The 57,671-nt window shown below is 37.7% G+C and carries 57 protein-coding genes and 1 riboswitch (2 of these 58 cut by a window edge); of the genes, 11 read left to right on the plus strand and 46 right to left on the minus strand.

Going from position 1 to position 57,671, the window contains the following annotated elements:
• The 8 genes from galU to AC0KUU_RS12810 form a co-directional block, all read right to left on the minus strand.
• A protein-coding gene (gene galU, locus AC0KUU_RS12775; RefSeq protein WP_322551898.1) for a UTP--glucose-1-phosphate uridylyltransferase GalU crosses the window boundary here: on the minus strand, positions 1-277 show its start. It extends 632 nt beyond the left edge of the window; only the first 277 of its 909 coding nucleotides appear in the window; the start codon lies at positions 275-277; the stop codon falls past the left edge of the window.
• A gap of 46 nt (positions 278-323) precedes the next feature.
• Complete coding sequence (locus tag AC0KUU_RS12780; protein ID WP_162213899.1) at positions 324-1,526, minus strand: macrolide family glycosyltransferase; 1,203 nt, start codon at positions 1,524-1,526, stop codon at positions 324-326.
• A 287-nt stretch (positions 1,527-1,813) separates the two neighbouring features.
• Positions 1,814-3,259, minus strand: coding sequence for a glycosyl hydrolase family 18 protein (locus tag AC0KUU_RS12785; protein ID WP_340597677.1), 1,446 nt, complete (start codon positions 3,257-3,259; stop codon positions 1,814-1,816).
• A 217-nt stretch (positions 3,260-3,476) separates the two neighbouring features.
• A complete protein-coding gene (locus tag AC0KUU_RS12790; RefSeq protein WP_013056204.1) occupies positions 3,477-3,698 on the minus strand; it encodes a spore germination protein in 222 nt (73 codons plus the stop codon).
• A gap of 84 nt (positions 3,699-3,782) precedes the next feature.
• Positions 3,783-4,637 carry a DUF1206 domain-containing protein gene (locus tag AC0KUU_RS12795; RefSeq protein WP_014460878.1) on the minus strand — a complete coding sequence of 285 codons (855 nt, stop codon included), beginning with the start codon at positions 4,635-4,637 and terminating at the stop codon, positions 3,783-3,785.
• Positions 4,638-4,672: 35 nt separating this feature from the next.
• Positions 4,673-6,175, minus strand: coding sequence for a cardiolipin synthase (cls, locus tag AC0KUU_RS12800; protein ID WP_043979361.1), 1,503 nt, complete (start codon positions 6,173-6,175; stop codon positions 4,673-4,675).
• A 257-nt stretch (positions 6,176-6,432) separates the two neighbouring features.
• Positions 6,433-6,987 carry a hypothetical protein gene (locus tag AC0KUU_RS12805; RefSeq protein WP_043979363.1) on the minus strand — a complete coding sequence of 185 codons (555 nt, stop codon included), beginning with the start codon at positions 6,985-6,987 and terminating at the stop codon, positions 6,433-6,435.
• 158 nt (positions 6,988-7,145) lie between these two features.
• A complete protein-coding gene (locus tag AC0KUU_RS12810; protein ID WP_043979365.1) occupies positions 7,146-7,541 on the minus strand; it encodes a ribosomal maturation YjgA family protein in 396 nt (131 codons plus the stop codon).
• A 223-nt stretch (positions 7,542-7,764) separates the two neighbouring features.
• Between AC0KUU_RS12810 and desA the strand changes: the two genes are divergently transcribed.
• The 3 genes from desA (at position 7,765) to AC0KUU_RS12825 (ending at position 10,667) form a co-directional block, all read left to right on the plus strand.
• Positions 7,765-8,808, plus strand: coding sequence for a Delta(5) desaturase DesA (gene desA, locus AC0KUU_RS12815; protein WP_043979367.1), 1,044 nt, complete (start codon positions 7,765-7,767; stop codon positions 8,806-8,808).
• Positions 8,809-8,925: 117 nt separating this feature from the next.
• Positions 8,926-10,068, plus strand: a complete 1,143-nt coding sequence (locus tag AC0KUU_RS12820; protein WP_043979369.1) for a sensor histidine kinase — start codon at positions 8,926-8,928, stop codon at positions 10,066-10,068.
• On the plus strand, positions 10,065-10,667 hold the full coding sequence (locus AC0KUU_RS12825) for a response regulator transcription factor (protein WP_013056197.1): 603 nt from the start codon (positions 10,065-10,067) through the stop codon (positions 10,665-10,667). The genes AC0KUU_RS12820 and AC0KUU_RS12825 overlap by 4 nt, the downstream gene beginning before the upstream one ends.
• A 33-nt stretch (positions 10,668-10,700) precedes the next feature.
• On the opposite strand, the gene AC0KUU_RS12830 is transcribed toward AC0KUU_RS12825, so the two are convergent.
• The 3 genes from AC0KUU_RS12830 to AC0KUU_RS12840 form a co-directional block, all read right to left on the minus strand.
• Positions 10,701-11,225: a cupin domain-containing protein gene (locus tag AC0KUU_RS12830; protein ID WP_013056196.1), complete on the minus strand. Its 525-nt coding sequence runs from the start codon at positions 11,223-11,225 to the stop codon at positions 10,701-10,703.
• Between the two features lie 126 nt (positions 11,226-11,351).
• On the minus strand, positions 11,352-11,534 hold the full coding sequence (locus tag AC0KUU_RS12835; RefSeq protein ID WP_029324165.1) for a hypothetical protein: 183 nt from the start codon (positions 11,532-11,534) through the stop codon (positions 11,352-11,354).
• 29 nt (positions 11,535-11,563) lie between these two features.
• Positions 11,564-11,881 (minus strand): hypothetical protein, encoded by a 318-nt coding sequence (locus AC0KUU_RS12840; protein WP_013056195.1) that lies wholly within the window; start codon positions 11,879-11,881, stop codon positions 11,564-11,566.
• Between the two features lie 494 nt (positions 11,882-12,375).
• Between AC0KUU_RS12840 and AC0KUU_RS12845 the strand changes: the two genes are divergently transcribed.
• Positions 12,376-12,927: a TVP38/TMEM64 family protein gene (locus AC0KUU_RS12845; RefSeq protein WP_043979372.1), complete on the plus strand. Its 552-nt coding sequence runs from the start codon at positions 12,376-12,378 to the stop codon at positions 12,925-12,927.
• An 88-nt stretch (positions 12,928-13,015) separates the two neighbouring features.
• Positions 13,016-13,321 carry a hypothetical protein gene (locus tag AC0KUU_RS12850; protein WP_043979375.1) on the plus strand — a complete coding sequence of 102 codons (306 nt, stop codon included), beginning with the start codon at positions 13,016-13,018 and terminating at the stop codon, positions 13,319-13,321.
• A gap of 21 nt (positions 13,322-13,342) precedes the next feature.
• Here the strand turns inward: AC0KUU_RS12850 and AC0KUU_RS12855 are convergent, their stop codons facing one another.
• The 4 genes from AC0KUU_RS12855 to AC0KUU_RS12870 all read right to left on the minus strand — a co-directional run bounded on the left by AC0KUU_RS12855 (position 13,343) and on the right by AC0KUU_RS12870 (position 17,172).
• Positions 13,343-14,128 carry an ABC transporter ATP-binding protein gene (locus AC0KUU_RS12855; protein ID WP_043979376.1) on the minus strand — a complete coding sequence of 262 codons (786 nt, stop codon included), beginning with the start codon at positions 14,126-14,128 and terminating at the stop codon, positions 13,343-13,345.
• 18 nt (positions 14,129-14,146) lie between these two features.
• On the minus strand, positions 14,147-15,127 hold the full coding sequence (locus AC0KUU_RS12860; protein ID WP_097823942.1) for a FecCD family ABC transporter permease: 981 nt from the start codon (positions 15,125-15,127) through the stop codon (positions 14,147-14,149).
• Positions 15,124-16,131 carry a FecCD family ABC transporter permease gene (locus tag AC0KUU_RS12865; protein WP_043979380.1) on the minus strand — a complete coding sequence of 336 codons (1,008 nt, stop codon included), beginning with the start codon at positions 16,129-16,131 and terminating at the stop codon, positions 15,124-15,126. The genes AC0KUU_RS12860 and AC0KUU_RS12865 overlap by 4 nt, the downstream gene beginning before the upstream one ends.
• Positions 16,132-16,221: 90 nt before the next feature.
• Complete coding sequence (locus AC0KUU_RS12870; RefSeq protein ID WP_043979383.1) at positions 16,222-17,172, minus strand: ABC transporter substrate-binding protein; 951 nt, start codon at positions 17,170-17,172, stop codon at positions 16,222-16,224.
• A gap of 262 nt (positions 17,173-17,434) precedes the next feature.
• Here AC0KUU_RS12870 and AC0KUU_RS12875 point away from each other — a divergent pair, with 262 nt between their 5' ends.
• Together AC0KUU_RS12875 and AC0KUU_RS12880 are read left to right on the plus strand one after the other, a co-directional pair.
• Positions 17,435-18,304, plus strand: a complete 870-nt coding sequence (locus tag AC0KUU_RS12875; RefSeq protein ID WP_043979385.1) for a permease — start codon at positions 17,435-17,437, stop codon at positions 18,302-18,304.
• Between the two features lie 16 nt (positions 18,305-18,320).
• Entirely contained in the window at positions 18,321-19,157 is an 837-nt protein-coding gene (locus tag AC0KUU_RS12880; protein WP_028408025.1) for a TIGR03943 family putative permease subunit, read from the plus strand.
• A gap of 38 nt (positions 19,158-19,195) precedes the next feature.
• Here AC0KUU_RS12880 and AC0KUU_RS12885 read toward each other — a convergent pair whose 3' ends face one another.
• From AC0KUU_RS12885 to AC0KUU_RS12940, 12 genes are all read right to left on the minus strand, one after another.
• Positions 19,196-21,964: a bifunctional diguanylate cyclase/phosphodiesterase gene (locus AC0KUU_RS12885; protein WP_322551896.1), complete on the minus strand. Its 2,769-nt coding sequence runs from the start codon at positions 21,962-21,964 to the stop codon at positions 19,196-19,198.
• Positions 21,965-22,050: 86 nt separating this feature from the next.
• A complete protein-coding gene (locus tag AC0KUU_RS12890; protein WP_043979389.1) occupies positions 22,051-22,578 on the minus strand; it encodes a GNAT family N-acetyltransferase in 528 nt (175 codons plus the stop codon).
• 109 nt (positions 22,579-22,687) lie between these two features.
• Positions 22,688-23,239: a hypothetical protein gene (locus AC0KUU_RS12895; protein ID WP_013056190.1), complete on the minus strand. Its 552-nt coding sequence runs from the start codon at positions 23,237-23,239 to the stop codon at positions 22,688-22,690.
• A 341-nt stretch (positions 23,240-23,580) separates the two neighbouring features.
• A complete protein-coding gene (locus AC0KUU_RS12900; RefSeq protein WP_322551895.1) occupies positions 23,581-24,342 on the minus strand; it encodes a serine hydrolase in 762 nt (253 codons plus the stop codon).
• A gap of 14 nt (positions 24,343-24,356) precedes the next feature.
• The gene (locus tag AC0KUU_RS12905) at positions 24,357-25,364 is read right to left on the minus strand and encodes an ABC transporter ATP-binding protein (RefSeq protein ID WP_043979393.1); all 1,008 of its coding nucleotides are present in this window, start codon (positions 25,362-25,364) and stop codon (positions 24,357-24,359) included.
• Between the two features lie 12 nt (positions 25,365-25,376).
• Positions 25,377-26,282 (minus strand): C40 family peptidase, encoded by a 906-nt coding sequence (locus AC0KUU_RS12910; protein WP_043980573.1) that lies wholly within the window; start codon positions 26,280-26,282, stop codon positions 25,377-25,379.
• Between the two features lie 31 nt (positions 26,283-26,313).
• On the minus strand, positions 26,314-27,258 hold the full coding sequence (locus tag AC0KUU_RS12915; RefSeq protein WP_043979397.1) for a S66 peptidase family protein: 945 nt from the start codon (positions 27,256-27,258) through the stop codon (positions 26,314-26,316).
• Between the two features lie 88 nt (positions 27,259-27,346).
• Positions 27,347-28,990, minus strand: coding sequence for a peptide ABC transporter substrate-binding protein (locus AC0KUU_RS12920; RefSeq protein WP_322552492.1), 1,644 nt, complete (start codon positions 28,988-28,990; stop codon positions 27,347-27,349).
• A 23-nt stretch (positions 28,991-29,013) separates the two neighbouring features.
• Positions 29,014-30,012: an ABC transporter ATP-binding protein gene (locus AC0KUU_RS12925; RefSeq protein ID WP_043979402.1), complete on the minus strand. Its 999-nt coding sequence runs from the start codon at positions 30,010-30,012 to the stop codon at positions 29,014-29,016.
• A gap of 4 nt (positions 30,013-30,016) precedes the next feature.
• Positions 30,017-30,955, minus strand: coding sequence for an ABC transporter permease (locus AC0KUU_RS12930; protein WP_025749326.1), 939 nt, complete (start codon positions 30,953-30,955; stop codon positions 30,017-30,019).
• 1 nt (position 30,956) lies between these two features.
• Positions 30,957-31,886 (minus strand): ABC transporter permease, encoded by a 930-nt coding sequence (locus tag AC0KUU_RS12935; RefSeq protein ID WP_013056182.1) that lies wholly within the window; start codon positions 31,884-31,886, stop codon positions 30,957-30,959.
• A 14-nt stretch (positions 31,887-31,900) separates the two neighbouring features.
• Complete coding sequence (locus tag AC0KUU_RS12940) at positions 31,901-32,725, minus strand: M55 family metallopeptidase (RefSeq protein WP_116371870.1); 825 nt, start codon at positions 32,723-32,725, stop codon at positions 31,901-31,903.
• A gap of 252 nt (positions 32,726-32,977) precedes the next feature.
• Here AC0KUU_RS12940 and AC0KUU_RS12945 point away from each other — a divergent pair, with 252 nt between their 5' ends.
• Entirely contained in the window at positions 32,978-34,273 is a 1,296-nt protein-coding gene (locus tag AC0KUU_RS12945; protein ID WP_043979411.1) for a purine/pyrimidine permease, read from the plus strand.
• Positions 34,274-34,304: 31 nt separating this feature from the next.
• Here AC0KUU_RS12945 and AC0KUU_RS12950 read toward each other — a convergent pair whose 3' ends face one another.
• The 3 genes from AC0KUU_RS12950 to AC0KUU_RS12960 all read right to left on the minus strand — a co-directional run bounded on the left by AC0KUU_RS12950 (position 34,305) and on the right by AC0KUU_RS12960 (position 40,509).
• Entirely contained in the window at positions 34,305-38,510 is a 4,206-nt protein-coding gene (locus AC0KUU_RS12950) for a tetratricopeptide repeat protein (protein WP_322551894.1), read from the minus strand.
• Between the two features lie 167 nt (positions 38,511-38,677).
• Positions 38,678-39,919, minus strand: a complete 1,242-nt coding sequence (locus AC0KUU_RS12955) for an MFS transporter (protein ID WP_013082387.1) — start codon at positions 39,917-39,919, stop codon at positions 38,678-38,680.
• Between the two features lie 302 nt (positions 39,920-40,221).
• Positions 40,222-40,509, minus strand: a complete 288-nt coding sequence (locus AC0KUU_RS12960; protein ID WP_013082386.1) for a hypothetical protein — start codon at positions 40,507-40,509, stop codon at positions 40,222-40,224.
• A gap of 277 nt (positions 40,510-40,786) precedes the next feature.
• Between AC0KUU_RS12960 and cspD the strand changes: the two genes are divergently transcribed.
• Entirely contained in the window at positions 40,787-40,990 is a 204-nt protein-coding gene (cspD, locus tag AC0KUU_RS12965) for a cold-shock protein CspD (protein WP_013056175.1), read from the plus strand.
• A gap of 59 nt (positions 40,991-41,049) precedes the next feature.
• Here cspD and AC0KUU_RS12970 read toward each other — a convergent pair whose 3' ends face one another.
• Genes AC0KUU_RS12970 through AC0KUU_RS12980 form a run of 3 tightly spaced genes read right to left on the minus strand, consistent with a single transcriptional unit; the run spans position 41,050 to position 42,244 of the window.
• Entirely contained in the window at positions 41,050-41,322 is a 273-nt protein-coding gene (locus AC0KUU_RS12970; RefSeq protein WP_013056174.1) for a DUF2564 family protein, read from the minus strand.
• A 56-nt stretch (positions 41,323-41,378) separates the two neighbouring features.
• Positions 41,379-41,561, minus strand: a complete 183-nt coding sequence (locus AC0KUU_RS12975) for a zinc-finger domain-containing protein (protein WP_013056173.1) — start codon at positions 41,559-41,561, stop codon at positions 41,379-41,381.
• A gap of 29 nt (positions 41,562-41,590) precedes the next feature.
• Positions 41,591-42,244: a ribonuclease H family protein gene (locus AC0KUU_RS12980; RefSeq protein WP_016763503.1), complete on the minus strand. Its 654-nt coding sequence runs from the start codon at positions 42,242-42,244 to the stop codon at positions 41,591-41,593.
• Positions 42,245-42,463: 219 nt separating this feature from the next.
• Here AC0KUU_RS12980 and AC0KUU_RS12985 point away from each other — a divergent pair, with 219 nt between their 5' ends.
• Positions 42,464-42,862 (plus strand): reverse transcriptase-like protein, encoded by a 399-nt coding sequence (locus tag AC0KUU_RS12985; RefSeq protein ID WP_016763502.1) that lies wholly within the window; start codon positions 42,464-42,466, stop codon positions 42,860-42,862.
• A 6-nt stretch (positions 42,863-42,868) separates the two neighbouring features.
• On the opposite strand, the gene AC0KUU_RS12990 is transcribed toward AC0KUU_RS12985, so the two are convergent.
• The 10 genes from AC0KUU_RS12990 to AC0KUU_RS13035 form a co-directional block, all read right to left on the minus strand.
• The gene (locus AC0KUU_RS12990; protein WP_013082383.1) at positions 42,869-43,144 is read right to left on the minus strand and encodes a DUF6123 family protein; all 276 of its coding nucleotides are present in this window, start codon (positions 43,142-43,144) and stop codon (positions 42,869-42,871) included.
• A 61-nt stretch (positions 43,145-43,205) separates the two neighbouring features.
• The gene (locus AC0KUU_RS12995) at positions 43,206-43,667 is read right to left on the minus strand and encodes a divergent PAP2 family protein (RefSeq protein ID WP_013056169.1); all 462 of its coding nucleotides are present in this window, start codon (positions 43,665-43,667) and stop codon (positions 43,206-43,208) included.
• Between the two features lie 130 nt (positions 43,668-43,797).
• Complete coding sequence (locus AC0KUU_RS13000) at positions 43,798-44,112, minus strand: hypothetical protein (protein WP_013056168.1); 315 nt, start codon at positions 44,110-44,112, stop codon at positions 43,798-43,800.
• Between the two features lie 105 nt (positions 44,113-44,217).
• A complete protein-coding gene (locus tag AC0KUU_RS13005; RefSeq protein ID WP_013082381.1) occupies positions 44,218-44,475 on the minus strand; it encodes a DUF2533 family protein in 258 nt (85 codons plus the stop codon).
• Complete coding sequence (locus AC0KUU_RS13010) at positions 44,472-45,245, minus strand: nucleotidyltransferase domain-containing protein (protein WP_322551893.1); 774 nt, start codon at positions 45,243-45,245, stop codon at positions 44,472-44,474. Before AC0KUU_RS13010 ends, AC0KUU_RS13005 begins: the two co-directional genes overlap by 4 nt.
• Before the next feature lie 5 nt (positions 45,246-45,250).
• Complete coding sequence (locus AC0KUU_RS13015; protein ID WP_322551892.1) at positions 45,251-48,868, minus strand: dynamin family protein; 3,618 nt, start codon at positions 48,866-48,868, stop codon at positions 45,251-45,253.
• A gap of 374 nt (positions 48,869-49,242) precedes the next feature.
• A complete protein-coding gene (locus AC0KUU_RS13020) occupies positions 49,243-49,800 on the minus strand; it encodes an isoprenylcysteine carboxyl methyltransferase family protein (RefSeq protein ID WP_322551891.1) in 558 nt (185 codons plus the stop codon).
• A 5-nt stretch (positions 49,801-49,805) separates the two neighbouring features.
• Entirely contained in the window at positions 49,806-50,891 is a 1,086-nt protein-coding gene (locus tag AC0KUU_RS13025; protein ID WP_043979421.1) for a type III polyketide synthase, read from the minus strand.
• A 225-nt stretch (positions 50,892-51,116) separates the two neighbouring features.
• The gene (locus AC0KUU_RS13030) at positions 51,117-51,659 is read right to left on the minus strand and encodes a GNAT family N-acetyltransferase (RefSeq protein ID WP_162213885.1); all 543 of its coding nucleotides are present in this window, start codon (positions 51,657-51,659) and stop codon (positions 51,117-51,119) included.
• 395 nt (positions 51,660-52,054) lie between these two features.
• On the minus strand, positions 52,055-53,482 hold the full coding sequence (locus tag AC0KUU_RS13035) for an NAD-dependent succinate-semialdehyde dehydrogenase (protein ID WP_473452352.1): 1,428 nt from the start codon (positions 53,480-53,482) through the stop codon (positions 52,055-52,057).
• Between the two features lie 130 nt (positions 53,483-53,612).
• Between AC0KUU_RS13035 and AC0KUU_RS13040 the strand changes: the two genes are divergently transcribed.
• On the plus strand, positions 53,613-54,473 hold the full coding sequence (locus AC0KUU_RS13040; protein ID WP_043979426.1) for a LysR family transcriptional regulator: 861 nt from the start codon (positions 53,613-53,615) through the stop codon (positions 54,471-54,473).
• Positions 54,474-54,600: 127 nt separating this feature from the next.
• Here AC0KUU_RS13040 and AC0KUU_RS13045 read toward each other — a convergent pair whose 3' ends face one another.
• The 3 genes from AC0KUU_RS13045 to AC0KUU_RS13055 form a co-directional block, all read right to left on the minus strand.
• Positions 54,601-55,911, minus strand: a complete 1,311-nt coding sequence (locus tag AC0KUU_RS13045) for a nucleobase:cation symporter-2 family protein (RefSeq protein WP_013082372.1) — start codon at positions 55,909-55,911, stop codon at positions 54,601-54,603.
• A gap of 1 nt (position 55,912) precedes the next feature.
• Positions 55,913-56,506: a xanthine phosphoribosyltransferase gene (locus tag AC0KUU_RS13050; protein WP_028414042.1), complete on the minus strand. Its 594-nt coding sequence runs from the start codon at positions 56,504-56,506 to the stop codon at positions 55,913-55,915.
• Positions 56,507-56,609: 103 nt separating this feature from the next.
• Positions 56,610-56,711: riboswitch (purine riboswitch) on the minus strand.
• 97 nt (positions 56,712-56,808) lie between these two features.
• On the minus strand, positions 56,809-57,671 hold the 3' portion of the coding sequence (locus AC0KUU_RS13055; protein WP_097823960.1) for a carboxypeptidase M32. 655 nt of this gene lie beyond the right edge of the window; only the last 863 of its 1,518 coding nucleotides appear in the window; its start codon lies off the right edge, out of view; its stop codon occupies positions 56,809-56,811.

Genomic DNA, 57,671 nt, shown 5'->3' on the forward strand with positions numbered 1-57,671 from the left:
TATGCTCCATTTCTTCTAATAGTTCAGTTTTTCCCTTTTGATGAAGCAAGTGCTCCAGTTGAATATTGTGATCAAAATGATTTTCAATTGCTTGTTTCCCGTTTCCTGTAACAATTAAAATATCTTCGATTCCTGATTTTAAGGCTTCTTCTACAATAAATTGAATTACGGGCTTATTTACAATTGGAAGCATTTCTTTTGGGATAGATTTTGTAACGGGTAAAAAACGAGTACCTAACCCTGCTGCTGGTATAACTGCTTTTTTTATAGTCTGCATATTATATTTACTCCTCTCTGTTAGTTATCTAGCTGCCTTACATCTATTACGCTTTGACAGGCACCACATTGAAAATTTCTTTCACTCCTTGCTTGTATCCTCCCGCTGAGCGAAGTGATTCTCCAATTTGTTGTGCATGCTGTTTATATGTGTGAGTAGTTAAAACGTCGTTAACTGTCTTTTTGATTAGCTCAGCAGATACATTATTTTTATCTAATTTTACACCTGCTCCTAACTCCTGCACGCGATCGCCAACCATAAATTGATCCACTGCCATTGGAATAACGACAAGGGGCGTATCGTAGTATAAACCTTCACTGCTGCTGTTCATTCCGCCGTGAGTAATGAATAAATCCGCACGTTTTAAAATTTCTAGCTGCGGTACGTATTGTTTCACAACGAAGTTTTCTGGAATGTGTGCTAATTCTTCAGGTTTGGTATTTTTACCAATAGATAAAATAACTTTACCCTCAAAATCTTTTAATGCTTCTACACATAAGTTATAGATTTCTAGCTGCTGATTAAAAATAGTTCCCATAGAAACAAAAATAATTTTTTCATTTTCATTTTGTAAGTAAGAAGGATCTTCAATGTCTAATCGTTTAACAATTGAAGGACCAATAAACTTGTACTCACTCGTAAATTCAGATACGTTTGGCTGAAAGAATTCTGACGTAAATACTAGCGTAATATCCCCTGGATTCGACATAATGTCAATGGAATCTTTTAACTGAGTATTATATTGGTTGTTGAACTTATTTAATGATTTTTCGAATTGAGGATAAAAGGTAGATTGGTCAGGTTCTGTTTGACCACTTGGCATCATACAAGTTGCTAACTCCTTATTTAACGCAAATGTTGTACAAAGAGAAACCTTCGGAAGCTGAAGAAGGTCGGCCACAGCGGAACCTGCTAAAAGGTGATAATCATAAAGTACATAATCATATGTTTCATGTTTCGTTTCACTCATAATTTTAGTAATAATATTTTCAGATTCATTTAAAAACAAATTCATTATTTCATAGCGGTCATAAGACTCTTCGTTTGTCATCCGGTTGCTCATATCAAGACTTGGACGAAAATCTTCGTATTCACGAAATTCCGCGCCTGATTTCCGAATTTTTTCAGCATAGTCTTCAATGCCGTAATAGACGACCTTTTCCCCTTGAGCCATCAACTCTTTTACAATTCCTAAAGAAGGATTCACATGTCCTTCACCTGGAAAGCCTATTACTAATACTTTTCCCATAACATTCATTCCTTTCACGTAGTTAATAATTAAATTACTTAATTGTTCATTTGGTAAATTTATTGTATAGAAACTGAATTTACTATAAATTATCTTTATCGTAAAGTCATTAAGCGTTTTCAACTAAAAAAAGGTTAAATAGGCTCATTTTGGAATATAGTTATAAATTAACTCAAGAAAAACAAATATTGTAAAATTTATCTCGTTTGTAAATAGATGTATACGCTTCATTATGATGCAAATAAAAAACACACCTCACTAAATCAAGCAAGAGGTGTGTTTTTTATTTAAAAGTTGTATAACTCCCATATATCTGAGGTTTCTGAACCAATATACCAAGCTGCCGCCCCACCTAAATGATAGTCATTAATTAATTTAACCCGGCGCTGCATAGATGCTTTGTCTTCGAGCCATATTTGATGCTTCGTACCATCTTCCGTGTATTCTACATAGTACTGTGAGGCTTGGCTATCCCATTTTTTAGCTAACTTTTTAGAAGAGATAACAGCTTCGGCTTCTTTCATCGTTAAGTCTTTTGTGACAACTTTTTTGGTCGATAGGTCCGTTTTCCATTCTCGCGTATAAAAAGGAACTCCCAGAAGGATTTTGTGTGCAGGTACATCTTTCATAAGAAGTTGTGCGCCTTCTTTCACCCAAGGCAGTGAAGCAACAGATCCTGGAACCTGACTTCCTCCCCAGTGTTCTTCATATCCCATCATAATGACATAGTCTGCCACTTGACCAATCTGTTTCCTATCAAAGCTTCCCGACCAAAAAGGATCATTATTTTCTCTTGTTATGTCTACTGAAATAGTCATACCATGAGGTTTTAACGCTGCTTTTAATTCTTTAATAAATAAAACAAAATCTCGTTTGTTTTTGATATTAATGTTTTCAAAGTCAACATTGATCCCATCGCTGTTTGTTTTTACTAGCGAACTTTCTATTGATGATACAAGCTTTTTCCGCTTTGCTTTATTGCTTAGCACATCACTTGTAAGTACATCATCAAAATTGTTGCCAATAAGCGGCCAGACTTTTTTGCCGTTTTTATGAGCCGTTTGAACATATGATTCATTTATAGAAGATGAAACAACTTTGTCATTCGACGTTAGCGTAAACCAACGAGGTGAAACAACGTCTAAATTCTTTTGCTTCATCGATTCTGTATAGCCTGCTGTTTTTTCATTAAAGCTCCAACCCATAACTACAGGCTGATGCTTCTTTTGCACTAAATCAGATTTTTTGATCCAGCCCTTTTTCCCTTCCAAAAGCTGTACTTGTATATAGTAATCAGGAATAATAAGCGTTTGTCCGGGCTTAATATTTGTTGAGGATAGCTGATTTAACTTTGTTAATTCATTTGCTTTTACACCGTACTTTACGGAGACTTTCCAAAGCGTATCTCCTGATACTACTTTATGTAACAAGCCTTTTGGTGGTATTTTCAGCGTTTGCCCTGGAATCAGCTCCGTCTTTTTTAGCTGATTTTGTTTTATTAGATCACTGACTGTTACACCGTATTGCTTAGCTAGTAACCATAGTGTATTTCCCGGCACTACCGTATGAGTAGTAACCTGAGCTGCATCTCCAGCTTCAGATGAAATGACAGGAAATTCTTCTCCTTTTTTCACTGTCTGCATAACAGAAGAATGTAAGGAAGGAGAACGATATACGTTTACGTTGTCACCTTTGACAGTGCCCACTGAAGAAACAGCGGCTCCTTTACTCATCGGGGCCAATCCTCCACTGAAAAGACAGAGAACGATCAGGCTCATACATATTTTCTTCATTTTATAATTTCGCCTCCCCACTTTTTGACATCACCTGTCTAGTTTACTACTCCTATAAGATAGAATCCTAGAGGTACATTGTGGTAAAGAAACGTCTGGGTATACGTGAAATACAAATAAAAAAGCTTACCGTCCGATGACGATAAGCTTTCGTTTCTTATGCATTTCCCACTACATTTTGATCCTTAATATCCATATCAATTGTATTAGCGGTACTGGAACTGCTTGTAATATTCATAAAATTCCCTGTGTTCCCGCTGCCAGAACCGACTGTTGTAAAAGCTGTACTTTTTGGCTTAATAGCCAGACAATCACCAAACTCCACTGAAGATGAAACCAATACATTCGAGATATTTACGGCTCCTACTACCGATGGCATCTGCCTCTCCTCCTGTTCATTATCTATCTGCTATATGATATGAGCAGAAGGTCAAAAAGTAGCTTTTTCATCTTTTTAATTTTATTAAGGATCAATTCGTTTATACCTTGATTCTGCAAACATATATACTCCGTATGCCATAAGGCCGATTGATACGATAGCCAGCAGTACAGACCCAAAAGGACGCTGTGCTACTTCAGCAAGGGCTCCATCTAACCCTTTCGTTTCGTCTGGATCCGCTTGAAGAGCCGTGCGAATAAGAAAGAAACCAATAATGCCAAAGACGATACTTCGAGCAATAATACCTGCTTTTCCAATATGCCCGCTCCATCGCCACTCTTCTTTTGACATTTCGTTTTTCTTTAGTTTTTTTAAGAAGCGTCCTGAAAGAGCCCAATATACTTGTCCAATCCCAAAGATAATAACGCCGATACCTGTAAGCGCAATGATGGTTTGCCCAAAGGGATAAGATAACAGCTTGGCTGATACCGTTTGATAATGCTTACCTGAGGTATGAACGTGAGCATGAAGCAAAATTTTCACCGAACTCACACAAAGACTAATATAAAACGTCGCTACAACTAAATAGCCCAAACGAGTGAAAACGCCTTTTACCCCATGCCCAACGTGGTGAGGATCAAAAATAGCAGAAATGATTTGCCAAAACGCATATCCACTTAAACCTACTGCCAAGACAATTAAAATCAAAAATCCAAACGGCTGCTTTGCAATTGTGTGCAGGGCTCCTTGAGAAGTAACTAAATCGCCTTTTAATCCGAAAGCTGTCTGAATCGCTAATATACCGATGATAAAATAGACCACACCTTGAGCCACATGACCAAACCGTGAAAAACGTACGACAAATGGCTTAGTACGTTCTTTTAAGCGATGTAACTTTCGACCAAACGTATCTTTTTTAACAAATGGAGATTCACCCATACGTTTCCTCCTGCTTTTTGAAAACAAACTTTATTTTATAAAACACCTGAAAATAAGCGTGCAAATGACTCTTTCGAACGTTCTACTAAGCTTCGCTTGTAAAATGCTACTGGTTTGATCAAATGACTGTCTTCAATATCTTCTTCGTAATTTTTGATGAGCGTTTGAATCGTCTCTCCTTCAATTAAAAATGCATTAACTTCAAAGTTCAGATGAAAACTTCTCATATCCATATTTGCAGTACCGACCGAAGCCATATCTCCGTCTATAATCACAATTTTTTGATGCAAAAACCCTTTTCTATACGAATATACTTCAATTCCACATCGAAGAAGTTCAGCAAAATATGACCTAGTTCCATATTGAGTCAGAAAGCCATCATTAATTTCGGGTACCATAATCCGTACCTCTACACCTTTTCTAGCCGCAATACGAAGGGCGGTTCTTATGGCTTCATTTGGAACAAAATAAGGAGTTGAAATCCAGATTGATTTCGTCGCGCTTGTAATCATAGTATAGTAATAATCACTCATATTTTCCTGCGTATCGGGCCCTGTCGCCACCACTTGCACAAAGCCTTCTCCTTCGACAGGATGAGGCTTTGTATACGCTTCATCGTTAATTAAGCATTCTCCAGAAACGTATTCCCAATCGAACATAAAGATCGAATGCAAGGTTTGAACAGATTCTCCTTTTAGCATCAGATGAGTATCTCTCCAAAAACCAATTTTTTTGTTTTTTCCTAAATACTCATCCCCAACATTCAATCCCCCTACAAAACCTACTTCCCCGTCAATTACGACTATTTTACGGTGGTTTCGAAAGTTGAATTTTTGATTGAAAAATCCATACTTAATAGGTAAGAAAGGATGCACTTTAATATTCGCTTTTTTCATTCGTTTAATATCTGAACCCGATAGTGTAAAACTTCCCATTGTATCGAATGTAAAGCGCACTTCTATACCTTCGCTTGCTTTTTTTATTAAAATATCAATGATTTCTTTTCCTAGAGAATCTGAGTGAAACATATAGTATTCCATATGAATAAACTGTTTTGCTGATTGCAAATGCTTTTTGATTTCATTAAACGTTTCTTGCCCGTTCTTAAGGACGTAGGTTTTTGTATGAACATTCATCTTTGTCAAAGATACACATTGAAGATACTGAGCAAAGTAACGCTGATGCGACTGAAGCGGCGATAGATCAGGCGTCGTTTCTTTGTCTGCCATCTTTCTAAGCATTTCTCGGTTATGCATACGCTTTTTTTTAAACATATGCCCCTTTAAATAGAGCTGTCCTGAATACAAATAAAAGAAAAAACCTGCAACAGGGAAGAAAAAGAGGACATACATCCAAACCAACGTACTTTCAGGCGTTCGATTTTCAAGCATAAGTGAATACATACAAATGAAAATGATGACACCATATAATCCAACTAAGGCATACTTCCAATGAACATCAATAGAGGTAAAAAAGAAAGCATAAATGGAAAGTAAAATAATAAATAAAAAAATAAAGTCCAACCGGCGTTTTTTCATAAAAGCTCTCCTAAAAACAAACTGTATTGTATCACTTGTCTATCTTTCATATGAGGTAGTATATGGAATACACAGAATTCTTATCATGCATGCTACATAAATTGTACATATATTTGCACAAAAAGCAGTTTAGCCGCTTAAGCAACTAAACTGAACTACCTTAGACAAGCATCATTCATATACCTATACCCTGGATGGTAAAACAAAAAACCTCCTTACGGGGAGGTTTTTTGCTTCACACGCATGACGATGTCTTTTTATAAGTTGGTATAACCGGACTCTTTTTCTTTTTTAGGCCAAACGAAATTAGAAAGAGATAATAAGAAATCAATTCCTACAATAACTGTCCAAAATTCCACTACATTTTGCAGCACGTTGGTTTTTCCATTTGGTACTATATACATCATCGCCGCTAAAAGAGCTGCTCCAATAGCGTAAGCAACAAGATGCTGTAGCCATGACTTAAAATAATGCTTTGCATATTCTTTTCCATAGCGCCTACGGGGTTTTTCTCCGCTTTTCATCACATAATATTGAAAGCGTTCGTCTGCCCATTGAATCATACTTTTTCCAAAAGCGATCGAAATTCCAATATACACGGCTGCAATAGCGTGAGCATAGGTCGCTGTAGCACCTCCGTAAAGGTCTACGCTCGTCACAATCAGAAGAAAAAAATCAACAACAGGTGTTAGAGCTAAAATAAAAAAACTGAGCTTTTGTTTTTTAAACATATACCTTGCTGCTAATCCTAAAATGATGACTATCCAAAAAGCGATTTCACATGCAATAATCATCCAGGCTATTAAGTTCAAATAATCCCCTCTCTTCCTCTCGTTCAACGAATAGACAATTGGTTTTAAGTGAAAAATTTTTATGCATAAGTTTATTTTTATGTATATACATCCTGCTTCATAACCTTACGGCTTATTCCATCCTCAGCTGAGTTCTAAAATTCGTTGAATCGTATTTGCTAGGCGGATCTTTTAAATCGATATCTATAATATTCCCAGCTCATTCCTACCCCGACTCCAATCGAATAAGCCAGTATATCGCTCCATAAGAAGCCATACCCCAGAATGAGCCCTCCTAGCGCAGTCTTTCTTATGTCATCAATCCACCGAGCGTGATACAACTGTGTAAATTCAATGAAGTAACAAAACACTATAGCAAACATACCAGTCATTTTTATCCTCCATGCAGGAAACAAAAAACCCGCGCTGACAAAAATCATTAAGGCCCATAACGAATCTCCCGCATATATATTTACGATGTGAGGAAGATACGCGGTAAGTTTTCTTGATAAAAGGCCTGCTCCCATGATCACAAAAGCTAGAAGAAGATATACCCATCTATTTCTTTTATTCATTTCAAACTCCTTTTTTCTTCTTAAATACTCCGTAGCAATAAGCCTTCACTGTATAATTTTATCAGAACCGCAGACTGTTAAATACCGCTTTTTTTCATTTTTTACAGCTTCCCCCTACATATATATGACAACTGTCATGGTTTCTATATGACACGTATGTCTTAAATAGTCAGAAAAATCTCTTTATACTGAGGGTAATATACGGTGATGAAAGGAATTTCATATGACTATACAAAAACAAAAGAATTTACGAAAACAAGTTGCACCTTTTGAAAAAGCAGTAATGAAAGACAGCATAAGACAATTGATTAATACTTTTTTACCTTTTTTCACACTGTGGTTTCTCGCTTATGAGAGCCTTTCAATTTCTTATTTTTTAGCATTTCCGCTAACTGTTATCGCAGCAGGATTTTTAGTAAGAATATTCATTATTTTTCATGACTGTTGTCACTACTCTTTCTTTAAAAGTAGACAACACAATAAAATTCTCGGAACCATTACCGGTGTCTTAACGATGTTCCCTTACAGTCAATGGGGACATAGCCATGCAATTCACCATGCAACAAGCAGCAACTTAGATAAAAGAGGTACGGGTGACATTTGGGTGTTAACCGTAACAGAATATAAAGAAGCTTCTATTTGGAAAAAAATCGCTTACCGTATCTATCGCAATCCGTTCATTATGTTCGGCGTGGGACCTATATATGTATTTTTGATTACAAACCGATTCAATCAAAAAAATGCGAAGAAACAAGAAAGAATGAATACGTATCTTACAAATGTATTGATCGTTGCATTAGCAGCAGCGACCTGCTGGTTGGTAGGGTGGCAGGCGTTCCTATTAATTCAAGGACCGATTTTCTTCATTTCAGGTTCAATTGGAATTTGGCTGTTTTATGTACAGCATCAGTTTGAAGATTCTTATTTTGAAGAAGATGAGCACTGGGATTATGTAAAAGCTGCCGTTGAAGGAAGTTCATTTTACAAGCTTCCAAAACTATTGCAATGGCTAACAGGCAATATTGGGTTTCACCATGTACATCATTTAAGCCCAAGAGTGCCAAACTATAAGCTTGAAGCTGTTCATCAACACACGCAGCCTCTTCAAAATGTACCAACCATTACACTCGCAACAAGTCTTCGCTCTCTTCGATTCCGTCTATGGGATGAAGAAAACAAAATGTTTGTGAGCTTTAAAGAAATAAAAACACGCTCAGCTGCACCAAAAGCAAGCAGAATGTCATCTCAAACAAAAGCAGAACTTTAATAAAACAAAACAGTCAAGCTTTCAAAAGCTTGACTGTTTTATCTATCTCTCTAAACTTATTTCGTTCTACTTTGTGGTAAACTAATAGTGTATTTTAACAAGTAAACGAGGTTCTTTATGAAAAAATATACGTTTTTCCAAAAAATCACTGGGCTATCTCCCTACATATGGACGGTATTTGTCATTCTACCATTTTATTTTATTTTACAGTCTTCATCCATGAATCACATTATTGTTGGTTCGTTACTCACCATCTTATTTTTTATTTTCTATCGTTTTGCGTTTGTTTCAACAGGCAAGTCCGTTTACGTATGGACGGCTTTGTTAATCGTTATTTCCTTAGCCCTGACAACTATTTTCAATTATATTTACTTTGCCTTTTACTTTGCTTTTTTTATCGCTTATTTTATTGGAAATATCCAAAAACGACTCGCTTTCTTCACTTTGTATGCTGTTCATTTAATTAGCACCGTTATTTCGGTAAACTTTAACGTTGTTATGCAAGAAGAGATCTTTTTAAAACAGCTGCCTTTCATTTTTGTAATTTCCATCAGTGTGATTGTACTGCCATTTAGCATTTATAATCGGAAGAAGCGAGACCGGCTGGAAGAACAGCTTGAAGATGCAAATAAACGTATTTCTGAGCTTGTAAAACAGGAAGAACGCCAGCGGATAGCTCGCGATCTGCACGATACGTTAGGACAAAAGCTGTCTCTTATCGGTCTAAAAAGTGATTTAGCAAGAAAACTTATTACAAAAGATCCTGAAAAAGCAAAATCAGAATTAAAAGATGTCCAGCAAACAGCGCGCACGGCTCTTAATGAAGTGAGAAACATGGTTTCTCAAATGCGTGGAATCCGCCTTAGTGAAGAACTAAAACGCGTTCAAGAGCTTTTAGAAGCTGCCGAAATTAAGTTTGTAGGAGAAGAGGGCATTTCATTAGAGAATGTGTCGTTGCTAATTGAAAATATTCTTAGCATGTGCTTAAAAGAAGCAGTAACCAATGTGGTCAAACATAGTCAAGCCACCGTTTGCACGATTACTTTACATCAGTCTGCAAAAGAAGTAGGCATAACGGTAGAAGACAATGGAGTTGGTATTAATACGAAGAAAACCTGCTGGAAAGGAAACGGTCTTTTAGGAATGAAAGAACGGCTGGAGTTTGTAAACGGCCATCTTGATATCTCCAGTCAAGGGGGGACGATTATTCATATTACAGTTCCAAACATCGTTAAACATATTAAGGAGGAACAATTATGATTCGAATTGTTATTGCCGAAGATCAGCAAATGATGTTAGGGGCTTTAGGCTCTTTGTTAAATTTAGAAGATGACATGGAAGTTGTCGGAAAAGCTTCAAATGGGGAACAAGCGGTATCACTTGCTAAGCAGCACCAGCCAGATATATGCGTAATGGATATCGAGATGCCTCTTAAAACTGGGCTTGAAGCTGCAGAGGAACTGAAAGATTTAAACTGCAAAGTCATCATTTTGACAACGTTCGCTCGCTCCGGCTATTTTCAAAGAGCTTTGAAAGCAGGCGTAAGCGGATACTTGCTAAAAGATAGTCCGAGTGAAGAACTCGCAAATTCCATTCGAAGCGTGATGGCAGGCAGACGCCTCTATGCTCCAGAATTAGTGGATGACTTATATAGTGAATCTACCAGTCCTCTTACAGCTAGAGAGAAAGAAGTATTAGCTCTAGTAGCTGATGGAAAAAACACAAAAGAAATTGCTGACGAACTATCTATTAAGACTGGAACGGTGCGCAATTATATTTCTACCATTCTGGACAAACTCGAAGTAAAGAACCGCATTGAAGCCATTACTCGCTTTAAGGAAAAAGGCTGGTTCAAATGAAAAAAGCATGCATCAAACCGAGATGCATGCTTTTTAATCATTTGGCAATTTATCGTACCCTAATTTGTCGATGATCACAACATGCTCGGGGAATTCATCAAGCAGCTGCTGTTTTGTGAATAATTCAAAGTCACGGAAATCAAAACCTGGTGCGACCATGCATCCAACGAGAGAAAACGTATTCTCATTTGCCACAGAGGAACCAAAAATCGTATCTCTTGGAACTAAAAATTGAGGAACTTCTCCATTTTCTAAGTTTGTACCTAGTTTTACTTCTTGATAGGTTCCGTCGCGGTAAATAATATGAATGGTTAAAGGACTTCCCCCATGATAGTACCATAGTTCATCTGATTGCAGCCGGTGGAAATGCGATACATCTTGAGACCTTAATAAAAAGTAAATACTCGTGTATAGAAATCGTTTATCATCAAACTGCGATGACACTTCTTTATCAGAAATTTCATCATTGGAGCGATAGGTTTGTTTATAAAACCCTCCTTCTGGATGAGGCTGAAGCTCGAGCTTTGAAATCCAATATTCCCACTTATGTAAATCCATTACGTTCCTTCCCTTCCTTTTTCTTTTATCATTAACTACATCATAGTAAATCATTCTTTCTAACACAACAAACGGCTTCATTATTCCATCAGGAAAAATGAAGCCGCTACCACTGGTATTTTATCATTACATCCTACCCTTTCTGTTAGCACGGTTATATCTATACCTGCTAGAATGGCAGCGATGAAATAAATATGTCATATACAAATCTAACTGAAATCGATCTCCCTCAATGAAACATTGAAACGGCTGTTCTCTGCCTTGATCATTTTTTGCAGATGAACGCTGCTTAAACGGGACAATATTCATCTCTTTTCCCCCTCAGACAAATGTACTTTCTAGTGTAAATGCTGATGACAAACGTAATATTTTTTGATAAAAGTGAGGGCTGCCTGTGCATCTTGAATGCCAAGCTTTTTACAAACGCCAGCTAACATGAGCAGTTTGTACATAACCAGCTTTTGATTATTTGTTGCCAGTACGTAATAAACAATCGTATTAGCAACTGCCCGCGGTAATCTTATTTTTTTCAACTCATATAGCGCAGCAGACGAAGACATGCCTGCTTCAGTTAAAATCTGCTCAGTTGTGTACGTCTCCAAATAGCGAGCAAGCTTTCTTTCTTTATCGTTAAATATACCTTTAGAATCGTTCATTTTCTCTCCCTCTGTTATTTTAATAATCCATTAAATGCTGCATTAATTAGCCATAATGCAATAGCTCCCCCTGATAAATAAGTGCTGAGATAGAATAATAATTCCATATACCTCCCTCCCATTTCTATCTTACCCCTTCATTTCCCTAGCTGCAGTGATATTCATCACAGGTAAAAAGTGTATTGTTGAGCTACTGAATAGCTCCGCAAAAGAGCTCGTGAGAAAGATCCCACGAGCTGCTTAGTTAGCATTTTCATTTTCGGATAAAGCGTTTAAAAATCATAATAATTAATAATACCACTACAATAACAAGCAAAAATTTCAACATGAGTTGTCCATCCCTTCAAATCAGTAAATCATCTTTCATTAGTAAGTAGTTACCCTGTTTCGTTTTTTATAAACTGCTTACCTACTTATTTCATGCCAAAAATTATATAATAGTAGAAAACCATCTAAAATAGCCCTACAAGTAAAACATAAATGGGAGTATAACCATGACTGACTATCTTCAAACATTTCTGCTTGAACATTTAGAAGCAGCTGGGTTTATCAGCATTCTCTTGAACATTCTTATTAGCATTACGGGCGTATTTCCAAGTGCACCCCTTACGTTCGCAAACGTAAAATTATTTGGTTTTTGGAACGGATTTTTACTTTCTTTTATTGGAGAAGTTTTAGGTGCAGCTCTCTCTTTTTGGCTGTATCGAAAAGGTTTCCGTACACTTGTTCATACAAAAACACTTTCTCACTCCAAGTCGCTGAAACTGCTGCGCGTACAAGGGAAAGAGAGTTTTGTATTGATTCTTTCTTTGCGTTTACTTCCCTTTGTTCCATCAGGCCTCATTACATTCTTCAGCGCTGTAGGAAAAGGCTCCTTTGCGGTATTCATTTCTGCTAGCGCACTTGGAAAAATTCCAGCGCTTTTTATTGAAGTTTATTCGGTTTATCATCTTTCACAAGGATCTATGCAAGGCAAAATCATTTTAATGGTTTTATCCATCATCTTACTTTTTTATATAAGTAAAAAATGGAAGAAAAAAGCTTAACGGATTATAAAAAGGGAAGACTATCTAAAGATAAGCAAAAACATTATCTTATGTAACTGTAATAAGATAACGTATTGGAGATGGTCCATTGATTTTTCTGTTAGTTTCTGGAAGTATCATTATTCCTATTATCATGCTCTTTTTCTCACTCAAATGGAAAGGAGCAGAGCTAGTTTTTAATACGCTAGCCCTTCTTTCAGCGCTAGTATTTGGAAATATAGCCGCTGCTTCTATCTATCGTATCTTAAAAAACCATACTGTTTTTATGACGAGCATCCATGCAATCTTTTTAAATTCAGCTTTTTTATTAACCGGGGCATACCTTGGAATCTATGTATTGTATAAACTGTTAGCTCTGACCTTAAATGTAAAACAGCGTACTATGCAAAAATAGTACGCTGTTTTAAAATGCAGTTTATTTTATGATTCCAGTTGGTATGCATAAAGGTGAACCATCAACCGGATTTTGAATGATAGTTGAAGATAAATTAAACACATCTCTTATCATTTCTTCTGTAAATACTTGAGCAGAAGAACCTTCTTTGTAAATCTGGCCGTTTGAAATACTGATTAAATGGTCTGCATAGCGAGCTGCTTGGTTTAGATCGTGTAAGACCATCACAATTGTACAATTTCTCTTTTGGTTTAAAGAACGAAGAAGTTCAAGCACTTCAATCTGATGAGCTAAATCTAAATATGTGGTAGGCTCATCCAAAAGTAGAAGCTCCGTACCCTGTGCTAATGCCATTGCAACCCAGGCCCTCTGACGCTGCCCTCCAGAGAGAGCATCCAGTGTACGATGACTTAAATCAGACAGTTTGGTTGCCTGTAAAGCCTCCTCTACAATTTGATGATCTTCAGCAGAATAGCGAGCAAATAAGCCCTTATGAGGGTGACGACCGTAATAGCAAAGCTCTTTTACTGTTAAATCTTCAGGAGCTTCAGGAGCTTGAGGCAAAATAGCCAGTTTTTTTGCTACTTCTTTTGATGAATGACGATGAATATCTTTTCCATTTAAATATATACTTCCTTCTGTAGGCTTTAATAAACGAGCCAATGAACGAAGGATTGTTGACTTTCCAGAGCCATTTGATCCAATGATTATACTTACCTTTCCTTCTGGAATGTGAAGGTCAATATTATGAATAACTGAAGTTGAATCATATGATAGTGAAAGCTTTTCAGCAGTTAATTTTGTCATTACTGTTCCTCCTTTCCTCTATTTTTTCTGTTCACGGCGCAGTAAATATAGAAAATAAGGGGCGCCAATAACAGCTGTTACAATTCCAGCTGGAATCTCAACGGGCGGCATAACCCCTCTTCCTAAACTGTCAGCAATTAGCAGGAATAAAGCACCTACTGCTGCTGAAACTGGTAACAAGAACTTCGAACGGCTTCCTACTAGCCTCCTACCAATATGAGGAGCAATTAAACCAATAAAACCAATTGACCCAACCACAGCTACAGATAACCCTGCCAATATCACAGCCATACTCAATAGTGTATAACGAACGTATGTTGTTCGCTCTCCTAAGCCAACTGCAATCTCATCCCCTAAGTTTAAAATGTCGAGCTTAGATGCAAATATAATAATAACAGGCACGAGTACAACACAAGGAATTAACATCCCAAGCTCACTCCAGCCTCTTCCCCATAAACTTCCTGTGAGCCAAAGAAGAGTTGTATTCACGTCATCTGGAAACTTAATCATAAAATACTGAATTCCAGCCTGACAAATAGCTCCTAACGCTACGCCAACTAAAGCCAGCGTATGAGGTTTAGCCCCTTGAGAGTAGGAAAACACCATAAGTATAACGGCTATAGCTGCTGCTCCTAAAAAAGCTGAAAGTGGCAGCAGAAGCACAGAAGCAGTTGGAAATACAATTAAGATAAAAACGGCGAATAGCCCCGCTCCTTTTGTGACACCGATAACATCGGGAGAAGCTAGTGGATTTTTTAATATCCCTTGCAAAATTGCTCCTGCTACTGCTAAAGCCGCACCTACAACAATAGCAATGAGGGTGCGTGGAATACGATAATTCGTTAAAATAAATGAACTCCCTTGAGAACTTCCAATTATTTGCTGAAAAATTTCTCCCGGGGAAATATAAACGGCTCCTATCCCTAAGCTAATTACAATCGTAATTATTAAACCTAACAATAAGATACTTAACATTTGATAAGGGTGTTTTCTTTTCATTGCTTAATATTCCTCCCCTTTCTAGCAAGGTATAAAAAGAAAGGCGCTCCAATAAGAGCTGTTACAATCCCTACTGGCGACTCAAAAGGATATGCAATGAAACGAGACAGTACATCAGCATAAACAAGCAAAATGGCTCCTAATATAGCTGAAAATGGCAAAATTCGCTGGTAGTCTCCTCCTACCAATTTTCTAGCTATATGAGGTACAATGAGACCTACAAATCCAATTGGCCCCGCAACGGCAACAGATGCACCGGCGAGCATAATGACTAGTATACCTGCAAAAAAGCGAATCCATTTTACCTTTTCTCCTAATCCTGTTGCCATATTTTCTCCTAATACTAGGATCGATATAGAGCGAGATGATCCAAAAGCTAGGAGAAGACCTAGAAACGACCAAGGTAAAAGAATTTTCACATGAGTCCAGTCTTTCCCGTTAATAGAACCTACAAGCCAATACAAAACGTCCGTAGCTTGTTCATTTAGCACAATTACTCCTTGAGTAAGTGACGATAAAAATAAATGCACAGCCATTCCGGCAAGTGCTAGTTTCACATGAGTTATCTTTCCGCCCGATGCGAACAAATAAACAGTTATTCCTCCTAAAGCTGCCCCTAAAAAGGCAATATAAACAGTTGATTGAGAGGTAAGGTCAGGAAATAAAATAAAAGCTATTACAATCGCTAATGAAGCACCAGCATTTACTCCAAACACTTGGGGTGAGGCAAGCGAATTTCGTGTAATAGCTTGCATCAATGCTCCAGCAACTGCCAAGCTGGCTCCAATAAGAGCTGCCAGCACAGCTCTTGGCAGTCTAAGCGTCTGTACGATTGTTGTCTGCTTAGAGTCATCAGGCGCAAAAATTGCCTTAATTACTTCTGTAAAGCTGACAGCAGAAGATCCCACAGCCACATGCAAAATCATTCCAATGATTAACAAACAAACGCTAGCTACCAACACAATGTATTTATTCATTTTTTGCTTTTGGACAAGATTTGTCATTTCCAACACACTTTCTACAGTTTTCTTTTCTAAACAAATAGAAGCAAGAATAGAATAACTATTCTCGCCTCTTTGTCAGACTCTGTTATGTTACTGCTGCTTATTGTTTAGTAACTTAACCGTATCTTTTCCAATTGCCTCAGCTGAAATCACTCCTCGGAATCTTGTCCATAAATCACGGTCTACTACAAAAACTTTATCATTTTTAACAGCTTTTAAATTTTTCCAAAGAGGATTTGTTTTCCATTCATCCGTTACAAGTTTACCTTCGTTATTTGCTAGGATTAAAATATCTGGATTAATGTCTGACAACTGTTCTAAATTCATCTCAGCATATGCTTCTTTGTCTTGTACAGCGTTCTTCAATCCTAGCTTTTCAAGGAACTCTCCGTCATAAGAAGAAGATGTATGCGCTTGGAAAGAAGTATCTCTGACAACTGCTGGTAAGACTGTCTGACCACTTTCTTCTTTTAACTCATTTTTTAATTTTGAAATTGTTTCTTCATGCTCATTTAAGCGCTGTTGTGCTTTTTTTTCTTTTCCTACTGCTTTCGCAATTGTTTTAAATGAATCTATATTTTCTTCATATGTAGATTCACGACTTTTCAATTCAATTGTAGGTGCAATTTTGTTTAATTCTTTATAGATTGCTTTATGACGCTGCACATCGGCAATAATTAAGTCCGGCTGCAGGGAACTAATTACTTCTAAATTTGGCTGTTGACGTGTTCCTACTGAAGTATAATTGATCTTCCCATCTACGAGTTTTTCAATCATATCTTTTTTGTTGTCGTCTGCAATTCCTACTGGCTTCATTCCTAAACCTTGCAAAGCATCTACAAAGGATAGTTCAAGCACAACTACTTTTTTTGGATTTTCAGGAACTTTTGTTTTTCCCAGCTCATGCTGCACAGATATCTTTTGACTATTATCTGAATTTTCTTTTGATGAATTTTGAGTTGACCCGCATCCTGCTAGAACAAATAAAATAGAAACAATAGCAGCTACACTGGCAAGTCTAATCTTTTTAACTTGCTTCATTTTAACGCTTCCTCCTATGTATATACTCTGTTTGACGCTGATAATCATTATCATCAATGTTATCTGTTAATTAAAGGTGCGTCAATAGTTTTCTCGTAATATGGGACATTTCTTGAATAAATAACAGAAGAATCCTTTTAATCCCTTTCTTGAAAAAGCTTTATTCCCTCCCTTTTTTACGATACACTATCTGTAAGTTGACCATATTCAACTTTATTGTACTAACGCACTTTTAAATAATCTTAATTTTGGAGTGAAGATAGTGAATTCGTCTCTATTACAAATGAATACTATATTTATTAGTATTCTCATTGAAGCCCTTCCCTTTGTATTACTGGGCGTGATCATTTCAGGAATTATTCAAATTTTTGTAACTGATGAAATGATGGCTCGAGTTATTCCTAAAAATAAAATAGGTGCTGTCCTATTAGCTAGTGTGATTGGAGCTCTTTTTCCAGCCTGCGAATGTGGAATTGTTCCTATTACTAGACGTTTAATGGCAAAAGGAGTTCCTCTTTATGCTGCTATTCCTTTTATGTTAACAGGTCCTATTATTAATCCAGTTGTTTTATTTTCTACCTTTGTAGCCTTCGGTAATGATTGGAAGATAGTATTGTATCGTGCAGGAGTGGCTTTTATTGTTTCCTTACTTGTAGGTTTCATTTTAAGTTTTCAGTTTAAAACACCTCAGACGAAACGTGAGGTTCACCTGCATACTTCCCCCAAAAAAATGAGTGCGAAGGTTTCAGAAGCTACCCGTCATACTATTGATGAGTTTTTTTCTGTTGGGAAATTTCTGATTATCGGAGGATTAATTGCAGCCGGAATGCAGACGTTTGTTAAGACATCTACTCTATTTTCATTAGGTCAAGGCGATGTTTCATCAAACGCGGTAATGATGGGACTTGCATATGTATTATCGCTTTGCTCTTCTGCAGATGCGTTTATCGCTTCCTCGTTTCGCAGTACGTTTACAGACAGTGCTATTGTTTCATTCTTGGTATTCGGCCCAATGTTTGACATTAAGAATACGCTGATGATGCTAGGCCAGTTTAAGACTAAATTTGTCTTTACACTTTTGGCTTATGTCTTTATTTTAGTACTTATTGTTTCGATCTTAATTGTTCATTAATAAGGAGGGATTTAGCATGATTCGTATTTTAATTTTAATAGGGTTTACGTTCATCTTCATGCACCTTCATGCAACTGGGGATATCTCAAAATATATTAATATGAAATATTCTTGGATTTCATTTGGTACTATCTTTGTACTTTGGTTTTTAACTATCGCAGAATTAATCTTTTACATGATAGGCCCTAAAAAACATGATGATGATTGTAGCTGCGGATGCGCCCATAACCATCAAGAAAGCAAATGGAAACGAAGAGCATGGTACCCAATTTATATTTTACCTGTATTCACTGTCTTATTTTTACCTGTCGCAACTCTTGATTCTAACATTGTTGAAGCTAAAGGATTTCATTTTCCTATTTATGATAAAAAAGATCCTTATTCTTCTCATCAATTTTTACAGCCGGATACAAGTTCTTTTTACGGCGAAGAAGCCTATGACCAAATGATTCATCATGACCTTAAAAAATTTTCTAAAGGAGAGAATATCAACTTAGAAGATGAGGAATTTTTAAATGCAATGGAAACTATTTACCGATATCCTGGTCAATTCAGTGGCAAAACCATTTCATTTAAAGGATTTATGTATCAAACGAAGGAGCTAAAAAAGAATCAGTATTTTCTCTTTCGCTTTGGTATTATTCATTGTATTGCAGATTCAGGGGTGTTTGGAATGCTCATTGAGTTTCCAGATGACGCTGCTTTTAAAAATGATGACTGGGCAACTGTTACAGGTGAAGTCAGTACAATGTATTATCAGCCGTTCAAAAAAACCATTCCTGTTTTGAAAGTAACAAAAGTGAAGCGGGAGCAGGCTCCAAAGGACCCTTATGTATATCGAAATAACCAATAATTAAAAGCCGTTCTTTTAAATAAGAACGGCTTTTTACATTAATGAACAAATTCCATTTTTTCTTCGATTTTATGAAATTTCTCATAAAATTCCTCCGCTGAAATCGGTTTGGAGAAATAGTATCCCTGCACTTCATCACATTTTTCTTTATGAAGAAGTTCTACTTGTTCAACTTCTTCTACACCTTCTGCTACGACGGATAGCTGCAAACTTTTGGCTAGTGTAATAATGGCTCTGACAATCGATACTTCCGTTGTATTAGGATCTAAATCTTTAATAAAAGACCGGTCAATTTTCAGCGTATGAATAGGCAGCTTCTGAATATAGCTAAACGAGGAGTATCCTGAGCCAAAATCATCAATTGAAATAAATACTCCTGCATCTTTTAAGATTTGTAGCTTTTCGATTGTTTGCTCAACATGCTTCATCGTTACACTTTCTGTAATTTCAAGTTCTAAATATCTTGATTCTAACTCTACTTCACGCAAGACACCTAACACATAATCAACAAAATCAGTTGTGCCAAAATCCACGCTTGATATGTTCACACTCATTTTTAAGGGAGGAAGTCCTTGAAGCTGCCAATACTTATTTTGATGGCACGCTTTTTTTAATACCCATTTCGTCAGTGTAACAATAACGCCTGTTTCTTCAGCAATCGGAATAAATTCTGCGGGAGAAATGACGCCCATCTCGGCATGAGTCCACCGGATTAAAGCCTCCACTCCAACAATATGGCCACTTTGAATATTGACTTTCGGCTGATAGTGAAGCTCCATTTCGCCCAGCTCAAAAGCCTTGCGTAACCCATCTTCAATTCTCATTCGTCGCGTAGTATGAACCTGCATTTCTTTTTGATAAAACAGATAATGATTACGCCCTTGTTTTTTGACTTCGTACATCGCTAAATCAGCATGGCGAACTAGCACTTCAAGTAATTTTCCATCTTTAGGAAATAAACTAACTCCGATGCTTACCCCTAAATAAACATCTCTCGATAGCACTACAAAAGGAGTGGATAAGCAGTCATTTAATGATTGACAGATTTTTTTCACTTCTTCATCAGTCCTATCATGCAGTAAAACTAAAAACTCATCTCCTCCAAAACGCGAAAGCACATCTTGGTTTCTTATGCAGCTCTTCATTCGATCAACAACCTGAAGCATAAGCTGATCTCCAGCATGATGACCAAGCGTGTCATTTACCTGTTTGAAACGATCTAGGTCTAAAAATAAGAAATGAAGCTTTTTTCCTGAAGCAGCTGCTGAATCAATGGATTTCTCTACAATGCTTGAAAACATACTTCGATTTGGTAAATCTGTTAGCATATCGTGAAAAGCCATATATTGAAGCGATTCTTGAGCTTTTTTCTGTTCCGTTACATCTCTAGTTACTGTCTGAAAAAGCGTCTCTCCATTAATTTGAATGAGCGTAGATTTTACTTCTAAAAAGAGTTCCTTACCTAACGCATTAAACATTTTCAATTGAGCTAATGGAGATCTTGGCTCATCTTTTCTATCCTTTACTGCCTTCAATCCTTTTTTAATATCGGGAACTTGTTCAGATGAAAAGAAATCATATAACGATTTACCAACGAGCTGGTCTTCCGTTACTCCTAAAAGCTGAATCATAGCATCATTCACAGACACGACCTCTTCTTCTCGATGGACCATAATTGCCAATGGAGAGGAGTAAAACAAGTTTTCATAGCGATTTTTTGCTTCAATCAACGTTTTTTCCGCTTCACGCTCTTGCGTCATATTGCGGATATACAACATATACTCAACCGTCTCTTCAATTCCTACCGCCATCACCGTTATCTCAACCGTAACTTCTCTATTACTTATCAAAAGGGAGTGCTCAGTTCGTCCATCTTGTAGAGAAGAAAATTCGTAGAAGGGCAGCAGCTTAACAACATTACTCCCGATTACATCTGATGCTTTAAGAGAGAAAAGCGTTTCCGCTGCATAATTGAGCGATAAAACATGTCTTTTTTCATCGATCACCAAAATAGCATCCAGAGCGGATTCAAAAAAAGCCCATTTTAAAACTTCTTGTTTTTGTACGCGTCGATCCATAAAAATGGTTAAAAACACAGCCGTAAAGAGGCAGACAATAAAAAAAACAATAACGACGGATAAATATATTGGATTTAAGGCAAAACCGTTTGAGTGTTCAGACATTGACATTCCTGAAAAAGAAGCTGCCTGCATGCCCGTATAGTGCATACCTGCAATAGCAATGCCCATAATAGTAGAACAAATAACCCTAGCAAAAACGGTAAGCTTCCCTTCATTTAGCTTTGAATAAAAACCAAGCCACAAAGCTGTATTAGAAGCAGCAACAGCAATAAGAATAGAGAGAAAAACGATAAATGGATCATACGAAATCATAATTGGCTCCATAGCCATCATGCCCAAATAGTGCATAAAAACAATTCCCGCTCCCATAAAGCTCCCTGCAATGATAAGTGCTTTTATACTTTTCTTTTGTTTGTGAATGAGGTAGAGACCTATATAACATCCCGTTATCGCTCCCAAGATTGAGAGAAGAACAAACCATAAATTATATGAAACATCTACGGGCAGGTGAAAAGCAAGTATGGCGATAAAATGCATTGACCAAATGCCTATCCCCAATGTAAATGCCCCGCTGATTAACCAAAACTGAATAAATTTTGCCCGGGAAATTTTCACACGATTAGCTAACCCAAAAGAAGCGTACGCCGCAGTAATAGCGATAAGGAAAGAGAGTGTAACGAGTAACTCATTGTACGTCCCTTCTAGTAAATGTGTATGATGATTCATTCATGACCTTCCTTCAATTCGTTCTTTTCTTTGTTATCGGTTAAGGCCTAAAAATATTTACTATTTCAAAAGAACTTATGCTTGATTTACTTCTTACCTTTTGAACGTCCTGACAATATCGCGCTCACTTTTTCCTTGTTGACAGTGTATAAACAAGTACAATCATCTGACTCATACGCCTCTTCTAGTTGAAACGAAAATTTTTTTAAAAGAGTAATTGAATCTTTATTATTAGGATCAACTTTTGCTTCAATTTCTTGTATACGAAACTCTTCAAAAGCTTTTTCTAGCAAAAGGCAGAGCGCTTCTGTCATGAGACCTTTTTTCCAAAAAGGTCTGCCTAAATCATACCCAATCTCTGCTTGCTTTTTAACATAATCAATACGGTTTAGACCGCAGGTTCCAATGATCTCATCGGAAGTCTTTAATCGAATAGCATAGCGTGTTGCTTTCCCTTCTTTCGTCAAACTTTGGAGAAGTGCAATCATGCTTTCCGCTTGATAAAGCGTCGTAAAGGGCTCAATATTCATATATCTAGTAACCTCTTCATCCGACCAATATTCAAAAACTTTAGAAGCATCTTTTTTTTGAAGAGGAGATAAATATACCCTCATCTATGTTCTCCCTCCTTTTGGTGAATGATGAAACAAGACATTTTCATCTGCGCCTCTTTCACATCTTAAAAAATCTCACATGGTGCACGGAACATGTGAGATTTGACATTTAACTATTTTTTGATTGTGCATCGCGCAGCTGCGTATATAAACGATTAATTGCTACAGTCATTGACTGTTCATAGGAATGATGATCATAATAAACGGCTATATTTTTTAACATTTCATACGTTTGATGATCAAGCTGCACCTCAAGCGTAATTTTTTCGTCAATTGTTGCTGTTTGCAAATGATGAGGCAAGTCCTCTTTTGTAGACACTTGCTCTGCAATATGAATTGCTTCTTCTACTGTTTCAATTCGGCCGTACTGATGCACCCATCTTCTGCCCATTTCAATTGTATCTTTTACAAACTGACGATTGGTAATGGTATCTTTAATATTAAATTGATGATCTGCCACATATACAGATTGATACAAGATGACACTGATCACTTCGTCTTTTAAATTTAATTTTCTCAGCTCATCAATTAAATCCGCTATATATTTAGGTAATGGACTAAATGTCCCTCGCACTTCCTTAATTAAATCCATAGCAATGGATTCAGTTGAATTGCGTTTAAATGCTTTTATAATATCTATCATTACATGTTCGTTTGCCATACATACACCACCATTTATGAATCGAATAATTTCATGCTCCTTGCTGTTTTGCATAGACATTCACTATTCGTTTAAAATATATACTATTATTCTATTATATAAAAAATATGAATAAGTTGGTATAGGATGAATGATTTATCATTATTTTTTCATAAAATTTTATGAAAAAGAACATGTTTATCTATTACTAGCACAAATCCAGCACAGCAAACAACAATCTCGCCAAAATCTGAGAAGATAAGTATTTATTATTAGTAAATGTGAGTTTTTCTTTGATAGAAGACATTAAATAAAAGGGAGCAAACCAATTCCGCTTATTGAAGTATATGGTCAAAAGATTTTTAGATGTTAGATGACAGAAGATATCCAATATCAGCAATTAATCTCCTTCCCTGTTCATTGTCACTTAGTCCATCTATCAAAACAACGGCATAATATGTTTCGTTACCTCGCATGAGAATAGCACTATCATGTTCTGCTCCCTGTAGTTCTCCAGTCTTATTCGCAGCTTGAAACGCTGATCCTATACGTGCTGGAAGCTTATGCTGAAACTGCTGCATTTCTAACATTCTCATTATTTTTCCGCGACTAGATTTTTGCAAAAGGTTTCCTTCATATATTTCCCTTAGACACTTTACTACGTCAGAGGCACACGTATAATTATCAATCCCTTTTTCAACAGCGATTTCGTCCATCATATAGCGGTTTAAAACGGTTTTCTTTAATCCTAGATTTTTAGCACATTCGTTAATTTTTTCAAATCCTACTAAAGAAATGAGTTCATTTGTAGCTGTGTTGTCAGAAACAATTATCATAAGGGTAAGCAGCTCTTCTACTTTAATATGTGTTAACCGCGGAAGAGCTCTAAGTACGCCTGCTCCGCCAACCGTGTTTTTTTCCATTCTTTGAATGACAGATGTTAAAGCCAAGATGCCCGCATCAATTTGACGAAACGCTTCTATTGCAAGCAGCAGCTTGATTGTACTTGCTGCTCGTTGTTGGATAAAAGAATTAATCTGTATGGATTCTTTTCCTTCAATATGAATACGTATAAGTCCATTATTACTCCGCTTCCATGTAGTAACTGCATCTTCGATTTTCATTCTCGCTCTTTCCATCATTTTGTCGCAGCTGTTTCAATATAGTTGTTACTCATTATCTTTTGATTGTATAAGTGACAGGATACAAAGTGATTGTCTTCAACTTCCTGCCACTCTGGCTTTTGAGTCTTACAGGCTGCTACTGCAAGAGGACAGCGCGTATTAAACACGCAGCCAGAGGGCGGGTTAATTGGACTCGGTAATTCTCCTTTAAGAACAATCCGCTTCCGATTATCCTCAACGTCAGGATCAGGGATAGGAATAGCTGACAGTAGAGCTTGAGTGTAAGGGTGAAGCGGTTTTTGATACAGCTCCGAACTTGTTGTTAATTCTACTAAATGCCCTAAATACATAACTCCAATACGATTGCTTATATGCTTTACCATCGACAAGTCATGTGCAATAAATAAATAGGTTAACCCTTTTTCTTTTTGGAGTTTTTTTAATAAATTAACTACTTGAGCCTGTACAGACACATCTAAAGCAGAAATAGGTTCGTCTGCAATAATGCATTCTGGATTTAGTGCTAAAGCTCTCGCAATCCCTATACGCTGGCGCTGCCCGCCGCTGAATTCATGAGGATAGCGATTGGCATGATCACGGTTTAGCCCGACATCTTCTAGCAGCTCATACACGCGGTTCAGCATCTCTTTTTTATTCGAATAAAGTCCGTGAACCTCCATTGGTTCTGAGATAATCTCCTTCACGGTAGAACGAGGGTTTAGTGAAGCATATGGATCTTGAAAAATCATTTGCATATTACGATGAAAAGCAAATTTTTCTTTCTCTGATAGCTCATGCACGTTTTTCCCTTTATAAAGCACCTCTCCTGATGTACGGTTATACAACCCAATGATTGTTCGCCCCGCAGTTGATTTTCCGCAGCCGGATTCACCAACAAGTCCAAAGGTTTCTCCTTTTGAAATATGAAAAGACACGCCGTCTACTGCTTTCAAAACCTGCTTATTCGTAATCGAAAAATATTTGCTCAGCTGCTTTACTTCTAACAAATGCTTCGCTGTCATAACTGCCACCTCCTAATAATAGCGCCGGGCTGCGCACAGCTCTTCTTCATAAAGCGTTTCTTTTAATTCAATCAGTTCAACGGTTTTACCTGTTTTAGGTGAATGAAGCATTTTTCCTTCACCATAATAAATACCAACATGGTGGATAGACCCTTCACCTTTTTCATGAGCGAAAAACAGCAAATCTCCAGGTTGAATAGAGGCTAACCCCACTTCTTTTCCTTGCCTTGCTTGATCGGTTGCATCCCTTGGAATAAGATATCCGTTTGCTTTATGAGTAGCATAGGCAAACCCGGAACAATCATATCCCCAGGCACTCATGCCACCCCATAAATATGGAAGATTCAAAAACTGTTCTCCTGCTGCAATAATCCTATCCCCAGTTCCTTTTACTTTACGGTTTCTATCCTCTATTACAACAGCATCTTGACGTTTTATTCTCCCACTGCCAACCGGCGTTTGAACTTCTAGCCATTCTTTATCTTCTTTTAAAAGAGGCAGCTGCGTTTGATAACTAATTTGCAAGGCTTCTTCCGCTAGGTGCAGGGTCGCAATCGTTGCTGATACCACCGCCGTTGGTTTATTCAACGGAAAATATTCAGTTTGAGAAATCAGTTGGTGAAAAGGAACCCACCCGGGATATCCTCTTTCATCTTTAGAAGAAAACTGAGAAGGAATAACGATTTTTGCCCATTTACCTTTCATTTCTGTTACATATACTTCTTCTCCTAGTAACAGCTGCGTTTGAACTAAATTTTTCTCACAAAGCTCCAACCGGCGTGTATACGTTAATTGTTCTAGCCATTTATCCAGTTTTACTGGGACACTTATTGCATTGTCATCTATTTCTCTGCTAGAGTCATAGGAAGTCCAAACAGTCGCCACAGCTACACAAACGTAATACGTTTTTTTATCCATCACCTATTTATCCTCCCCGCAGGTTTAACCTTCAGCGTTCGACTTTATCTTTTGGTAATGTAATACCGGATTCAAATTCCACCATTCGTTCATAAGTCGACATCGTGGCATAGCTTCCAATCGCCACAGCTGTTTGAGGCGAGCAATGCCCGATGCGAAACCCTCTCATCACAGGTTTTTTTAAAGAAGTCAGGTAACTTGTTAATGCCTCTTCTAAAGAAAGCGACTCCGTACGTTTTTTAGGATAGCAGTTATGAAAATCTCCCATAATAATTCCCGCTGCATCCTGCAGTTTATTGGCCATATACAGCTGTGTCATCATGCGGTCAATTTCATACGGCTCTTCATCAATATCTTCAATAAATAAAATTCGATTTTTTGTATCTAGCTCAAATGGTGTGCCAAGCGTGCTTACCAGCAAAGTCAGATTTCCTCCTATCAGCTGACCAGTTGCTTCTCCTTCACAAATGGTGTCGAGGGGACTAATTTGATCCGTATAGCACAAAGAACGGTGAGAAAATAATTGATAAAAAGCTTGCTTCGTCTCTATATGAACATCTTCTTTTCCGAGATCCGACGAAAGCATTGGCCCGTGAAAGGTAACCAAACCTGTGCGCTGATGAATAGCCGTATGTAAAAACGTAATATCGCTATATCCCCAAAAAACCTTTGGGTTTCGCTTAATTAAATCGTAGTTTAATTGCGAGGCAAGTCTAGCAGTCCCGTAACCTCCGCATGCACAAATAATTGCCTTTACTTTCTTATTGGCAAACATCGCATGTATATCGGCTGCTCGCTGTTCATCAGTCCCTGCCAAGTACCCGTTTTTTTTATATAAATGCGCGCCTGTTACTACGTTTAATCCTATTTCCTTTAAATATTCTATTCCTTTTTTTAGATTGTGCTGATTAGGCGGACTAGCAGGTGCAATAACAGCTACTGTATCACCTTTTTGTAATGGTTTTGGTTTTATCATTTGTTACACTCCTTTTGTGTAAAGAAATGAAGAAAGTGAAACTTGGGTCAGAAGGGTATTGAAATCCCCTCTGACGAAAAGTTCCACTTTACTGTTTATCTGCCCACTTCAAATCTAAATAGCCAACAGGATGACGAACAATTCCAGATACGTTATCTTTTATTAAAAACACATAGTTGTAGAAATGGATAGGAATGATTGGCATCTCATCAAATAAAATACCTTCTGCTTTATACATAAGCTCAAAACGTTTTTTATTATCCGTTTCGTTCATAGCTTGTTTAATTAACTCATCATATTCTTTATTGCTCCAAGCTGTACGGTTCATTGAATGACCCGTCTGGAAGCTCTCTAAAAAGTTAATTGGATCTGCATAATCAGCTAAAAATGAACTTCGTGACAGCTGAAACTTTAACGCTTTTTGTTCTTCTTGGAAAACATTCCATTCCATATTGGCAAGCTTCACATCTACGCCTAGATTTTCTTTGAACATTTGCTGCAGTGCTTCTGCTATTTTTTTATGCGTATCGTCTGTACTGTATGTTAGCGTAATAGCTGGCAGCTTTTTATATCCTTCTTCTTTCATTCCTTTTTTCAGAAGTGCTTTTGCTTCTTTGCTATCTGTTTTTAATAAATCGCCGCCCGTTTTACGGAAATCCTTTCCATCTGCATCTTTAAATCCGTAAGATACGAACCCACGAGCTGGTTTTTCTTTATTTTTTGTAACAAAATTAACAATTTGATCTTGATCTACAGCCATTGCAAATGCTTTACGGATATTTTTGTTTTGAAAGGGCTCTTTATCTAAGTTAAAGCGATAGAAGTAAGTTCCCGCTTGGTCTTCGATATGAACATCTCCATCTTTCAGCAGCTTTTCACTTAAATCCGATGGAATTTCAGAAACATCTAGTTCTCCATTTTGATACATTTGATATTCTGTGTTTGTATTTTCAACAATTGCCCATTTTACCTTGTCAAGCTTTACATTTTCAGCATCCCAATACTGATCGTTTCTTTCCATGACTAGATTACTGTTATGCTTCCATTGAGTTAATTTGAAGGGACCATTAGCAACAAACGAGTCTGCTTCTGCAAACCATTTCGGATTTTTTGTTGCTACTTTTTCATTAATTGGGAAGAACGCTGGATTGGAAACTACGCTTAAGAAATAGGCTTGAGGGCTCTTAAGCGTAACTTCAAAGGTTTTGTCATCTAGCGCTTTTACCCCTACTTGATCAGCACTACCTTTACCCGTATTAAATTCTTCTCCACCTTGGATGAAATAACCTAAAAATGCCGCTGGTGAACCCGTCTTAGGATCTAACAGCCTCTTCCAAGCAAATACGAAATCACTTGCTTTCACGTCATCTCCATTTGACCATTTAGCATCTTTTCGTAAATGAAACGTATAGACCTTTTTGTCCTCAGAGATATCCCATTTCTCGGCCATTGCTCCTTCAGGCTCATCGCTTTTTCCTAAACGAGTCAGCCCTTCCATTAAGTTATTAAGCATATTCCATGAATATGAATCAAATCCAATAGGCGGATCAAAAGACGTAGGTTCTGCGCCATTATTCATATAAAGGACCTTACCGTCTTCTTTTGCTGTACTGCTTTTCTTTTCTGGCTCCGCGCCTGAATCTTTTGTGGCCGTACAGGCAGCAAGTGCAAATGTAAGTACACACATCATTAGTAAAGACCCTATTTTTTTCATCATTTCCCCCTCTTTCATAAGTTCTCTATTCATCTATAAATCTAGCTTATAGTTGTTACAAATTTTTGGGCTCTCTCATCTTGAAGCCAGCAGTGCACTTGGTGACTTTCTTTCAGCTTTGTTGACGTAGGATACATGCGGTCACATACTTCCATTACGTAAGGACAGCGAGGTGCGAACGAACATCCGGATGGAGGTGCAAATAAATCGGGAGGTGATCCTGTAATAGGCACAAGTTCACTTTCGTATAAATCTAACCGAGGAACTGAACGCAGCAATCCTTTTGTATACGGATGCTGCGGCGTATAAAAGATGTCTCTTCTTGTTCCAATCTCTACAATCTTTCCTGCATACATTACGGCAACACGGTCAGCTACCTGAGCAACTACACCTAAATCATGGGTAATTAAAACAATAGAGACATCCGTTTTCTGCTGAATATCCTTAAACAATTCTAAAATCTGCGCTTGTATCGTGACGTCAAGAGCTGTGGTAGGTTCATCAGCAATTAGCACTTCGGGATTGCATACAAGAGCCATTGCAATGACAATACGCTGTCTCATTCCCCCGCTAAATTCATGAGGATATTGCTTTAGGCGTTCTTTGGGATTTGGAATTCCGACTAGCTCCAGCATTTCAAATGCTTTTTCTTTGGCTTTTTCTTTTGAAATGTTTTCATGTTGCATAATATTTTCTGCAATTTGCTCACCTACGCGAAGAGTTGGATTAAGCGCAGTCATGGGATCCTGAAAAATCATCGAAATATCAGCGCCTCGAACGTCTCGCATTTTCTTTTCTGATAGTTTCGTTAAATCCTGGCCTTTAAATAAAATAGATCCGCTTGTGATCCTGCCCGGAGGTGTCGGAATTAACCTCATAATACTTTGAGATGTCACGCTTTTTCCGCACCCTGACTCTCCGACAATCGCTAGTGTTTCTCCTTTATGTAAATCAAAACTAACGCCTCTTACAGCTTGAACTCGCCCTCCGTAAGTTGAAAACTGTACGTGTAAGTTTTTGATTTGGAGCATTTTTTCCATTTGCTTACCTCCTTAATTTCGGATCAAGTGCATCTTGCAGTCCGTCTCCAAGGACATTAAAAGCAAACATGGTAAGAGAAATAAAAAAAGCGGGAAAAAACAAACGCCACCAATAGCCTGATAGAATCGTTGATAAACCATCGTTTGCCATTACTCCCCAGCTGGCATAAGGAGCTTGTACACCCAGCCCTAAAAAGCTTAAAAAAGCTTCAGCAAAAATGGCAGTTGGTACGGTTAGTGTCATTTGAACGATAATCGGTCCCATCGTATTTGGAAGCAGGTTTCGCTTAATGATACGACTAGTTTTTGTTCCAAACGTTTTGGATGCAAGCACGTATTCATAGTTTTTTATTTGCAATACTTGCCCCCGTACAATTCTCGCCATCCCGATCCAACCTGTAACGGAAAGTGCCACAATAATCGTAGAAAGCCCGGGGCCCATGACTACCATTAGTAAAATCACGACTAATAAATAAGGAAGACCGTATAAAATTTCAATTACGCGCATCATGACATTATCTGTTTTTCCGCCTTTGTAGCCTGAGAATCCCCCGTAAATGACACCGATGATAAAATCAATAAGCGCTGCCATCAGTCCTACAAATAAAGAGATTCTAGCCCCGTACCATGTCCGGGTGTACATATCTCTGCCTAAGTCATCCGTTCCAAACCAATGACTAGCTGAAGGAGGAAGATTTTGCTCTGTAAAAGAAGCTTTCGTTACACTGTAGGGTGAAAACATAGGACCGAATATAGCCATCACAGCGAGAATGACTAAAAAAAAGAGACCCAGCATGGCCAACTTGTTTTTTACAAGCCTGCGCCAAGCATCATGCCAATAAGAAAGACTCGGCCTTACAACTGCTTCAGCTTCAGATTTCTTTTTTTTCTTTGGCACAAACCACTCATCAGGAATTTGCTTATACTCCTGTTTTTCCAGCACGTTATCCCTCCTTCTTATACAGTTTGATTCGTGGATCAAGTATTCCGTAAGCAATGTCTACTAAAAAAAGCATAATGATGAGAATCGAACTGTAAAAGACCGTCGTGCCCATAATTACCGGGTAGTCTCTCGTATTAATACTGTCCACAAAATATTTTCCCATGCCAGGAATAGCAAAGATTTGTTCAATAACAAATGTGCCGGTTAATACGCTGGCCGCAATCGTTCCAAGAACTGTTATAACGGGCATTAAAGCATTTCTAAGCGCATGCTTAAATACAATTTTTACTGGTGAAAGCCCTTTTGCACGCGCTGTTCGAATATAATCTTGAGTTAGTACTTCTATCATACTTGAGCGAGTCAAACGTGCAATAATAGCCATAGGACCTGTGGCAAGAGCTAGAGTCGGAAGAATCATATGTAAAGGGCTCGTCCACGTAGCGGCAGGTAAAATTTTCAAATTAACAGAAAGCTGTTGAATTAACAACGTGGCCATAACAAAATTTGGAACCGACAATCCGATAACTGCTATGCTCATCGCCATGTAATCAATTATTCCATTCCTTCTAAGAGCAGCGATAATGCCTAGTGTAATACCGGAAATTACCGCAAGAATTAACGTCACCATTCCAAGTTCAAATGACACGGGAAACCCTCTTCCTAGAAGGTCGTTAACCGTTTGAGACGGCTGTTTAATGGAAGGACCAAAGTCAAAGGTAACAATGGATTTTAAATAAAGAATATATTGCACAGCTAGCGGCTCATCTAAGTGATAAAATGATTCCAGGTTTTTTTGAACTGCATCGCTTGTCGCTCGTTCTTCATTAAATGGAGATCCAGGAATCGAATGCATTAAAAAGAAGGTTAAGGTCACAATTACCCACAGCGTAACAAGCATGGATAAAAATCGTTTCAGAATATAACTTTTCACCTTTATCCCACCTTCTAACAGAATGTTGTGCGCGTAGCTAATTCAGTCATAACAAGCATGGCCTGATAAGCTTCTAAAATATCTTTTGCTTGAAACCGAACGGTCGTCGTTCCAGGCTCAATTTCTGTTCCCGGCATTAAATGCGCCCACTCTGCTTGACCGTAATTTGCAAATTCTATTCGTAAGGTTGGATGTTTAGGTGGAATTAAAGGTTTAACAAGGTGTTTGTGTTGAATAGCTGCGGCTGTTTTTTCTTGAAGTAATTGTTCTGCTTTCTTAGGGGTTAATGTTTTGGCTGCAGAACGTGAAATGGCCTGTTTGACGATAGCAGTCGTCACGTTTGGAATAAGCTGCTGTGCTTCCAGCGCCGTTTGGTCATCACCGGCTACCATTAAAACTGGCACGCCGTAATAGCCTGCGACGTATGCATTGAAGCCTAACTCTCCAATATTCGTATCGTCTATGTACATATTGCGAGCACCAAATATCATCGAATGAGACATGACACCAGGCATGGATGCTTTAGCATGATATCCTAGAAACATAGCACCATCAAAAGTCTGATCTAATCCCTGTACCATTGAATATGGTTTTACGCTTCCTGAAATAAGCTGAGTTTCTGGATGAAGCCGTTCAACAAGGAGATTATTCATACTCGAATGACTGTCATTTACCACAACTTCTGAGCACTGTTCTCTAAATCCTGCATAAATTACTGCATTTGCTTCATCCGTCATTATTTTGCGGCTTCTCTCATAATTTTCTTTCTGTCGCAGAACATTTGTGTGATCGACGAGTCCCGTAATTCCTTCCATATCAACCGACAGATATAGTTTCATTTGTCTTATTCCTCCTCCTTCCTTGACTGTTAGTCAGTTCATTATAAATTATTCTTATGTTTATAATTTATAATTGTAAGAAAATTATAAATTATCTTTCTTCTTTTTACAACAATATATTGAATTTTTTGACACTTTATTCGTCTTCCTTTTAACAAGATATCGCTTACAAATTGGAAATCCCATGGTAAAATAATAGAGCAGCCTGTTGGTTCATTCAGCCGCTCGTCGGCATTAATTGAGGTGTTAAGAATGTTTCGAGTTTCCATTGCTTCACTACAATGGTTTTTATTTATGATCTCTAATAGTATGATTGTTCCTATTGTAATTGCTTCTCAGTTTCATTTAAACGCAGCGGATTCTATTCAATTTTTACAGCGAACGTTATTTATTTTAGCTTTATCCGGGCTCTTGCAGGTATTTATAGGGCATAAATATCCCATCATGGAAGGGCCAGCTGGTGTTTGGTGGGGCGTCTTTTCTCTGTATGCGAGTCTTGGAACGGTTCTGTTTGGTTCTCACTCTGAAACGCTCCGCGTACTGCAGTTCACCCTCCTTATAAGCGGGATAATCGCTATTTTGATGAGCCTGCTTGGTCTCATTGATAAACTAGCAAAATACTTTACCCCGACAGTTACCGGTACATATTTGATTTTATTAGTGACGCAGCTCAGCGGTTCCTTTTTAAAAGGAATGTTTGGTATTACAGAAACGAATTCAGCTATTAAACTTCCTATTGCGCTGGCTTCAGCTGCGATTTTGCTGCTGACTTTTTATTTATTATCACACAGGACGTTAAATAAGCTCAGCATTATTATTAGTATTGGTGTAGGCTGGGGAGTATTTGCAATACTAGGATTAGCTAAACCTATCGAGTTTCAGGCGCAGTTATTTTACATACCTAAAGTGTTTGTATTTGGAGCTCCTCGCATTGAATGGAATATGGTTGTCACTGCTTTTTTTGTGACGCTCATTTTAATTACAAACATGCTCGCTTCTATTCGTGTTGTTGAGTCTGTTTATAAACACAAAGGAGAAAAAATTGAAAAAGACAATATTAAGCGTTCCGGGATGGTTTCGGGTATAAGTCAGCTGCTTGGAGGATTGTTTTCAGGTGTCGGTGCCGTTCCTATTTCAGGTTCCGGTGGATTTATTTCAGCTACAAATCTTTATAGCCGAGTTCCTTTTATTGTAGCATCGTGTCTTTTGCTTTTTTTGAGTATCTTTACTCCTTTAACATCCATTATGTCCGCTCTTCCTCCTGCTGTCGGATACGCGGCAATCTTTCCTGTTTTTACAGGTATGATAGCTCTTGGAATTGGAGAATTCAAGCATGCCAAACAGCCCGAAAAAGCAATGAAAAAAGCCGGTATTGCGTTGCTGTCGGGGATAGGGGTTATGTTTTTGCCTTCTCAAGCTTTTTCAACACTGCCACCTTTAGTTACTACGTTTTTAAGCAACGGATTAGTTCTTGGCACAATTATCATTCTTGCACTGGAAATTTCTGAATCCATTTCTTTGAAAAGACAAGGTGCAAAAGAGGGATAAAAAAAAGAAGCTGAAACCCAGCTTCTTTTTTTTACCTTCTTACCGTTAATCCTTTTAGTTCATCGTCTGCCATAGCCAGTTCATAGAATTCTCCCGTTTCATCATGTGCTAAAACATAATCCAACTCTTCCTGAGCAGAAGCAGTTTTTCCAAGAACAGCTAGATAGCATGCCAAGTTATAGCGAATAAAAAGATCTTCGTCTCCACTTTCTACTCTGGTTATCATAAGCGAAGCTGCTGCTTCCGTTTCACCTTCTAAATGATACGCGATACCTAAATCAGTATACATCCCTTCATACTCTTGACGCTGTTCAATCGCTTTTTGAAGAAGCTGAACAGTTTCATGATAACGTTCTGTTTTATTATACAGTTTTGCTAGTCCTGCATATATGTCAGGCTGATAAATCTCCTGTTGAAGTAATTCTTGAAAAGCTGTCTCCGATTTTTCTACCTCTTCAAGGCTACTCAAAATAAATGCCCGGTATATCTGCAAATCTATATGATACGGCTGCTGTTCAAGAAGTTTTTGAACTAAGTTTAGCGCTTCATGTGCAGCCTGTTCATTTTCATGGATATTAACGAGTATATTGGCTAAATGATAGGCAACATCAAAATCCCAGCTTTGATGCAGCGATTTTTTCAGCACGGTGATGCTATCTTCAATTAATCCTTTCTCTTCGTAAAAAGCCGCAAATGCATGCACAGCCTCTTTATTATTCGGATCCGTTTTTATAGCAAGTTCATACAGTTCAATCGTTAAGCCAAGCAGCGTAACCGTTTTTGCTTTTGCTTTGAACTTTGCTAAGCTTCGTTTGAAGATAGATCCTTGCTGCTCTTCTACGATCGAATCGGCATACTCATTTAAAGCCTCGGCTGCATTTTTAAATAACAAGCTTTTGCTGTGTTTTTCCATTTTCATCTTTTTTAAATCTGTCGTAAGCCTAGACAGTTTTTTTCCATTTGGAAAGCTAGACATGAACGTTTGAAATAGAGCGTAATCTTCCGGATTCTCACTTAGTAGCTCTGTAAGAATTGTTCTAGCTTCTTCATATCTATGCTCCATGATGAGCCATTTTGCCTGATGGTGGCGAATAGCAGGATTCTGTGGATCTAGTTCAAGCGCCTTCTCTAAATACGTTTCAGCCTGTGAAATGTCTCCTTTTAGGCGATACACATGAGCCTGGCTGTCAGCAAGCCACTGAGGCAAAACGATTTCCTTTACGCTTTTTAATACCTCTAACAGCTCTTCATACTCTTTCTCTGTTTCACAAAGTGAAGCTGCGTGCTCAACGTTTACTTCCATAGGATTCAGCTGTATCCATTGAAGCAGCCAATTCCTTTCAGCCGTTCGATTTTGTTCTTCACAAGCCATTTCAGCAAGCTTCATACAAGCGGCTTCAAATGTTTTATCAAGAGTTAAGCATTTTTGGAAGGCCTCTTTTGCTTCAGTGATGCGATTCATTGATTGATATATTTCACCTAACCGATAATATGGCAAAGCATCTTGCTTGATACGAAGCGCTTGTTGATAAAGTTTCTCACTTTTTGTTAGCTGCTTGGCTTGTTCGTATAATATGCCTAAGTAGCACATGTACAAAATCTCATTAGGGTGCTCTTGATGTTCTGCAGTTAAAAACTTAATTCCACGAGTCAGTAAGGCCGTGTCTTCTAAATAACTCGTATATGCTTCTAACACTTCAGCTAGCGCTGTTTGAGCAAAATGAATTCCTTCTTCATAAAGAGCAAATCCAAACTCTATCGTTTGGTCGTCTAGATTCTTCTCTTTTGCTGCATCCAAAAGCATGCTGCCTGCATCCAACAGGACGTCGCTGTTCGATGAAAACTTCTGCGCAATAAGCGTGAGCGTATCAACGGCCGTTAAATGTTCACCTGTTTCTAGATACGCATAAGATAAGCCCAAATACATAAGGGCATCTTCTTCTATTTTTAAGCCTTCTTTATACAGAGCAATAGCTTCTTCGTACCTTTGATTCGCGACGTATAAATCGCCTATTCTTCCTCGAATTGTCATGTCGCTTGGGAGATGCTTCATGCCTTCTTTGAGATAGCTTTCAGCTTCGTCTGTTTTTTCTAGTTGATATTGTAGCAAATCAGCTATCGAAAGATATGGATAAGGAACAGTCGGCAAAAGCTGTTTAGCTACTTGAAATCCCCGGTAAGCTTTACGAAACTTTTTTAAATGTTCATCACAACGGGCTCTTTCAAACCAGCTGTGCGCATCTTTTGGGTTTTCTTTTAATAACGCGTCGAAAAGATTTCTGGCTTCTGCATATCTTTCTTTCTCCATTAAAATAAGTCCGTGATTGATTTGTGTATAAGATTCATCGCCATACATATTTAAGGAAATGGTCGAGCATTCAAAAGCCTTTTCCAGGTTTCCTTTGTACATATATGCAAGTGCTAAATAGCTCCAGTTCAAATGCTGCTCTACGTCTAATTGCAGGGAGCTGCGCAGTGCTTCAACAGCCTCATCATACTTCTCTTCATCCAGCGCAATTCTTCCTTTAAGATAGTGATAAAAAGAGCTATGCTTTTTGTTATCTATGTGGTGTAACAAGGAAGATGCTCCCTTACTGTCGTCAAGTTTAAAAAAGGCATATGCAGCGTGAAGCTTAAGATAATCATGATTGCTATACTTCTCTAACACATGGTTAATACACGTACGAATATAGGCTTCATGCTCTTTTCTATACAAATGCTTCATACTGTAAATAGCGGCAAATGGAACATGCTCATTTGCTTTTAGTAAAGAAACGAGATCATTAATGTGTGCCTCTTCATTCGCTTCAACTAGTTCGATTAAGTCATACAGCTGACGAATAAACACATCTTGCTCTTTAGAAAGTGAAGCGAGATCCGCTGCCGCTTTAGAAGCAACAATTGATAAAAAACCCGAATTAGCGTAATGCTGATCAAAATTTTTATATTCTACATACGTTGGACTTAGAAAATTAGCATCTTGTACATGAAAAAGTTCAAGTTCATCATCATAGCCAAATACAACTTGAACATGGGAAGCTTGTTCAAATTCCAGACTGACCAAAATAGGCAGCCCTTTGTCTAATAGTTCTTTAAACTGTTCAACTGTGCCTGTAAAAAACATCGCTGCAAAGCCAAGAGATTCAAAGTAGCTCACCGCAGTTGATAATTTGGAGCCTAACCCTCCGTAAATACGCGTCCCAATCTCATCCTGTGTTTTTTCGGTATGTAAAAGCCTTAACATCATACTCATACTAGCTGGCACGCAATAATTATCTTTTTGAACAATCGGTACAATAGGAAGCTTGATTGTACTGCATTTATCGTCTGTATTCTTTCCAATTAATTTTTGATAAGGTGAATCTTTTAAACATCGCTTAGTCGAGAGCAGATGCGTAAGCTGAGATTGCTGCTTCTGTTCAAAATAAATGTCGGCGCGCAGCAGCGTAAAAAAGTCTTGATAATCGTGATAGGGTAACTTTGAATCGATAAATTCAATCGTTTCAAGCAAGAGAGAATACTCTTTTAAATCTTTTAATCGCATCACTTTATCCATATATAAAGACGGAAGCTGTGGGTAGCGGACAATAGCCTCGTTAATTTTTTCAAGCGATTGTTTATGCTTCCCTTCATACGCATATAAGTCTGCGAGCATTGCATAGCAAAAATCTCCATTCTCCTTATATGTCGTTCCTTCTTTTAAGCAGGCTTCAGCTTTCATTCTGTCGTTGAGCTGCAAATGAAAATAGCCCCATCTGTCAGCCATACCCTTTTGATTATGGGACGTTACTTGTTTCATCCACTCAGAAGCTTCATCCACTTGTTTCATTTCTAAAAGAATTCTTACCTTTAAAAAATAGATTTTCTCAAGCTGTTCCTCTTTAACTGATTGCGTATCCAGCTGAGAAATTAATAAAGAAAGTCTATCATCAGCGTCGAGTATCTTGCCTTCTCGCAGGAGATCATCACAATAAAGAGTTACCATTCGAATCGAGCCAAATCGACGATATCCATATGTCGTTAACATTCGACTTAAACGATTTAATAAAGCTTCATCACAAAAGCGGATAAGCTCGTACAGCTCTTCTTCCGTTTGTAAGTTTGCTAACCATTCTTTCACAATACCCGTAAGGCTCTTTGGTTGAAGGCTTTGTACTTCTTCTGTTATATACGCTACAAGATCAAATATTTGATAATGATCCACCATGCTTTTTAATTTCTGATAATTTATACTCAATTCAAAACCACCTTATTCAATAAAATAAGAACTATTGCATCTGCTGTCTATAAATTGAAGTATAAGAAATTTCAAGGATTTTTTCTAGACACAATATAAATTTAAGTATATTGACGGGTCTTTAAATAGCAAAGAGCTGTCTTTTATCATAAGACAGCTCTATAAAATCACACTTCAGCTTTCTTCAGTTTTACGCCGCCTTCAGGCTTTGGTTTAATCGCTTTTAAAACTAAAATGGCACCTACCGCACTAACCCCTAGAGACGTTTGGAACACAGCCATGTCCGACCACTTCATAAGCAATGTATAAAGGGGAGGCCCAGCTGCTACTCCTACAAAGCGCATCGAACTGTAAAGAGACGTAATGGTTCCTCTCTCTTCCTTTTCAATTCCTTCTGTAATAAGCGCATCAAGACTGGGAAGAGCTGCTCCAATTCCAATTCCACCAAGCACTAAAGTGAGTAAAATACTAAAAAGAGACGTATTAAAAAATAAAATGATGAAAGAACATGTTAACAATAAGAAGCCAAAAAAAGCAGACCACTTCATAACGATTTTATTGTTTCCAACTTTTTTCCCCGCCACAAAAGAAGAAATAGATAAAGCGAGCAAAGGAATAGCCATCACTAAACCTTTTTTCGTATTCACAATATGATAACGCTCCTCTAGTATGGTCGATAGGTAAAATAAAACACCGAATAATACAAGCATAATAATGGCGCCTAAAATAAAAATAGCCATAAGCCATCCAATATTTTCTTTGAGCGTTTTCTTCAAATCCTTCAAAAACTGCTTAATACTTTTCTTTTTTTGTTCAGATTCAGAAGAACTATCATTTTTCGGAACTTTTACTAAAAAGATAACCAAAAGAATCGAAATAAGGCAAAGAATAGGAATGAACCAAAAAGGAAGAAACCAAATCATAGCCGCTAAAAAAGCTCCCAGTATTGGGCTTAGTACTTTCCCAAACGTATTAGCTGTTTCAATTAAACCTAGTCCTTTTGTAATTTCTTGCTCGTCTTTGAACATATCTCCTACACAAGGCATCACAACAGGCATAGCTCCTGCTGAACCTATTCCTTGAATCGCGCGGCCAATTAAAATAACCCAGAAAGGATTGGCCATTTGCCATGAAGCCCAGCCTGTTAAAGCCCCTCCTACTGCAGCAAGCAGCAAACTTGGAATAATAATTTTCTTGCGGCCAAATCGATCTGATAAATAACCAGCAATCGGGATTAAAAAAATAGCGAAAATTGAATAGACCGTGATAATCATGGATACCTGCAGCGAGCTTATCTGTAGACGTTTTTCAATCACCGGCAATACCGGAATTAACATTGAATTTCCGAGGGTCATGATAAGTGGCACAGAAGCAAGAGCAAGTAAATCCAATTTTTTTCTACTTTCCATAGCGTCCTCCAAACCTTACTTCTAATTAACGTCACAATCACACGTTTTTCAATTTAAGCTTTATAAAACCTCTCGTGTTCATTGATTTTAAAGCTTAACTATCTCATTACATAAGATGATGTGTATCTATATTTTTTAGCTAAAAAGGTGATTGCTATTCATGGTTTCACTGTTCTTCTTTAATTTATTAAACTTTGTTATTTATCCCTGTTAATACTTGTAAAATCGCATATTTTTAATCCTATATATGAAGAAGCGTACGAGTATCTCCGTACGCTTCTTCATATATAGGTGTCATCTTGTTACACTACTTCACCTCGATGCCCCTCTCCATCATACATAAACTGTTTATCAATGATATGTTCGATATATATGGTTGTCAAATCACTTTTTTTCACTTGAGCTACAATTAATCCTAACGGATCGCCAATGGTGAAGCTTGTTCCATTTTGAAACATTAGCAGCTGCTCATTTAAATGCAACACGCGCTTATAAATTTGCTCTTTCTCTAGGTTGCTGCGGCTCTTTGCTGCTTCGAGCGTTGAAAATAACAAAATGATTTCTTTTCCATTTACTTGTGTACGATACATACACGATCCACTCCTTATCACCGCTTTAAAATTATGCTGACTATACTTTTATTATAAACTAAATTTTCAGTTATTTTTCATCTCATAAGAAATTTTTTTAGTTATATTTGTACTACGCCTAAGTTAAATAAAAATTTAATTTTCAGAAAAGTTAAATTTTAATATTGAAATTTTATTTCTTCTTATTATATAATATAAACAATCATTTACCTCTATTGGAAATGATAATTCGAGTTTCAGCAGCATGAGGCTGCACAGTACTAGGGGGATTCAAGTTATGCAAAATGGTAAAGTAAAATGGTTCAACAATGAAAAAGGCTATGGCTTTATTGAAGTTGAAGGCGGCAGCGACGTATTTGTACATTTTTCTGCCATCCAAAGCGAAGGTTATAAATCCTTGGAAGAAGGACAAGAGGTATCTTTTGAAATTGTAGAAGGCAATAGAGGCCCGCAAGCCGCTAATGTCACTAAGCTATCATAAATAGATCTTTTTATTTTATAGTAAAAGAGACTCTTTTCCGAGTCTCTTTTTTGTTATACCTAGCGTTTGGCCTCAGTAAGCTGCTGTTCACATGTTTGAATAGACTGCATGCACTGCTGAAGAAATTGCTCGTCTACTCCTGTGCCATGAGCTTTGGCAGATTGAAGCTGTGCTTTTGCATCATTAAGCGCATTCGTTGCCTCTTCAAGCTGCTGAGGACTCATACTCATCGTAGCTGTCCCGATCATCTTTTGAGCAGATTGAATAGAAACTTCTACTTGCTTTAAATCATTATATCCTGTTGTTACTTCTTCATTTGAAAACTTATCCATTGAAAGAACACCTCCATATGGATAGAATGAAGCTGCTGCCGGCAAATTATACACGCTTACTTTTTAGTCAGCAAATCTCCATACTGCTTAATTTTTTCTCCTACGGTACACTCTTTAATACAAAACGTCTGAGCGTATGTTTTGCCCTTTTCTTTATTAAACGTTTTTTTTACAAAACAATCACTACAGTAGTAATCCAATAACTCCGTTACTTCTTCTAATAATTGTTTACGTTCCACTCTCGTTCATCTCCATTTCGTTCTGTGTGTTACACTTGCTTCCTGCTAGCAATTGGTATCCCTTGAAGAGCTTGAGTAGCAAGCTGATCAGCCTCTTCATTTTCCTTCCTTGAAATAGGCTCATATACCGGCCGGATACCAAGCTCCTGCATTTTATCTTCTATTCGATCTAAGTACCGATTAAACTCTTCTTCGAAACAGGGCCACTCCCCAGCCAGCTGATTTAATACAACCTGAGAGTCACCTCTAAACGTTACCGGTATATGATGAACACCAAGTTCCTCAAGCTCTTGTATTAAATAATAAAAAGCAGCATACTCTGCCTCATTATTTGATTCAATCTCTTGCAGCCTTGAGTTGCGTCGTATTCGGTAAGAGTTGTTGTTCTGTTTAAAATAAATCACAACCCCAAGCCCCGCTAAGAGCGTATCATGCTCATAGCCTCCGTCAAAATATGCCACAATATCGTGAGGCTCTGTCTGTACTTCCTGTAAGAGCTTTTTCGCTTCTTTTACAGTCCATTTTTGCTGCTGCTCATCAAGTAGAAAAATTTCCTTCGTTCGACCTGTTTTTTCTAAATCACCCACAATCATTAGCGCCTCATTCGCATCTGTGAAATCGGATGTGAAAATTAACTGTTTATGTTTCGAGGATTTATAATGCCATTCAATTTGGAAATTCATAACGAGCATTCCTTTCATCAGCAATTTTGAATTCAACACTTTTTCTGCTTTTTTGTATTTTATCTTCTATTATGTCTTTTCATGACAGTTTTCTTACCTAATAAGCGGATTTTAGCGTTTATACGTGCTAATATAAAATAGCTGAAGTACTTATGATACAATACTATTGATGAAAAAACATGGTTTAAGCTTATATTGTTTTAACAAGGAGGCTGTATGATGATTGAAGTTTATATAGACGGAGCCACTGCTGGTAACCCTGGTCCTTCTGGAGCTGGTATTTTAATTAAAGGAAATGGTGAACATCATCGTTACGCTATTGCTCTTGGGACAATGACGAATCATGAAGCAGAGTACCATGCACTTCTTCATGCATTAAAAATTTGTCTAGAAAAAAAGTATACGAGCGTATCTTTTCGAACGGACTCTCAGCTAGTAGACCGCGCAATGAACCAAGAATACGTTAAAAATAAAGCGTTTGCTCCTTTACTGGAAGAAGCCCTCAAATTGTCCAGTCAATTTGAGTTATTTTTTATAAAGTGGATCCCTAGCTCTCAAAACGCAGGTGCTGATCAGCTGGCCAGACAAGCCATTAATCAAAAAGAAGCAGGAATGTAATCCTGCTTAAATCATACCTGATGACTTTAAATATTGAATGGCTTGTTTTTGATTGCTAATACGATTTGATGTCAAATTCTCGAGGAGCGATACAAAAAAACTGCCGTCAAATTCTTTTTGTACTTTTAGTGTCCATTCAATTGTAAATATGACCATCTCGTCAGCTGCACGCGTATACTGCTGACCAAATGAAATAAATCCACGTGCATCTTCTGCTAAATGAAAGCCTTTTTCTTCAAGATAAAGAAGATACTCTTCAACGGTTTGAGCTGTTTTTGTCACTTTTTCGTCCCATCCTTTTGCAAAGGTTCTTCTTTATCTTAGCTTACTTTTGGCTATTTGACTATGATTTCCCTTCTAAAAAATAGCCAATCGCTCCAAGTGCTACTCCTAAAATGGCTCCGCCAATCACTTCTTCGGGCTGATGCCCAAGCATTTCTTTCAAGCGCTGTTCCGTCAAATCGTGAAAGCCTCCGTCTGGAAGACCCGCAAGCTTTTCAATTTCTTCATCTAACGTATTCACTTTAATAGTAATTTCGCCAGTCTGCCTTCGAATTCCTTGTGCATCGTACATCACAATAATTCCAAAAACAGATGCTAACGCAAAATCAATCGTAGAAACACCTCTTTTTAACGCTACATAGGTCGCTAAAGAAGATACGCCGGCTGAATGAGAGCTTGGCATTCCACCCGACGCAGCAATCATCCGCATATCCCATTTTCCTGTTTGATACTTTTTAATGGGGATTTTTAAGGCTTGGGCTAAACCGATTGATGAAAGAGCAATGACAATTCCTTTATTCATATTGCTTCACCTCATCTATAGTTTGCGATGGATTGACATCTCGTACCCAAGCAAATATTGCCCAACAAAAAACGCCGGGCTAATCTGCTGACAGAGCAGACTAATCCCGGCGCTTTTGGAAACAGTTCTGTTATTTTTTACGCTTTTTTTGTGCAGCATTATTCATTTTGGCAGATTCAACTTCAGCATAAGAGCCGAATTCTTGGCCATATTGATTATTTGCACTTTTATTAGCTTCTAACTTCTTGTTAACAGAATTGTTTTGGTTTTGTTGCACGTTGAACTCAGAAGCAAACTCCCCAGCATAAGTGTCATTTGCACTTTTTGCACGCTTTGCTTTTTGAGCCTGATTTGCTTTAAACTCAGAAGAGAACTCTTGGTTATAATTATGCTTTGCATTGTTATTCGCTTGCGCATTTTTATTACCTAATTTTTGACGACCCATCGCTATCTCCTCCTATTTGTACCTCGTTGGTACACTATTAGTATGGATCAAGCGGCACGTCATATCCTATTCAAATTAAGGTAAAAACACCAGAGCTTAGCACGTTTATATTCTTGCTACATACTCTTTAACCATTTCTTCTGTCACTACTTTACGGCCTGGAATGATGGTATATTTTTGAGACAGCTCATTAATTTCTGCTGTTACAGCATTAATACCGTCTACAGAAAAGGGTTTCCCTTCTTTGCAAAGAAGCACAGCTGCTTCAATAGCTTGCTCGCGTCGAGCTTCTAAGCTTGCAAAAGCACGTACTAATTCGTGTTGTTTTTTAGAATGGGCTGAAATTTCTTTATGTACACTCATGTTCGTTCCTCCATTATATTATGCTGAGTTAGTAAAAATAAGTTAATGTCCTCATAACTGATTTGCTTTTCCGGTAATTCTTTTAAGCTTTTTTCTATCGCTGCAGCTTCTTTCTTAATGCTGTCCAAAAAGTTTTTCATCTTTTCATTAAAAGCAACTTTCCCACTTATCTTGCACTGTACAAATTGCTCAATGATGGATTGCTGCCTATCGTCGAGATTTGCCTGCTTACATAAATCGGCAAATAAAATGACAGGGAAACTGCGCTGCTTTACTACTACTTTCAGTGATAAAAATGCACGAATCAGTTGAAGCATCACTTTTATATCCTCTATTGTAACAGAAGATGTCAGATTTCTTTTACTATTCATCGTTAAAATTTTAAAATAATGATACCCCAATGCTTTTAAGGAATATGATTGAGCCATCATTTGCCGCAGTGGCTCAGCAAACGATGGCTTCTGATAATAAACAAAAGGCGACCATAGCCACTCATAAAGCGAAGGGTTTGATTTTGTAAACAAATAAATGGTTTTGTACAAATCCCACCCTTGCATATCATAATTGCCTTCTGCTACATTAATGACCTCTTGAGGTCTATTGAGATGAAGATAGCGTGATGCTTTATACTTGTATATAAAGCGGACGTCAAAATCACTCGCTAACGTGTCGAGTCCGTAAGCACGGCTGCCTGATTCACATGCAAACAAAATTTCCACATTATATTCTTTTTCAATTTCCTGTAACCGTTTATTTATGTGTGTAGACATAAAAATTAATGATCCTTTCTTTCCTCCAATACATGTTCTAGCACCGTCATTGTACTTACCAATTCTTGAATTGGAAATTCTTCAGACACGGCCGCTTGCAGCTGTTTGTAATAATCATACCATTCTTCAGATACAGACTGTTTATGCGCTAGAACGTACTGATTCACTAAATGGGTATAGTGTGAATGAAGAGCGGCTTCTTCTTTCGCAATGTAGTGATTAACATCCGGCTTAATACGTTCTAGTAAAGCAGCGTGAAGCTTTACTTTCTCATTTTTTTCAAAAAAGCTTTTATTGTTTTTATACAGTGAAAGCTCTTTTTGGTACGATTCATTCTCATCAAATTGATGACTTGTCACAACTTCACTGCCATTTGGAGGCTCTAACGAGTTCAGTGTTGGAGTAAACGTCGGTTCATAGCGGTGTAGCTTTGTAATGATCATTCGATGCCAGTCTTCGATTAATTTTACGATGTATTTTTCGATTCGCAAAGTGGTCGCACGCACTTCTTGCGTTGCATCGAAGGAAATAGACGTTAACAACTCCTGCAAACAAAGGCGCAGCTGCTTTTGCTTTTCACCTCGATCATCCCTTAAGTTCGCCGGACTGAAGGCTTCTTTAAAGAAGTCATCGTACCTCACAAACAGACGTTTTTTTACATAAAATAAGAGCTCTTCTAATTCTCGGTCAAACTGCTGTTGTTCATATTCAAAATGAATTTCATGCAGTTTTGCTGCCACCTGCTCATTTTTTATGTGAAGAGATTGAATATATCGCTTTTTATCCACTTCTGATTTTGTTTGCACCTGTTTCATTTCATTGGAAACTGCTAAAATTTGTTCGAAATCTGCATAGACACTTTGGATAGCAAGCTCTGGTAATTCATAATTTATGAAGCGGTAAAACGCATTTTTGAACGGCAGAAACATTTTATCCTCGTGGTTTTGCAAAGCCTGCAAGCTTGATACCGGGTATAAGTGCGGAAAACGTATACCATACTGTTCAAGCTGTTCTTTTACATAGGTCTGAACTAACTGCAGCTCTGTATCCGAGCTGGCTAGGTCCGCTGCATTTACTAAGAAAAACATTTTATCAAGCGCAAATACATCTTTTACACGGCCAAGCTGAATAAGAAATTCGCGGTCAGCTTTTGAAAACGCATGATTATAATATGTTACAAATAAAATGGCATCTGCATTTTTGATATACTCAAAAGCTACTCCAGTGTGTCTCGCATTGATTGAATCAGCTCCGGGTGTATCAACGAGCGTAATGCCTAAGCGAGTAAATTCACAGTCATAATACAGGTTAATAAATTGAACAAAACACGCTTTTTCTTCTTTGGCTACATAATCATGAAATCCTTCTGTATCCACCACTACTTCTGAACCGATATGCTGCTTGACTTCGCCGTAGCCTTTTTCTACTGCCTGTAAGAACGACAAATGCAGCTGCAGCTCTTCTGTTGCCTGCAGAGTTGGAATAATTGTTAACGCTTCGTCAATTGATTCTACTTCATGGTGAAACAGCTTAAGTGCACCATTTAAATCTTGGATCATCTGCTCGTTTGTTTTCATTTGCACAACAGCTGTTTTATGCGGTCGTTTTTCTGTTGGAGGCATAATTTTATTGATGGTTGCTGTTGTTGGGTTCGGAGATACTGGAAGTAATCTTTCTCCAATCAACGCATTAGCAAAAGATGACTTACCGGCACTGAATGCTCCGAATAAAGCTACAGTAAACGTTTGATTTGATAGCTTTTTACGCTTTTCTTGAAGCCTGGTAATAAAGCGGTCTAACTTTCCAAATGAACGGAGCTGTTCGAGAACAGCTGATACATCTTGAAGAACCTTTTCCGTTCCTGTTTCATGCACAGCTTCCTCAGGCTGTGAAACTAACTGCTGCTCACTCACAGCTTCTTGCTTTTCTTCAGCTTTCATGATGCCTGTTTCATATTCTTCTTGTAACATATATGACAACTCGTTTGTATCTTCTGCCGTTAGGTCGTCATCAGTTTGCTGTAAAGATTGAAGCAAAGCTTTTGTACGTGCCAATTTTGATTTCATTTCCTGAAGAGATGTATATGCTTCTTCAAATACTTCACATTCCTGCAAGTGTTGATAAATTTTTTTACGCTTTAGTTCATCTTGCTCGATTTTGCTCTGTTCAATTTGCGCATAAAGCTCGTATAATAATCGCGTCGCTTTTTTCTTAATATGATCGGCTACATCTTTTGCGTACGTTAAAACATAATCACCATTAATCGTAGCTCCTGCCTTTACGGTTTCAATTAAATCATGCGGCTCTAACGGAATTTCAAACTGCTGAACCTGGCGTATAAGATCCGGATCGGTAAGATTTTGATTTTTCACCAGCTCTTGCACATATTGCTGCAAGTGCCACTGCAGCTGAGAAGCTGCTCGTTCTTTCATATCATCAAAAAATAACATCAGCCGCTCTTTTTTTACTTGCTCGGTCTTTTTCTTAGCAAATAAAAGACCTACTTTAAAATCAGGCTTTGTCGTTTCTAAAAACAGCCTAGCTTTTTCTCTCATTTCATATGGTGTTAAATTGGCGTTGCTTAGTATCTTACCTGTTTCTTGTTGATACGTTTCTGCTAGCTGCTTTTCAGCACGCCTTATTTCCGCTTCTTTTTCGAGAAGCTGCTCTTTATGCTGCTTATTCATTTCATGATTCTCAAGCGTCAGCTTATGGCGCAGCTCGTCATGAATCGTTAACTTTTCTTCTTCTTGGTCTTCAATAAAGGCAAGGTGATCGTCAATTAACATTTGCATCGCATGTTGAATATGCTGATGTCGGTTTTCTTTTTCCGTCATCATAGCAAGTAATAGAGATTTTACGTACGAAAGGTCATTATGACGGTTGGTTGGCTCTTTTAACGACGTATAGAAGATTCCTTCTGGTCTCACATTCCACTTTAAAAATGACGTTTCTACAGATTCTTTAAATGCTTGGAATGTTAGCTGATCTTCTTGGTGTTTATCGATTTGATTTACAATTAAATAAAGCGTTTTATTAGCTTCTTGCAGCTGTTTTGCAAATTGAAGATTTAATTCTGCCTGCACATGATTATAATCCATTACGTAGAAAATAACGTCCGCTAAGTGAAGAGCTGACTCGGTCGATACACGATGTGCATCATCTGTTGAATCAATTCCTGGTGTGTCCATCACCACAACATTTTTAGGAATAGCATCTGTATCTATCGATAAATGAATGGACTCTACTTCATCTCCATCCACAGCAAACTGCTTAATTTGCTCATACTCATAAGGTGCTTCATAACGCACCGGCGGCTGTTTGCGATAATAAACGGTTGCATGCTCATCCCCTGCTTTTACTGATACTAAGTTTGCGCTTGTTGGAATAGGACTTGCAGGCAAAATTGCTTGCCCCATTAATTCGTTAATCATGCTCGATTTCCCAGCCGAAAAATGTCCGCAAAATGCTACAACAAATTCGCCGTTCACCCACTTTTTTAACAGCTGTATTGCTTTTACTGCCTGCTGTTCATCTCCAGCTGCTTGAAATTGCTTATGTAAATGAAAAAGAGATGCTTCCAATCGGAGATTTTCTTGATGTTTCACACTCACTTTACCCATTATTACTCTACCCCTTTTGCCTCATTCAAGACTGTATTTAAATGTGCTCTATCCATCTTCATTTCTGCTTATTCTTTCTCTATTTTACTTGATTCGCATGCGTTTTCCCATAAAAAACTGAATTTTTAGTTACAAAAACAATAAAAAAAGCTGTCAATAATTTGACAGCTTTTTTTATTCATCGCATGTATGTTACGCCTTTTGGGCTTTTTCAATATTTTTCATTACATACGTTGTGACGCCAACATATGTAGCAAGTGCTCCGATCACAAAAAGACTAACCATTACGTCCACCACCGTTTCTACTTGATGAAATTGATAATCTTTATCATTTGTTTCATCTTATCATGAAAGATAATCATTTTCAATTAGTTTTAAGATTTTTTTGCAGGAAAGAAACGTCCCCTGTTTTGCATCACTTCGCCGTAATTTGTTTCATTCGTTAACGCTTGCTCTTCTAAGGGAATTCTGACGGCTAATATACACAAATTGAAAACAGAAAAAATAGCTAACGTCCAGTATGCCTGAAACATAAGCGGAACTAACACCAATTCTGCCGCTACTACTGTATAGTTAGGGTGCTTCATAAAACGATAAGGACCTCTTAGCACAACCTTCGCATTAGGCAAAACGATAATTTTTGTATTCCAATACTTTCCTAACGAAGAAATAGCCCATATTCTTGCAAGTTGCACAAGCACAAAAAAGCTAAACAACAAAAAAGAAAAGTGATACATTCCATCGTTTAACACATACACTTCCGTAAAAAGAGCAGCAAAAAAAGCGGCATGCATGCTTACCATCCATTTGTAGTGACTTTGACCAGCTTCGTATGCTCCCTGCTTCTTCATCCAAGCTTCATTTCTTTTGGCAATAACCAATTCACATAGACGCTGTAAGATAATAAATAAAAAAAAGCTATAAAAAAACAATCGCTTTACCTCCACTCTAATAGAAGCATTTCAGAACTAAATCCAGGGCCAAGAGCTGTTAATAAACCATATTCTTTACTCGGAATTTCTTTCTTCATAAAGCGGTCTAATACATACAAAACGGTTGCCGAAGACATGTTTCCATGGTTTTTAAGTACATCTAGGGAATCAGCAATCATATTTTCGTTTAACGACAGCGTTGATACATATGCTTCAAGCACTTTTTTCCCTCCAGGATGAGCAACAAAATGCTTCAAATCGCGACTGGTCAAATGCTGAGTTTGTAAAAATGACTCAACTTCTCCGCCTAACCACGAATCGATAATCGTGGGAATGTCTTTTGAAAAGACAACAAATAGTCCATCATTTTTAATCTCCCACCCCATTACATCTTCTGAATTGGGCATGAGCGTCGATTGTGTATGTAAAATGTTAGGATAGCTTTTTGCAAGAGCAAAAGTGGTATCAGCTTCGTCACCTGCGACTAAAGCAGCCGCTACTCCATCTGCAAATAAAGACGTACCAATTAAGTTACTTTTTGAACGATCATTTCGCTGAAAAGTTAAACTGCAAAGCTCAATGGATAAAACAAGGACTTTGGCACGCGGAAAGGCTTTGCAATACTCATAAGCTCTTGAAAGCCCAGACGCTCCTCCAGCACACCCTAATCCCCAAATAGGAATTCTTTTTGTATGGTCTGAGAACGCAAGCTTATTCATAATTCGCGCTTCAATGCTAGGCGTAGCTAAACCACTTGTTGAAACATAAAAAACAGCCTCAATTTCTCCACACGGCAAAGGGGTACTTACATGGTTCTTATTTGTTAAGCAGTCTTCAATTGCTTTTGTACCTAATTCAACAGCAGATTCTATAAAAGCATCATTTTTTTCTTCGAATGTATGGTCTTCTTGAAACCAAGATAAGTCTTTAGCAAAATTACGTTTCTCAATTTGACCATTTTGAAAAACGGTTAGCAGACGATTAATATCTTTAAATGATTCAGAAAAAAGTTCTTTTGCAAATAGCAGCGTGTCTTGCTGAGTTAATTCGTAAGGGGGAACTCCAAATCCAACCGAGATAATCTTTGGCATACACTTCACCTCTTTGATTGCGTTACATTTAACATTTGTAATAGCTGGGGATTTATTCAATTCTTTTTTAGTGGAATGGAGGCGAAACATAAAAAAAACTTTCCTGTAACTCAGGAAAGTCTACGTTTTGAAGAAGTGTATGTTTGTTGTGCACTTTTATTATAGCGCAAATAATCTGAATGTACAGATACAATTTATGGATTGACGAAAATAAGTGCTTATTTTTTATGAAAAGAAAATGGACATATAGATTTCATCTACATATTCATTGTTGAAATAAGCTTGTTCTTTCATAACGCCTTCTTGTTCAAATCCTACCTTTTTATACAATTCGTATGCCACTTTATTCGAAGCAAACACAGTTAAAGAAAGTTTATGAAGATGATTTTCTTTGCACCAGTTTAGCGTATAATTCATAAACTGTTTTCCTATTCCCATTCCCTGTGCTTTTGAAATAAGCCATGTACGGAAGAGCCCCGTGTGGCGCTTCATTTTAATTTCGCCTCTAAGAACACGTGCAATTCCAAGCACTTCACCTTCGACTTCAGCTACAACGTACATGTGATTGTTCTTTTCTACTGATGCAATAAAATCTTGCTCTTCTTCGACTGTACGCGGCTCATCTTTTTGAATAAATTCCCCAGCCTCAATAATTTCTCTTACCGCTGTTGTAATATGCTCTGCATCGCTGGCCTGTGCAGGGCGAATAGTGACTTCACGTCCGTCTTTTGCTTTAAATTTCACTATGTTTTTCTCTGCTGTAATCATCTATATCAACTCCTATATTTTTCACCATTCAGTACTACTATTTTGGTTCTAGCTTGGGTAACTTATCAGTGGTAAAGTTCTGCTTTTTATTTCATCTAACAAGCAATCATGTGCATTTGTTGTATTACCCACGCTTTAAACAAAGCTAAACCATTTTTGAAATACTTATTCTTGCACAGACATTCTAGAAATGCAATTAATTGCGTTAAAGAACTATTATTCCAAATTTTCTTTACAAAAGTGCATAAAAAAGAGGCTGGGACACAACGAAACACATGAAAGCTACGTCCATCTCCACAACAAAAAAATACGAACTATCAACCAATAATTTTGATTATTAGTTGCTAGTTCGTATTTCACTTCGAATAAAATATTTTCGTCCCAGTCTCTACTTTTTATTTAAGTCCCATTGAGATATATTTTACTTCTAAATAATCTTCAATACCGTAATGACTTCCTTCGCGTCCAAGACCACTTTCTTTAAAGCCGCCGAATGGAGCTTGAGCTGCAGATGGAGAGCCATCATTTACTCCTACAATGCCGTATTCTAGCTCTTCAGATACAAACGTTGCTTCTTTAATGTTTTCTGTAAATACGTAAGCGGCTAAACCATAAGGGCTATTGTTTGCTCGTTCTACGGCTTCTTCTACTGTTTTGAATGTTGCTACAGGTGCCAATGGTCCAAACGTTTCTTCAAACATGCAATTCATGTCATCAGTTACATTTGTAATAATTGTCGGCTCCATAAAGAAGCCTTTTTTAGTTGTTATAGCTTGTCCGCCAACCACAACTTTAGCTCCTTTACTTTTTGCATCCGCAATTTGTGCTTTTACTTTCTCAACCGCTTTGTCGTTAATTAACGGTCCAACTTGTGTACCTTCTTCTAATCCATTTCCTACTGTTAATTCCGCCGCTTTTGCTGCAAATTTTTCAACAAAAGCATCTGCAATGGATTCTTGTACATATACGCGGTTTGTGCAGATGCACGTTTGACCTGCGTTGACAAACTTAGAAGCAATTACGCCGTTTACAGCAGCGTCTAAATCTGCATTTTCTGTTACGATAAACGGTGCGTGACCGCCTAATTCCAGCGATAATTTTTTCACAGTATCCGCAGCACCGCGCATTAAATGTTTACCAACCGCTGTTGAACCAGTAAATGTTAATTTGCGAATGCGTCCGTCTTTTTGCCATGTGTCACCAATAGCTGCTGCATCTCCAGTAACAACATTGATCACACCTTTTGGAACTCCCGCTTCTTCTGCGAGCTCTACTAAACGATATGCTGTAAATGGTGTTTCTTCAGATGGTTTTAGAACAATTGTACATCCTGCTGCAAGAGCTGGGGCCACTTTACGCGTAATCATTGCTGCAGGGAAGTTCCATGGTGTAATAGCTGCTACAACGCCGACAGGCTGTTTTTTAACCGTAATACGTTTATGCGTATGATGAGCTGGAATCGTTTCACCGTATACACGCTTTCCTTCTTCAGCAAACCAAGCAATATAATCATTACCATACTGCACTTCACCTTTTGCTTCTGCAAATGGTTTGCCTTGTTCCGTTGTCATAATTTCTGCTAGTTCATCTTTATGATTTTCAATTAGTTGATGCCATCTCATTAAAATAGCACTGCGCTCTTGAGCGGTTCTTTTCGACCATGTTTTAAAAGCTGCAGCCGCTGCATCAGCGGCAAGTGCTGCTTCCTTTGCGCCTGCCTTTGGAATTTGTCCTATTACTTCTTTTGTTGCTGGATTAATCACATCAATTTTCTCTTCTGTTGTTGTCCATTCACCGTTAATATATAGTTTGTTTGGATACATCATTCATCCTCCTAGTTGTGTGAATTTCTTTGTGCTGTGTTAACTACACTATATACACTAGCATCTTCATTGATTTATGAGAACTTCCCTTCTATACTATGGGTATAACAAAAGGTTATAGGTGATAAATATGAAAACAGAATGGCTTGAGTCTTTTATTGAAACAGCCAAAACAAAAAGCTTAAGCAAAGCAAGCGAACAGCTGCATATGACGCAGCCCGCGCTCAGTAAGCAAATGAGAAAACTAGAAGAAAATTTAGGAGTAACATTATTTATTCGCTCCGCTACAGGAGTAGAATTAACCTCAGCAGGTAAAATCCTTTTACAAGAAGGTGAATCCATACTATCAAGCGTTCATGCTCTTCAAAAAAAATTAGTGTCTACGCAAGAAGCCTGTGATTTAACTATTGGAACGTGGCAAAGTATGGCTGCTTTTTACTTACCTTATCAACTGGCTTCTGCTAAAGACCACAATCGCCATATTGATATAAAAATCTCGCATCACTATTATGATTTATTGGAGCAGTTAGAAAGCAATCAAATTGACGGGGCTTTATTTGATGATCGAGAGGTTCAACATACTTATTGGTCAAAACTATTGTTCAAAGAAGACTTTTATTTATTTGTGAATGATCAGCACCCGTTAGCCGAAAAAGAAAGCGTATCATTTGAAGATTTCAAAGAAGAACCCATTGTAGTCCTCCCCCCAGGGTGCGATGTTCGGACACTAGTAGAAAAAGCGTACAAGCGTCATAACTTAAAAATTTCCATTGCCAATGAAATTGAATTTGCGCAAAGTATTATGGGGTTTATTTCAGCTAATTTAGGTATTTCAATTCTCCCTGAAATTTTTATGCGCCATTTACAAAGCTCAAACATTAAAGCGTTACCCATTACAGACTTCAAATTCAAAAGAGAAATTTCATTAGTGGCAAAAAACCCTGACGTGGGGAAAATGCTTTATACACTGTTTTTCAAAACACGGTCTTAATAGGAAAGACGAACAAATTGGATGAATGATTTACTATGGATCGCTTGTCGCCCCATGACAATGAAAAGATCCGAACGATTAATCGTTCGGATCTTTTTAACTAAAATACTTTTGTTCTAGCCTCTTTTTATTTCGATACTACTTCGTTTGTTAACTTTGTTTCTGCAACTTGCGTACGTGGTGATTTCATCATATTAAAGACAATATTTAAAAAGATTGCTGTAAAACTCCCCATTACAATACCGCTTCCAGTAAGCACTTGAAGACTCTCTGGTAAGTTTTTGAAGAGTTCAGGCACAACCGTCACCCCTAGACCCATGCCAACCGAACATGCAATCACAAGAAGATTTTCTTGTTTGGCTAAATCAACTTGACTAAGGATTTTAATACCTGAAGAAATTACCATTCCAAACATAGCTACCATTGCTCCTCCAAGTACAGAGCTCGGGATAACTGTCGTCACGGCTGCGATTTTAGGTAGAAAACCCAAAACGATTAAAATTCCACTCGCTGCAAATACAACATTTCTTGTGCGAACACCTGACAACTGTAAAAGTCCTACATTTTGAGAGTACGCTGTATAAGGAAATGCGTTAAAAAATCCGCCTAATAAAATCGCCAATCCTTCTGCACGATAGCCTTTAGACAAATCTTTTTCATCCACTTCTTTTTTACAAATATCACTAACAGCAAAATAAACGCCTGTTGACTCGACAATGCCAACAAGTAAAACAAGAAACATTGTCAGAATGGCCATAATATTAAAAGTTGGCATCCCAAAGTACAGCACATGTGGCATATGAACCCACGCTTCTTCTTTTACGCCGGAAAAATCGACTTTTCCCATAAAAGACGCTGCAATTGTTCCAACAACTAATCCTAATAACACAGAGACGGATCGCATAAACCCTTTTGTAAATCGGTACAGAACAATAATTAATAGCAAAACGCCAAAACCTAAACCTAAATTGCTCAAGCTGCCAAAATCTTTACTTCCTTCTCCTCCGGCTAAATCTTTTATCGCTACGGGAATTAACGTAATTCCAATAATCGTTACAACCGAACCTGTAACTAAAGGAGGAAAAAACTTAACCAATTTACCTAAAAAAGCAGAAAGAAGGACGATGAGTAAACCAGCCACGATAATAGAACCATATATGGAGGAAACGCCGTAAGAACCTCCAATTGAAATCATAGGTCCTACGGCAGTAAACGTACACCCTAATACAACTGGAAGACCAATTCCAAAAAAACGATTTTTCCATACTTGCAGTAACGTTGCCACCCCGCACATAAATAAGTCAATCGCCACTAAATACGTAAGCTGCTGCTGAGTCAAGCCAATGGCTCCTCCAACAATAAGCGGAACAACAATCGCACCTCCGTACATAGCTAAAACATGCTGTAAACCAAGTGAAAAGACTTTTCCTTTATTCATATTAAACCTCCACTGTTGGTTTATCTTCAGCAAATGTCACTTTACCATTTGATAAAGACTGAATGCGTGCTAATGATTCTACTTTAACGCCTGATTTACGAATTTGTTTTCCTCCATCTTGGAACGCTTTTTCAATAACAATACCAATGCCGCCTACTTTAGCACCTGCTTTTTGCACGATATCCATCAAGCCGAATGCAGCTTGGCCGTTTGCTAAAAAGTCATCAATAATTAAAATCACGTCATCTTCTCGAATAAATTTATCAGCAACTGAAATTTCATTTTCTTCTTTTTTTGTAAATGAATATACTTTTGATGTAATGAGTCCGTCTTGAAGTGTTAAAGATTTTCTTTTTCTAGCAAACACCATCTCAACGTTTAGCTTCAATGCGGTCATAATCGCTGGAGCAATTCCTGATGATTCAATCGTTAAAATCTTCGTAATTCCTGCATTTTCAAAACGCGAAGCAAATTCTTCTCCAATTTCTTTCATTAATACAGGATCCATTTGGTGGTTTAAAAATGTGTCTACTTTTAAAACCGTGTCCGATAATACGATACCATCTGTTAAAATTTTGTTTTGCAAAGCTTTCATAGTTCGTTCCTCCAACGTTTGTATTAAAAAAGCTCAAAAACATAGCTGCACTCGTATATGAGTAGAGCAATGTCTTTGAGCTGTTACGCACAAAAGTGAAAAACAAACTTCATCGCTCACCCATAGTCAAACTATTTACGGTAGTTTGGTAGATACTTACGAGCCTTATTCTCGTCATTATATGAGTGCGTTATTGAGTTAATTGTATTATATCAGCAAATCTTTTATTTGAAAATATCTAAAACAGATATTTTCGAACATTTACTTGCGACACAAAACATAATATTCGGTTATAGCGCTTTTTATACGTGATAAATTTCTCCATATTTCTTTTCTAGATACTGAATTAAATAATCTACATTTAAGCCTTCTCCCGTTACATCGTTTAAAATTTCAAGAGGCTTTTTCATTTTTCCGTACTGATGAATATGTTCTGTTAGCCAATTTGTAATCGGCGAAATTTCTCCTTTTTCGAGAAGTTCATCATAATTAGGCAAGTCTTTTAACATGGTATGCTTAAACTGCGCTGCGTACATATAGCCAAGAGCGTAGGAAGGGAAATACCCAAAGCTTCCTCCAGCCCAGTGTACGTCCTGAAGCACGCCTTCTCCATCGTGACTTGGACGAACTCCTAAATATTCTTCGTATTTCTCATTCCAAATTTCCGGTAAATCTGCAACTTTATATTCTCCGTTTATTAATCCTTTTTCAATCTCATAGCGAATCATAATATGAAGAGGATACGTTAACTCATCTGCTTCAATGCGAATAAGCGACGGTTTCGCCTCATTTACTCCTCGGTAAAAATCTTCTAAAACTACATCGTCAAATTGTCCTGGCGCATGCTTTTTTAGTACGTCGTAATGATGCTGCCAAAATGCTTTATTTTTCCCGACAAACTGCTCAAAAAACAGCGACTGTGATTCATGAATTCCCATTGAAGTACCTTCACATAGAACCGTACCGACAAGATTCTTTGAAATATTCTGTTCATATAAAGCATGGCCGCATTCGTGAATTGTTCCAAAAATAGCCGTTCGAAAATCGTTTTCGGCATATTTAGTCGTGATGCGCACATCTCCCGGGTTTAGGCCAGTAGCAAAAGGATGGACTGTTTCATCAAGTCGCCCCGCTTCAAAATCATAGCCAAGCGTTTTTAACACGT

It is taken from the genome of Priestia sp. ST2, assembly GCF_055810735.1.

Coding starts and splice junctions, on each gene's coding strand:
- AC0KUU_RS12980 (WP_016763503.1), bottom strand. CDS start 42,244: ATGAATTTCCAAATTGAATGGCATTATAAATCCTCGAAACATAAACAG.
- AC0KUU_RS13015 (WP_322551892.1), bottom strand. CDS start 48,868: ATGGGTAAAGTGAGTGTGAAACATCAAGAAAATCTCCGATTGGAAGCA.
- AC0KUU_RS12945 (WP_043979411.1), top strand. CDS start 32,978: ATGTTTCGAGTTTCCATTGCTTCACTACAATGGTTTTTATTTATGATC.
- cspD (WP_013056175.1), top strand. CDS start 40,787: ATGCAAAATGGTAAAGTAAAATGGTTCAACAATGAAAAAGGCTATGGC.
- AC0KUU_RS12865 (WP_043979380.1), bottom strand. CDS start 16,131: ATGACAAATCTTGTCCAAAAGCAAAAAATGAATAAATACATTGTGTTG.
- AC0KUU_RS12970 (WP_013056174.1), bottom strand. CDS start 41,322: ATGGATAAGTTTTCAAATGAAGAAGTAACAACAGGATATAATGATTTA.
- AC0KUU_RS12890 (WP_043979389.1), bottom strand. CDS start 22,578: ATGAGGGTATATTTATCTCCTCTTCAAAAAAAAGATGCTTCTAAAGTT.
- AC0KUU_RS13025 (WP_043979421.1), bottom strand. CDS start 50,891: ATGCCAAAGATTATCTCGGTTGGATTTGGAGTTCCCCCTTACGAATTA.
- AC0KUU_RS12830 (WP_013056196.1), bottom strand. CDS start 11,225: ATGGATTTACATAAGTGGGAATATTGGATTTCAAAGCTCGAGCTTCAG.
- AC0KUU_RS12915 (WP_043979397.1), bottom strand. CDS start 27,258: ATGATAAAACCAAAACCATTACAAAAAGGTGATACAGTAGCTGTTATT.
- AC0KUU_RS13045 (WP_013082372.1), bottom strand. CDS start 55,911: ATGAATAAAGGAAAAGTCTTTTCACTTGGTTTACAGCATGTTTTAGCT.
- AC0KUU_RS12820 (WP_043979369.1), top strand. CDS start 8,926: ATGAAAAAATATACGTTTTTCCAAAAAATCACTGGGCTATCTCCCTAC.
- AC0KUU_RS12790 (WP_013056204.1), bottom strand. CDS start 3,698: ATGCCATCGGTAGTAGGAGCCGTAAATATCTCGAATGTATTGGTTTCA.
- AC0KUU_RS12905 (WP_043979393.1), bottom strand. CDS start 25,364: ATGACAGCGAAGCATTTGTTAGAAGTAAAGCAGCTGAGCAAATATTTT.
- AC0KUU_RS12835 (WP_029324165.1), bottom strand. CDS start 11,534: ATGAATATTGTCCCGTTTAAGCAGCGTTCATCTGCAAAAAATGATCAA.
- cls (WP_043979361.1), bottom strand. CDS start 6,175: ATGAAAAAACGCCGGTTGGACTTTATTTTTTTATTTATTATTTTACTT.
- AC0KUU_RS12995 (WP_013056169.1), bottom strand. CDS start 43,667: ATGAATAAAGGAATTGTCATTGCTCTTTCATCAATCGGTTTAGCCCAA.
- AC0KUU_RS13010 (WP_322551893.1), bottom strand. CDS start 45,245: ATGTCTACACACATAAATAAACGGTTACAGGAAATTGAAAAAGAATAT.
- AC0KUU_RS12895 (WP_013056190.1), bottom strand. CDS start 23,239: ATGGCAAACGAACATGTAATGATAGATATTATAAAAGCATTTAAACGC.
- AC0KUU_RS12900 (WP_322551895.1), bottom strand. CDS start 24,342: ATGAAAATCGAAGATGCAGTTACTACATGGAAGCGGAGTAATAATGGA.
- AC0KUU_RS13040 (WP_043979426.1), top strand. CDS start 53,613: ATGAAAACAGAATGGCTTGAGTCTTTTATTGAAACAGCCAAAACAAAA.
- AC0KUU_RS12880 (WP_028408025.1), top strand. CDS start 18,321: ATGATTCGTATTTTAATTTTAATAGGGTTTACGTTCATCTTCATGCAC.
- AC0KUU_RS13000 (WP_013056168.1), bottom strand. CDS start 44,112: ATGGGTCGTCAAAAATTAGGTAATAAAAATGCGCAAGCGAATAACAAT.
- AC0KUU_RS12860 (WP_097823942.1), bottom strand. CDS start 15,127: ATGAAAAGAAAACACCCTTATCAAATGTTAAGTATCTTATTGTTAGGT.
- AC0KUU_RS12795 (WP_014460878.1), bottom strand. CDS start 4,637: ATGGGTGAATCTCCATTTGTTAAAAAAGATACGTTTGGTCGAAAGTTA.
- AC0KUU_RS12940 (WP_116371870.1), bottom strand. CDS start 32,725: ATGAAACTATATCTGTCGGTTGATATGGAAGGAATTACGGGACTCGTC.
- AC0KUU_RS12840 (WP_013056195.1), bottom strand. CDS start 11,881: ATGAACGATTCTAAAGGTATATTTAACGATAAAGAAAGAAAGCTTGCT.
- AC0KUU_RS12780 (WP_162213899.1), bottom strand. CDS start 1,526: ATGGGAAAAGTATTAGTAATAGGCTTTCCAGGTGAAGGACATGTGAAT.
- AC0KUU_RS12855 (WP_043979376.1), bottom strand. CDS start 14,128: ATGACAAAATTAACTGCTGAAAAGCTTTCACTATCATATGATTCAACT.
- AC0KUU_RS12845 (WP_043979372.1), top strand. CDS start 12,376: ATGACTGACTATCTTCAAACATTTCTGCTTGAACATTTAGAAGCAGCT.
- AC0KUU_RS13005 (WP_013082381.1), bottom strand. CDS start 44,475: ATGAGTGTACATAAAGAAATTTCAGCCCATTCTAAAAAACAACACGAA.
- AC0KUU_RS13050 (WP_028414042.1), bottom strand. CDS start 56,506: ATGAAAGCTTTGCAAAACAAAATTTTAACAGATGGTATCGTATTATCG.
- desA (WP_043979367.1), top strand. CDS start 7,765: ATGACTATACAAAAACAAAAGAATTTACGAAAACAAGTTGCACCTTTT.
- AC0KUU_RS12810 (WP_043979365.1), bottom strand. CDS start 7,541: ATGAATAAAAGAAATAGATGGGTATATCTTCTTCTAGCTTTTGTGATC.
- AC0KUU_RS12960 (WP_013082386.1), bottom strand. CDS start 40,509: ATGTATCGTACACAAGTAAATGGAAAAGAAATCATTTTGTTATTTTCA.
- AC0KUU_RS12885 (WP_322551896.1), bottom strand. CDS start 21,964: ATGAATCATCATACACATTTACTAGAAGGGACGTACAATGAGTTACTC.
- AC0KUU_RS12825 (WP_013056197.1), top strand. CDS start 10,065: ATGATTCGAATTGTTATTGCCGAAGATCAGCAAATGATGTTAGGGGCT.
- AC0KUU_RS12920 (WP_322552492.1), bottom strand. CDS start 28,990: ATGAAAGAGGGGGAAATGATGAAAAAAATAGGGTCTTTACTAATGATG.
- AC0KUU_RS12910 (WP_043980573.1), bottom strand. CDS start 26,282: ATGGATAAAAAAACGTATTACGTTTGTGTAGCTGTGGCGACTGTTTGG.
- AC0KUU_RS12955 (WP_013082387.1), bottom strand. CDS start 39,919: ATGGAAAGTAGAAAAAAATTGGATTTACTTGCTCTTGCTTCTGTGCCA.
- AC0KUU_RS13030 (WP_162213885.1), bottom strand. CDS start 51,659: ATGATTACAGCAGAGAAAAACATAGTGAAATTTAAAGCAAAAGACGGA.
- AC0KUU_RS12785 (WP_340597677.1), bottom strand. CDS start 3,259: ATGAGTAAAGGAGCCGCTGTTTCTTCAGTGGGCACTGTCAAAGGTGAC.
- AC0KUU_RS12870 (WP_043979383.1), bottom strand. CDS start 17,172: ATGAAGCAAGTTAAAAAGATTAGACTTGCCAGTGTAGCTGCTATTGTT.
- AC0KUU_RS12925 (WP_043979402.1), bottom strand. CDS start 30,012: ATGGAAAAAATGCTCCAAATCAAAAACTTACACGTACAGTTTTCAACT.
- AC0KUU_RS13035 (WP_473452352.1), bottom strand. CDS start 53,482: ATGTATCCAAACAAACTATATATTAACGGTGAATGGACAACAACAGAA.
- AC0KUU_RS12985 (WP_016763502.1), top strand. CDS start 42,464: ATGATTGAAGTTTATATAGACGGAGCCACTGCTGGTAACCCTGGTCCT.